The organism is Amycolatopsis vancoresmycina (genome assembly GCF_000716785.1).
Classification (GTDB): Bacteria; Actinomycetota; Actinomycetes; order Mycobacteriales; family Pseudonocardiaceae; genus Amycolatopsis; species Amycolatopsis vancoresmycina.
In genome coordinates this window covers 1-55,306 of sequence record NZ_JNYY01000031.1, presented here as the reverse complement: position 1 = coordinate 55,306, position 55,306 = coordinate 1, and the positions used below count along the sequence as shown (strand labels likewise).

Sequence of the window (55,306 nt, the reverse complement as noted above, 5' to 3'; positions counted from 1 at the left end):
AGCTGGTTGGTCAGCTTGCTCACGGGTGGCCTCCGGCGGTCCGCCGGACGGCCCGGTGGCCGGCCGTCCTGATTTCGACCTCGTAGTCGGGCCCACGGAACTGCCCGCGGGGTGTGGCCAGGGTGGCGATCGACCCGTCTCCCGGCATCCGGAGGACAATCTCGATCCGGCCGTCGGACGTGGTACTCCGCCGGTGGCCGGCCCGGCCGGGATCGGCGGCCAGTGCACGGCCCAGCAGATCCAGCAGCCGTTCGAAGACACCGTGGTCGAGCGTGCCGAACGAGGACAGCCGGACCGGGCCGCCGGTGTCCAGCATGTCCCAGGCGGCCTCCAGCTCAGCCCGCTCGGCCCGCGCTTGTTCGGCTCTGGCTGCACGCACGGATGCGACGTCGCGCACCTTGCCCGTGCGGCTGAATCGTTCGGTGCGGCCGCTGGCCCGGAGCAGCGGTGAGACCTCGACAGGCGGCGCTTCGGCCCACGGTGTGACCGAACTGACGAGTTCGGGATCGGGATGAGCCAGGTGGGCGTGCCGGGCGGAGCTGAGCCCGAACACCGTCGACCACAACCGGTGGAGGTCGTCCTGGGCGGTGACCACCGTGAACCACCGGGCCAGCTCCCGGAAGTCGGCAACGGCACTGCTGGCCCGCCGGCGTGACTCCGTGATCCGGTCGAGTACCTGGAGCAGCGTGATGATCGCCTTCCGGGCCACGATGTGCAGCTGTTCGACCCGGGGCTGGGAGCCGTCGGCCGGCAGGAACCACGCGCGCAGCCCCTCCCACTTCGCGCGGCGGTGCTCGAGCCAAGGCGGCCCCGGGTCCGCGGCGGTCAACTGGGGGAGTTCCGCGCCGGCCAGTGCCCGCACCTGCAGCAGGCCGACGCCGTGGTCCTCGATCTGCCGGATCCGGACCGCGATCGTGTGCGCCCGGTGGTCGAGGTTGGTGAGGAATTCCTGGAGGTAGCCGACTGTGCTGGCCTTGACTTCATGGAAGGTGGTGAGGTCGGCGCCGTCCGCGCGCAACAGCCGCTGCAGTTCGCCGTTGAACTGTTTCGTGTTGCCACGCAACGCTTCGAGGTGCGCCTCCAACTCGAGCAAGGCGGTGAAGATGCGTCGGTTGGTTCCCCTTTCCAGCTCACGTACGAGATCGCCGAGGCGGTCCGCGATCGCGTCGAGGACCGCGGTCTGCAGTGCACCCGTCGCGGCGAGGACGTTCATGGCGTGCACCACACCGGCGAAGGCAGCTTCACCCTGGCGAGTAAGGGAATACTGCAGGTTGCGGCGTTCGTACTCGCCGGCGGTGCGGTAGTCCTCGGAGTGGTTCTGGACGACGTCGAGGAGATTCCAGTCGCGCAGCTGGTTCAGGCGACGGACGAGCTCGTCGTCGTCGAGCGCCTCGAGCCAGCCGATCGACCGCAGCCACGCCCGGACGTCGTCCAGGCTCAGCGCGGTCTCGAGCCGTTCGTTGGCCTCACCGAAAGCGTGCAGGATGGAGACGTCGAGCCCGGCCCGATCCCCGCTGGTGAAGCGGAACATCTCGGGCGGGACACGGATCGGATCCATGCTGCCTCCCGGTGGTCTGCCGTCACGTTACGGGACGGCACCGACAATTCCGGGGCGCCCGAATTCGTGGCCGGGGTTTGTCACGTTCTTGTCCGCCGGGCGATCTCGTCCAGGAGCACCACGGCCAGGCGCTCTTCGGGAACGGTCTTGCCCGTTTCGGCGAGCTGCCCGGCCAGGCGCGGATCCCACGGAACGTCGGTGACCCGGCCGACGGACGGCCCATCGGCCACGGCGGCGAGGTAGTCGGCGCTGGTCATCCGCCACGGGACGGCGCCGGTCCTGGCGACGACGTTGGCGGCGATCCGCAGTCCTTCGCCGTCGAAGTCGCCGTGGTAGTGCAAGGTTGAACCGGCTTCGTGGAGCCGGTTGAGCAGGAGGATGCCGGCGCTGCTCGGCCACCCCGACGTGCACACCAGAGGCGGGCAGCTCGCGCCGAACCGTTCCAGGGCCACGGTGAGCACGCTGGGGTTCTCGAAGATCCAGACCTCCGCCGGGGCTCCGGTCAGCCGCGGTTTGGTGCGGAGCTGCTGCAGGGTGAGGGTTGCGGCCACCCCGGCATCGGCGCAGATGTCGAGGATGCTGCCGACGAGGTCGTCACCGCCGATCCGGAGCCCGGCCGCGAGGACGGTGGAGGAGAGCTGGTCGTCGGCGATGCCGGCCCGCTCCCACACCGCACGGCGCTCCGGCGCACCGACGGGAGGTGGAACGTCGTAGATGGCGACCAGTGCTTTCAGCACGAGGTTGGCGCAGCGTTTCCCCTCGTCGAGGGCGTGCGTGTCGCCGAGAACATCGTCCGCGAACGACGGCAGCGGCCGGCCGGCGGCGGGTAGCTCACCGAGCACCTTGAGGACCTTCTCGAGTTCCTCCTTCGTCCGGCTGACCGACCCGTCGATGAGCCCGGCCCGCCGGATGCCACCAACCCAGCCGGCGAGCGCGGGTTGAGCCGTGACCACCGGGTGCGCGGCGAGCCAGTCCCACAGGGCCGTTCGCCGATCGGTGGCCCGGCGACGTTCGGCGGCGCGGTCACCGATCGGGCCGACCAGCTGCGCGACGACTTCGCGCGTGGTCAGGCCGGTGCGGTCCAGCAGCAGCTCGTCGAGCTTGGCGAGGGTGATGTCCACATGCTCACCGGGCAGCCGCGCCGACCCGAGCAGATCTGCGACGGCTGTTCGCTGGTCGAGGTCAAGCGGTCCGACCTTGATCCGGCGGACCGGTAACCCGCTCGACAGCCGTGCGTGCACGGTTTGCCAGAGCGGAAGTAAGGCGGGCGGCAGTTCCACAATGCCGTGCAGTTTAGGAGCTTCGGATGGCTCGGGTGAGAGGGCCTAGCCTGTGCCCCCGGCAGGATTCGAACCTGCGACACCCGCTTTAGGAGAGCGGTGCTCTATCCCCTGAGCTACGAGGGCCTGCTACTACCAGCCTCAGCTTAGCGGGCCTCACCCACACCGGGTACCTGGGGCGACCCGACGGACGTCGTCACCCAGGTGAGTGGTTCTCACGGCTCTCCCACATCGCGGATACACCCTGCCGGACGGTCCACCGCACCTGACCTGGACGGACCAGTGCCTCACCTGGTCGTGTCTGGTTTCGAACTGCTGAACAACAGTAGGTAACCTTCGTTAACGGGATGCGGGGAGCCGCCTCCACCGGCTGTTGCGGAGGGCTTCGTTGATCAAGCTCATGTTCGCCGACGACGAGGAACTGGTGCGCTCGGGGTTGCGCGCGATGATGTCCGGGGCTCAGGACATCGAGATCGTGGGCGAGGCCAGCGACGGCAGATCCGCCGTGGAGGTTGCCCGGCGCTACCACCCCGATGTTGCCCTGCTCGACATCAAGATGCGCGCTCCCGACGACGGCATCCGCGCGCTGCGGGCCATCCTCGCCCTTCCCGATCCGCCCACCGTGGCCATGCTGACCACCTTCGACATCGACGAGTACGTCAGCCTCGCGCTCCGGCTCGGCGCCAACGGGTTCCTCCTCAAGGACATCGACCCCGCCGCGCTGCTCAGGGCCGTGCGGGACCTGGCCAGGGGCGGTGCCGTCCTCGATCCGGGGGTTGCCGCGCGGATGGTTCAGTCGCATCGGGACGAACAACGTGCTGCTCAGCCCGCCCGCAAGCTGCTCGCCTCGCTGTCCGAACGGGAGCGGGAGGTCGTCGCCCTGATCGGGCAGGGCCTGTCCAACGCCGAGATCGGCGGGCGCCTGCACCTCTCCGAAGCCACCGTCAAGGGGTACGTCTCCGCCGTGCTCTCCAAGATCGGTGCCGCCAACCGGGTGCAGGCCGCGCTGCTGGCCTACCGCGGTGGCCTTCTCGACCAGTAAATGCTGCTCACGGCGCTGGAGTTCCTCGGGCTCGTCGCCTTCGCCGCGTCCGGGGCGCTCGCCGCCGTGCGGGCTCGGCTCGATGTCTTCGGCGTCATCGTGGTCGGGCTCACCACCGCTCTCGGCGGCGGTGTCATCCGGGACGTCCTGCTCGGCATCCACCCGCCCACCACGCTGCGGAACTGGCCCTACCTCGCCGTCTGCGCCGGGACCGCCCTCGTCGTGTTCGTCTTTCACCCGCAGGTGGCGCGGCTGCGGCGGGGTGTTCTCCTCGCGGACGCGCTCGGGCTGGGTGTCTTCGCCACCGCCGGGACGACCATCGCGCTCAATGCCGGCGCCACCGTCTACGCCGCGTGTCTGATCGGGATGACCACCGGGATCGGCGGCGGGGCCGTGCGCGATCTGCTGCTCCGGGAAATCCCGCTCGTCCTGCGGAAGGAGATCTACGCCGTGGCCGCGCTGGCCGGCTCGGTGCTCGTCGCCGCCGGTCACGCTCTGCGACTTCCGGCCGGGCCGGTGACCCTCGTCGCGGCCGCCGTCGTCGTCAGCGTCAGGATGGTTGCGCTCTGGCGGCACTGGAACGCGCCGGTCGCGCGCGGTCCGGAGTGAGAAATCCTTTGTCAGTTCTGTGTGTGTTCTTAGGCGGGTCTCAGCACGCTGCGTAAAACTGTGGCCATGCGCATCCTTGTGGTGGACGACGACCGCGCCGTCCGTGAGTCGCTTCGGCGGTCCCTGGAGTTCAACGGCTACCAGGTCCAGCTGGCCAGCGACGGTGCGCAGGCGCTGGAGGCGATCATCGCCGACCGGCCGGACGCGATGGTGCTGGACGTCATGATGCCCCGGCTCGACGGCTTGGAGGTGGCCCGCCGCCTGCGCAGCACCGGTGACGACCTGCCGATCCTCGTCCTCACCGCGCGCGACACCGTCTCCGACCGGGTGTCCGGGCTGGACGCCGGCGCTGACGACTACCTGCCGAAGCCCTTCGCGCTCGAAGAGCTGCTCGCGCGGCTGCGGGCGCTGCTGCGCCGTGCCGCGCCCGACGCCCAGAACGGTCAGGCGTCCGAGGTCCTGTCCTTCGCCGACCTTACGCTCGATCCGGGCACGCGGGAGGTCCGCCGCGGCGGCCGTGAGATCAGCCTGACCCGGACCGAGTTCGCACTGCTGGAACTGTTCCTTTCCTACCCGAAGCACGTCCTCACGCGGGGCCGGATCCTGGAGGAAGTATGGGGATACGACTTCCCGACGTCGGGCAACGCGCTGGAGGTCTACGTCGGCTATTTGCGCCGCAAGACGGAGGCCGAGGGGGAGCCGAGGCTGATCCACACGGTGCGGGGGGTGGGGTACGTCCTGAGGGAAACCCCGCCGTGACCGAACCCGGCGACCCCCGCGGCACGCGCTGGGGAGCCCGCCGGTTCTCGCTGCGCGGCCGGGTGACGCTGCTCGCCGCCGCCTGTGTCGCCGGCGCCGTCGCGCTGGTGTCGATCGGCGCGTACATGGTCGTGCGCAGCAACCTCTACCAGCAGCTCGACGACAGCCTGCTGGCCCGCGCGCAGGCGGCGGCCGACTCGCCGCAGGTGCAGACCCAGCTGCGGCAGGTCCCCGGCGCCTTCCTGGCCAGCGCCGACCTGCAGATCGGGCAGCTCACCGCGGCGCCCGACGTCCAGCACGCCGTGATGACCTATCCGCTGTCGAGCTCGCCGCCGCCGTTCGGGCAGAACGAGCTGGCCGTCGCGAACGGCGATTCGCCGGAGTCGCTGCGGACGGACTTCCGCACCGACAGCCGCGTCGTCGCGCTGGCGACCGGGCACGGCGAGGCCATCGTGCTGGCGCAGTCGATGGGCCCGACCAAGCGCACGCTGAACGAGCTCGCGCTGGTGCTGTTCCTGATCGGCGGGGCCGGCATCCTGGTCGCCGCCGCGGCGGGCACCGCGGTCGCGCGCACTGGCCTGCGCCCGGTCGACCGGCTGACGTCGGCCGCCGAGCGCGTCGCCAAGACCGGCGACCTGCGGCCGATCCCGGTCAGCGGCGACGACGAGCTCGCGCGCCTCACCCAGACCTTCAACACGATGCTCGGCACGGTCGCGGACTCGCAGGAACGCCAGCGGCAGCTGGTCGCGGACGCCGGCCACGAGCTGCGGACGCCGCTGACGTCGCTGCGCACCAACCTCGAGCTGCTGCTCGCGGCGAGCAAGCCGGGCGCGCCGCCGCTGCCGGACGAGGACCGCGTCGACATCATCGCGGACATCAGCGGCCAGCTCGACGAGCTGACGCAGCTCATCGGCGACCTGGTCGAGCTCGCCCGCCAGGACGAGCCGCGTGAACGGTTCGAACGCGTCGAGCTGCTGGACGTCGTCGAGCGCGCGCTCGACCGGGCGCGCCGCCGCGCGGGCGAGATCAACTTCGACGTCTCGCTGCAGCCGTGGGTGCTCACCGGGGACAACAGCTCGCTCGAACGTGCGGTGCTGAACCTGCTCGACAACGCGGTGAAGTTCTCGCCGCCCGATGCGACGGTCTGGGTGCGGCTGTACCCGCTGGGCGACGGCACGGCCGTCGTCGAGGTCGCCGACGCCGGGCCGGGCATCGCCGACGAGGACCTGCCCAAGGTGTTCGACCGCTTCTACCGCTCGTCGGAGGCGCGGACGCTGCCCGGTTCTGGCCTTGGCCTGGCGATCGTGAAGCACGCGGCCGAGCGGCACGGCGGGGCGGTGTACGCCTCGCGGGCGCCCGAAGGCGGCGCGCTGATGACGATCCGGCTGCCGGGCGCGCCCGGCTGAGACCGGTCGTCAGCTGTTGCCTGTTCGCGCCACCCGTGGTGGTGTTGTTCTACTCGGTTGCCGCGTGGCTACCCTGACCTGTTGTTTTGAAGTTCACTCTCCTCGGTCCTGCGGATCCTGTGTTGAATCGTGTAGGATTTTGTGTGGTTGAGGTCCGACGGACGGAGTGAACGGTGCTGGCGCGTCAGCGACAGGCGGTGATCCTGGAAGAGGCACGCCGGACCGGGGCGGTCCGGGTCAGTGACCTGGTGACCAGGCTGGGCGTGTCCGACATGACGGTGCGCCGCGATCTCGACGTCCTCGCCGGGCGCGGGCTCGTCGAGAAGGTGTACGGCGGCGCCACCTCGGTCGTCGGCAAGAGCACCGACGAACCCGGGTTCGAGGCCAAGTCGGTGCGCCAGCGCGCGCAGAAGGAAGCCATCGCCGAGCTAGCCGCGACGCTCGTCCGGCCCGGCACCGCGATCGGCATCTCGGCCGGCACCACCACGTGGACGTTGGCGCGCGCGCTCGACGCCATCCCCGGCCTCACCATCGTGACCAACTCGATCCAGGTCGCGGACGTCCTGCGCGGGTCGACGCAGCCGGACCGCACGGTCGTGCTCACCGGCGGCGTGCGGACGCCGTCGGACGCGCTGGTCGGGCCGGTCGCCGTGCACAGCCTGCGGTCGCTGCACCTCGACGTCGTGTTCCTCGGCGTGCACGGGATGGCCGACGGCCCGGGGTTCACGACCCCGAACCTCACCGAGAGCGAGACCGACCGCGCGCTGGTCGAAGCCGGGCGCAAGCTGGTCGTGCTCGCCGACCACACCAAGTGGGGCACCGTCGGGATCTCCACGATCGCCGACCTCGACGAGGCCGACGTCGTCGTCACCGATGACGGCCTTCCCGACGAAGCCAAGGAAGTTCTCGCCGAACGGGCGGGAGAACTCATGATCGCCGAGACGGCGGAGACGGACGAGGCCCAAGAAGCGTGAAGCGCACCGTACGACACCTGGCCGACGGCCGGGAGATCATCTACTTCGACCAGCCCGGCGCGCCCGACCGCGTCGCCGAGGACACCCGCGACCTGCCGCCGGTTTCGGCCGCGTCGGAGATCCGGCTGGACCCGCTGACCGGTGAGTGGGTCGCGATGGCCGCGCACCGGCAGACGCGGACCTACAAGCCGCCGGCCGACCTGTGCCCGCTCTGCCCGAGCAAGCCCGGCAAGCCGAGCGAGATCCCGGAAAGCGATTACGACGTCGTCGTCTTCGAGAACCGGTTCCCGTCCTTCGCCGAGGACGTCGTCGGCGAGCCGTCCACTGTGGATGGTGCCGGGCTGGTGCCGGTGCGGCCCGGCCGCGGCCGCTGCGAGGTCGTCTGCTTCACCAGCGACCACGACGGGTCCTTCGCCCAGCTGAGCGCGAAGCACGTGCGGGCCGTGGTGGACGCCTGGGCGGACCGCACGACCGGGCTGTCCGCCGTGCCCGGCGTCGAGCAGGTCTTCCCGTTCGAGAACCGCGGCGAGGAAATCGGCGTCACGCTGTCGCACCCGCACGGGCAGATCTACGGCTACCCGTTCGTCACCCCGAAGACCGAGCGGATGCTCGACGTCGCCCGCGCCTACCAGGCCGAACACGGCCGCCCGGTGCTGGGAGACGTGCTCGCGGCCGAGCAGAAGTCCGGCGCGCGCGTGGTGACGTCCGGCGAGCACTGGACGGCGTACGTGCCGCCGGCGGCGCGCTGGCCGGTCCAGGTCCAGATCGTGCCGCACCGGCAGGTCCCGGACATCCCCGCGCTGACCGACGCCGAGCGCGACGACTTCGCCGAGGTCTACCTCGACGTGCTGCGCCGCTGCGACGCGCTGTACGACCGGCCGCTGCCGTACATCGCGGCGTGGCACCAGGCGCCGGTGCGCCGCGACCGGGAGCTCGGCTGGCTGCACCTGGAGCTGTTCTCCGTCCTGCGGGCGAAGGACAAGCTGAAGTACCTGGCCGGGTCCGAATCGGGCATGGCGGTGTGGATCAACGACGCGACGCCGGAGCAGATCGCGGAACGGCTCCGCGCGGCGGGCTGAGCGGCCATACTCATCTGCGATGCACAGGTTCGGCTCAGGAACCTCTCAGGACCATCGCGCAAGGTGAGGACATGACCGAGAACGACCCCAGCGCACACGACCCCGCGGCGCCGAGGCACCCCGAGACCGGCCAGCAGCCGGCGCAGGGCGGTTGGGCGGGGAGCCCGTACGGTGAGCAGGCCCAGCCCGAGTCCGGCGGTGCGCCGCAGTATTCGGAGCCCTCCTACCACGCGGTGACCGGGGCCGATCCGTCGTCGTCGTACGGCGCGCAGAGCGCGAACCCGTGGTCCGCCCAGGGTGCGCAGCTGCCGTCCGGCCAGACGCAGCAGAGCGTCTACCCGCCGCCGAACCCGTACGGGCAGCCCGGCACGGCGGTCTACAACACGCCGGCGGCTCCGCAGCCCAAGCGGTCCAGCGGGAAGCTGCTCGCCGGGGTGGCGCTGGTCGCGCTGCTGGTCGGCGGCATCGCGGGCGGGGCGGTCGGGTACCTGACCGGCGGGACGTCGGGTCCGGCCGGCAACGCCCTCGACGCGCCGAAGCCGGCCCAGCAGACCGGCAACGCGCCCGCCGGCTCGGTCGAGGCCGTCGCGCAGAAGCTGTCGCCGAGCGTCGTCGAGCTGCAGGTCAGCGGCCAGCAGGGGGCGGGCGAGGGCTCCGGCTTCGTCATCAGCACCGACGGCTACATCCTGACCAACAACCACGTCGTCGAGGTCGCCGCGAACGGTGGCCAGATCCAGGCGGTGTTCCAGGACGGCAAGAAGGCCCCCGCCAAGGTCATCGGCCGTGACCCGACGACCGACATCGCCGTCGTCAAGGTCAGCGGCGTCAACAACCTGACCCCGGTGGAGATCGGCCGGTCCGACGACCTGCGCGTCGGCCAGTCGGTGGTCGCCATCGGCTCGCCGTTCGAGCTGGCCGGCACGGTCACCTCGGGCATCGTGAGCTCGCTGCACCGGCCGGTGCGCGCCGGCGGCAGCAGCGGCGACCAGACGACGGTGATGGACGCGGTCCAGACCGACGCGGCGATCAACCCGGGCAACTCGGGTGGCCCGCTGGCGAACATGGCCGGCCAGGTCATCGGCATCAACTCGGCCATCTACAGCCCGCAGTCGGCGTCCGGCGGCCAGGGCCAGGGCGCGTCCGAAGGCGGCAACGTCGGCATCGGCTTCGCCATCCCGATCGACCAGGCGCGCCGCACGGCGGACACGATCATCAAGACCGGCCAAGCGGTGCAGACCTACATCGGCGCCCAGGTGAAGGACGCCCCGCAGGGTGGCGCGGAACTCGGCGCCATCACCGCCGGCAGCCCGGCGGAGAAGGCCGGCCTGAAGGCGGGCGACATCGTCACCAAGATCGACGACCGCACGATCGACTCGGCCGACACACTGGTCGCGGCGGTCCGCACCCGGGCACCGGACGAGAAGGCGACGTTCACGCTGTCCGACGGCCGCACGGTCGAGGTGACGCTCGGCGGCCAGCCCGTCCAGCCCAACTGATCCTCTTCGAGACGCTCGGCCGCCGTGGTGCGGCCGAGACCAACTTCGGCTCGACCCCCGTTTCCCGGGGCCGGACCCACAAGGCCACGCGCGACCAGGCACTCGATGCCGGTCGCGCGTGGCCGCTTTGTGGCCGGGTCAGGTACCGGGACGGTCGGCCGGCGTACCCGGAGGGTCGGTTCGCGTGCCTGGAGGGGCGGTTGGCGTGTCGGCCGGGGCGTCTCGCGTGACTGGAGGGGCATCACTCGTGATTGGAGGGGCATCACGTGTGATTGGGGGGACGACTCGGCGGGTCAGGGCCGTCAGGATCACCGCCAGCCAGACCGCGGCCAGGGTGAGGGTCAGGCCGAGGGTGGGGTTGCCGTCGTGGAGGCCGGGCATCGGCGGGGTTCCGTACGAGCGCCAGAGCAGCGGGAACGCCAGGATGGCCAGCACGCCGGTGGTGACCGTGCCGGTGATGACCGGGGCCTTCCAGCGGGACGGGAGGAGGCGGGCCAGGACGAGGCCGAGGACCGCCGTCAGCGGGGCGACGACGGCGTCGTTCAGGATCGGGCCGCCGACGATCCAGCCCACCGTGCCGAAGACGTCCGGACGCAGCGGCAGCGCGTATTCGGCGAACAGCACCACCCCCCACGCCAGCGCCGCGAGACCCGGCAGGGTGAGGAGCACGCGAGCGGTTTTCACAGCACCTCCAGCTTCGTGACCCACTTCGTCTGCAGCACGCCGGGCCGGTTCGGGGCGATGACCCGGCAGGGGAAGCCGTGGTCGGGAGCAAGCACCTCGCCGTTCAGCTCCAGGGCCAGCAGCGTCAGTTCGTCGGCCGTGTGCTCGCCGGGGAGGACGCTGACGCCGTAGAGGCCGCCACGCTCCGAAGAGGACACCCGGACCGCCGTGCCGGGTGCGGCGCCGACGGCCTTCAGGAGCGTGGGCAGGGCGATCCCGCGCCAGGTGGCCGACTGGCTCCAGCCCTCCACGCAGGCGATCGGCAGCTCCGCCGTCGTCTGCGGCAGGGCGCGCAGCTCGTCGAGCGAGAACTTCGTCGTGCCGCGCGGCGTCACCACCGAGAGCCGCCAGGAGGGCGACCAGGTGATTCCCGCGGCCGCCGCTGTGCGGTTCACCGGCAGGTTCTGCGTGCCCTTGCCCGTCTTCCAGGAGAGGCCGGAGACGCCGCGCAGGAACGGGACCGTCGCACCGGCCGTGGCCACCACCGCGACGCCGGTCGCGAGCCCGGTCGTGACGAGGAAGCCGCGCCGGGACAGCCCCTCGGCCGGCGGCTCCTCGGCGGCGGGGGTCCGGCTCAGGGCCCGGCGGATCACCGGCAGCTTCACCGCGACGTGCACCAGGATCGACCCGATCGCCAGCCACGCGACCGCGTAGTGCACCTGCGGGAAGTAGAAGCCCCACGGGTAGTTCTGCGCGACGTTCAGCAGCCCGGTCGTCAGCTCGAAGAACGCCGCGCCGGACAGCACCAGGATCGACAGCCGCTCCAGGGCGTGCGGCAGCGAGCGGACGAGCGGCCGGCCGAACAGCTTCGGGTAGACGCTCCACAGCTTCGCCAGCAGCAACGGGATCGACGCCACGCCGGAGATCACGTGCATCCCCTGGGTGACGCGGTAGAGCCCGGCCGGGCGGCTGGGCCACCAGAACCACCCGGGCGGGTGCTGGATCAGGTGGCTGATCAGCCCGGTCACGAAACACGTGGTGAACGTGATCGCGAGCGCCAGGCCGATCTTCGACGTCACGCGTTCGTGGTGCGCCGGCGCCCGGAACTGTTCTTCCTGCGGGATTGGGAGCTTCACAGCCGCTCCAACCGTGCGAACCAGCGCTGCCCGCGCCGGGTGGTCCAGCCGACGCGCAACCCGGCGCGCACGGCGACTTCCGCGATCGCGTCCACCCCGACCCAGGCCCAGGTGAACCAGGCGACGTCGGCGTGGCCGGGCCGGAGCCGGACGCGCTCGTGCCGCAGGCCGTGGCCGGGCGGTTCCAGCTCGACGAGGACGTCGCCGTCGGCGGCGATCAGCCGCGCCGTGCGCCGCAGCAGCGCGGCCGGGTCGCCGCCGATGCCGATGTTGCCGTCCGCGAGCAGAGCGTGCTGCCAGCGGCCTTCGCCCGGCAGGCGGTCGAAGATGTTGCGCTGCAACGCACTTCCGCCGCGACGCCGGGTCAGCGCGACGGCCGTGCGCGAGCTGTCCACGCCCAGCGCGACGACCCCGCGCCCGGCCAGCGCCGCGGTGAGCCGGCCCGGGCCGCACCCGAGGTCGACGGTCGGGCCGGAGCAGGCGTCGAGCAGGACGTCGTCGCCTTCGGACGGCTCGGTCCAGCGTTCGACCGGCAGCTCGATCCGCTCGCCGTTCGCCAGCTCGAGCCAGCAGTGCTGGCCGAGCAGCCCGCGGTCGAACTCGTGCCCGGTGGTCGCCGGGGCCGTCATCACGCGACCGCCCGTCCGCCGACCGCCGCGACGGCGTGCGCGAACCGGCCGTCCGGGCAGGCTGCCGCCACCGAGCGGGCTTCGGCCATCGTGTCCACATCGGACAGACGCGCGGCCTGCTCTGGCTGCAACCCGCACGTGGTGAGGGCGTGCAAGGTGCGGTCGCCGGTGTCGTCGCGGGACATCGGGACGTCCGCGAGGACCTGCGCGTGCCGCGGATCGGCCAGGCCCAGCACCCACCAGCCGCCGTCCAAGGCCAAGCCGAGCACCGAGTCGCCGCCGCCAAGGACGGGTGCGGCGGCCGCGGCGAGGGACACCGGCGTGACCTGCGGGGTGTCCATGCCGATCTGGACGATCGGCAGCCCGGCGTGCTCCGCGGCGGCATCCGCGTGGGCGTTCGCCAGCCGGGCGCCGAAGTCCCGCCCACGCTGCGGGAGGACGGTGACGCGCCGCAGCGCCGTCCCGAGTTCGGGGCCCCGGGCGGCCGCGCCGAGATCGCCGGTCATCGCGACGACCGGCACGGCGCCGGGTACCGCGCAGACGGCGTCGAGCGTGTCGAGCAGGGCGGCCGCGGCGATGTCCGCCGCTTCGGCCGGCGTCGCGGGCGGGCAGAGCCGGGTCTTGGCCAGCCCCGGGACCGGCGCCTTGGCCACCACCAGCAGGACGAAGGGAGGTGTCATCGGGCCAGCACCCGCCCGAAGTCGCGGACCGCGCGCAGCGTGCCCCGCGCCGAACCGGACACCTTCGACTTCGTGCCCTTGGCGCGCTCGCCGTAGCGGACGTCGAACTCGCGGACCTGCCACCCGGCGCGCTGCGCCTTGATCAGCAGCTCCAGCGGGTAGCCGAACGCGCGGTCGGCGACGCCGAGGCGGAGCAGCGCCAGGCGGTCCGCGGCGCGCAGCGGCGCGATGTCGCGGACCGGCAGCCCGCGGCTGCGCAACAGCAGCGCCAGCACGGCGTTGCCCGCTCGCGCGTGCCACGGCCACACCCCGGGCCCGGTCGGCACCCGGCGTCCGACGGCCAGATCCGCACCGCCCTCGACCGCGCGCACCAGCTGCGGCAGGTCGGCGAGGTCCAGAGAACCGTCGGCGTCGGCGAAGCACACGATGTCCGCGGTGGCGGCCTCCAGGCCCGTGTGCACGGCCGCGCCGTAGCCGCGACGCGGTTCGTGGACGACCTTCGCGCCGAGCGAGGCCGCCACTTCGGGTGAGCCGTCGGCCGAACCGTTGTCGACCACGATCGCGCGGTAGTTCGGCGGCAGCCCGGCCAGCACGCCGGGCAGGGCCGCCGCTTCGTCGAGGCAGGGCAGGACGACGTCCACTTCTGAGTCAGTCACGGCGCCGACCGTAAGGCCGCTCACATTGCCGCAGAACCCTTGCGGGGCTTACCGAATCATGACGTCCGGCGAGTTCTTACCGCGTCGTTACGGCTGCCGTTCCCGCGGCGCCGACCGGGCTCGGCGGACCTAGGGTGGTCGGCGATGAGCGAGCCGAACCCGGCAGCCCGGCTCGCCGAGCCGCCTGCCCGCGAACCAGCAGCCCCGGTCTCCGGCCGCCGCGCCGACCTCCTCGCCGTGGCGGCCGCCGCGGTGCTCGTCGCCGCGGCCACCGCCGTCGGCTGGTACTACAACCGGCCGAACTCCGGCGTGGTCATCTTCGTGTCCGCGCCGCCGTTGTTCGCCGACTGGCTGCCGCACGTCGGGCCGGGTTCGGTGTTCGCCGTGCTCGTCGCGGTCGCGGTGGTACTTCACGGCCCGGCGCTGGCCGCCCGCCTGCCGTGGCGCGGCGCGCTCGCCGCCGGCTACCTCGCCTCCCTCGCCTGGATCTTCTCGCTGGCCATGGTCGACGGCTGGGCCCGCGGCTTCGCCGGCCACCTCACCATCCCGCAGGAGTACCTCCACGAGGTGCCCGGGATCACCGACATCCCGCGGATGCTGCGCGAGTTCTCCTCCCGCATCCTCGACTTCCAGCCGAACTCGTGGACGACGCACGTGTCCGGGCACCCGCCGGGCGCGACGCTCGTCTTCGTCTGGCTGGACCGGTTCGGCCTGCACGGCGGCGCGTGGGCGGCCACAGCCGTCGTGCTCGTCGGCAGCCTGGTGGCGGTGGCGGTGCCGGCCACCGTCGCCCTGCTCGGCCGGCCCGAGACGGCCCGCGAGGTGCTGCCGTTCGCCGTCCTCACCCCCGGCGCGGTGTGGATCGGCGTGTCCGCGGACGGCCTGTTCGCCGGGGTGACGGCCACCGGACTGGCCTTGCTCGCGCTGTCCGCGAAGGGGTTCGCCGACGGCGGCCGGTACGCCGTTCCGGCCGGGCTGGCCGCCGGCCTCCTGCTCGGCTTCGGCATTTTCCTGTCCTACGGCCTGGTGCTGCTCGGCGTGCTCGCCTTGGCCGTCGCCGTCCTCGGCCGGCAGTGGCGGGCGGCGGCCCTCGCGATCGCCGCGGCGCTGGCCGTCGTCGGCGTCTTCGCCTGGGCCGGCTTCTGGTGGCTCGACGGCTACCACCTGGTCGTCGAGCGCTACTACCAGGGTGTCGCGCTGGTCCGGCCCTACTCGTACTGGGTGTGGGCCGACCTCGCGGCGGTGACCGTCGCCCTCGGCCCCGCGGTGGTGGCCGCCGTCCGGCGAGGGCTGGGGTCCCCGCGCCGGGCCCTGCTCACCGACCCGGTGCTCCTGCTCGGCCTCGCCGCGCTGGCCGCCATCCTCTTCGCCGACGTCTCGGGCCTGTCGAAGGCCGAAACCGAACGGATCTGGTTACCGTTCGGGGCGTGGTTGCTGCCGATGACGGCCCTGCTGCCGCGGCCCGGGCGCCGGTGGTGGCTGGCCGCGCAGGCGGCGACGGCCCTGGCCGTCAACCACCTGCTGCTGACGGGCTGGTGAGGGAGACGTGATGGACGATCAGGCCGGGCGGGTGCTCGTGGTCGACGACGACGAGACGGTCCGCGACGTCGTCCGCCGCTACCTCGAGGTGGCCGGCTTCACCGTCGACATGGCCGGCGACGGTGGCGAGGGCCTGGCCAAGTTCGCCGCCCACGAGCCCGCCCTGGTCGTCCTCGACGTCATGATGCCGGGCATCAACGGCCTCGAGGTGTGCCGTCGGCTGCGCCAGGTGAGCCAGGTGCCGATCGTCATGCTGACCGCACTCGGCGAGGAGGAGAACCGCATCGCCGGGCTCCAGCTCGGCGCCGACGACTACGTGACGAAACCGTTCAGCCCCAAGGAACTCGCCCTGCGCGTGGCGTCGGTGCTGCGCCGCGCCCGGATGCCCCGCCCGGAGCCCGCCGCCGCGGAACTCGTGGACGGCGACCTGCGCCTGCAGATGAAGGCCCGGACCGCGACCCTCGGCGGCCGCGAACTGCCGCTCACCACGCGGGAGTTCGACCTGCTGGCGTTCTTCCTCGCCCACCCCGGCGTCGCCTACTCGCGCGCGGACCTGCTCGAGAAGGTGTGGAGCTGGGACTTCGGCGACCAGTCCACAGTGACCGTCCACGTGCGACGGCTCCGCGAGAAGATCGAGCGCAACCCGGCCAAGCCGACCCGGGTGGCGACCGTCTGGGGCGTCGGCTACCGCTACGACCGGGGGCAGCCGTGATCGGCCCTGGCGAATCCTTCGCGGAGATGCTGTCGCATCTCTGGCACATCCTGCCGTTCGCGCTGCTGTTCTCGCTACCGGTCGCGGCGCTGGGTGGCGTGGCGCTGTACGTCCTGCGCCGCGGTTCCCTGGCCACCACGCTGACCGTGCTGGTGCTGATCCCGGTGCTCGCCACGCTGGTCGGCGTCCTGGGCATCAGCGGGTTCATGTTCACCCCGGCGCTGACCACGATGCTGCTGGTCTGCCTGCTCGTCGCGCTGGTCACCGTGCCCGCGGCCATCATCCTCGGCCGGGCCATCGCCCGCCGCAGCGTGTGGGAACGGGAGGCGCGCGAGCGGGAACGCGCCGCCGAGGCGTCACGGCGCGAGCTGGTCGCCTGGATCAGCCACGACCTGCGCAGCCCCCTGGCGGGCATCCAGGCGATGGCGGAGGCGCTGGCCGACGGCGTGGTGTCCGAACGCGACGAGGTCGCGGACTACGCCCAGCGGATCAGCGGCGAGACCAAGCGGCTGTCCGCGATGGTCGGCGACCTGTTCGAGCTCTCGCGGATCACCGCGGGCGCCCTCGAACTCACGATGTCGGCGGTGCCGCTGCGGGACGTGGTGAGCGATGCGGTCGCCGCCCAGGCCCCGGTCGCCCAGCGGAAGCGGGTACGCGTGCTGGCCAGCGCGTCGACCTGGCCGGTGGTGACCGGCAGCGACCCGGAACTGGCCCGGATCGTGCGGAACCTGGTGTCCAACGCGATCCGGCACACCCCGCCGGACGGGACGGTCGCCGTGGAGATCGGCGTCGACGGCGACGAGGCCCTGCTCGCCGTCGACGACTCCTGCGGCGGCATCCCGGACGACGAGATCACCCGGGTGTTCGACGTCGCCTTCCGGGGGACGCAGGCGCGGACGCCGGAGCGCGGGGGGACGACCAGCGGTGGCGGGCTCGGGTTGGCCATCGCCAAGGGGCTGGTCGAGGCGCACCGCGGGCGGATCGGGGTGCAGAACCACGGGCCGGGGTGCCGGTTCGAGGTGCGGTTGCCGCTCGCGATGCCCTAGCGCCTGTTTTGATGTGCTGACCGGCCTAGTGGTGACGGGGCGAGCCGATCTGACCGACGCGCAGTGGGCGATCCTGGAACTGCTGCTGCCTGTCGGCAAGAAACCCGGCCGCCCACCGGCATGGACAAAGCGCCAGTTTCTGTACGGTATCCGCTGGCGGGTCCGCGTCGGCTCGTCCTGGCGTGACGTCCCACCCGCCTGCGGCTGCTGGCAAACCGTCTATGGGCTGTTCCGGCGCTGGCAGCGCGCCGGGGTGTGGGCGGTGAGCCTGGCCGGGTGCGTGGATTTCACGATCAACCGGGCGCACCAGCACGCCGCAGGAGCCCGCGCGACAGCGATCGGCAGGAGGAACCGCCGGGCGGTGTGGGCGAGCCCGAACCGGCCGATCACGCGCTGGGCCGGTCGCGGGGTGGATGGACGACCAAGCTGCACCTGGCTACCGAGCAAGGCCAGAAACCACTGACGTTGTTGGTGACCGCCGGGCAGCGGGGTGATTCGCCGCAGGTTGAGGCTGTGCTGGCCAGGGTCCGGGTCGCCCGGGTTGGTGGTGGGCGGGCCCGGAGCAGGCCGGATCGGGTCCTGGCGGGCAAGGCTTACAGTTCTCGCGCCAATCGAGCCTATCTGCGGCGGCGCGAGATCGCGTGCACGTTCGGATCAGGTCCGGCATCGCCGCAATCGTGGGGTGGGCTGGTGGTCGGCCACCCGCGTTCGACCCGGAGTTCGCTACGAAGCAATCGTGCACATCGCCGCGATCAACGAGTGGCTACGCCACTGAAACAGGGCCCAGACGGCTCGTTGCTCCTGTGGGGAACGGGCGGGGCGGTCAGGGCGTCACCGGTTCCCGGAGCTCGGCCGTGGCGAAGTCGGCGATGCCCTCGGCGAACCCGACTTCCGCGGTGAAGCCGAGCAGGGTGCGGGCCCGGGTGGGGTCGGCCACCACGTGGCGGACGTCGGCCGGGCGGGCGCCGCCGACGACCTGCGGTGCCGGGCCCTGGCACGCCCGGGACAGCTCCTCGGCCAGGTCGCCGACCGTGTGCGGGGTGCCGGAGCAGATGTTCAGCGGGATGATGTCGCCTGCCGCGCCCTCGGTGTGCAGGGCCAGGACGTTCGCCCGCGCGACGTCGTGGACGTGGATGAAGTCGCGCTGCTGGCCGCCGTCTTCCAGGACCCTCGGCGCCTCGCCTCGCGCCAGCGCCGAGCGGAAGAGGGACGCCACCCCGGCGTACGGCGTGTTCTGGGGCATCCGCGGGCCGTAGACGTTGTGGTAGCGCATGGCCCACACGCTGCCGCCCGTCTGTCGCGCCCAGGCGCCGGCCAGGTGTTCCTGGGCCAGCTTCGTTGCCGCGTACGTGCTGCGGGGGTTCAGCGGGGCGTCCTCGGGCACCAGCTGCCAGCTCAGCTCCGCCTCGCAGGACGGGCACCGCGGCTCGAAGCGGCCCGCGTCCACATCGGACTGACGGCGCGGCGAAGGCGCCACCACGCCGTCTTCCGGACAGGCGTACCGGCCTTCGCCGTAGACGACCATCGAGGAGGCCAGCACCAGCTTGCGCACGCCGGCTGCGTGCATCCCGGCCAGGAGCACCGCCGTTCCGTAGTCGTTGTGCAGGGCGTACGACGGTGCGTCCGACGGGTCGACTCCGTGCCCGACCACCGCTGCCTGGTGGCAGACCGCGTCGACGCCGGCCAGCAGCTCTGCGACGATCTCCGCGTCCGTGACGTCGCCGCGCAGGAACCGGTGCCTGCCGGTGTACGGCGGCGGGGTGCGGGATCCGTGGGCCGTGGGGAGGAGGTTGTCCAGCACCACGACCTCGTCACCCCCGTCGGCCAGTAGATCGGCGATGTGTGACCCGATGAACCCGGCTCCGCCGGTGACCAGTACGCGCACACCGGCCACGCTAGGGGCGCTCGCCCGGCTCCGCTCACGGCCGGCGCGGCACGTCACGGAATCGTCAGAACTCACCCGGCACCTCCCGGCGCCCGGTCGCCGAAACCGGCTACGGTGGGCGCCATGGAACGGAGTGCACAACGGCTGGGCCGGGCCCTCGTGGTCATCGTGGACGATCGCGTGGCGCACGGCGAGCACGAGGACACCACTGGCCCGCTGGTCACGGAGCTGCTCGAAGAAGCGGGCTTCATCGTCGACGGTGTCGTGGTCGTCGAGGCCGAGACCGCGGGTATCCGCAACGCGCTCAACACCGCCGTGATCGGCGGCGCCGACCTGGTGATCACCGTCGGCGGCACCGGCGTGCTGCCGCGTGACCGCACGCCCGACGCCACCGCCGGCGTGCTCGACCGCCCCATTCCGGGCATCAGCGAGGCCATCCGCGCCTCCGGGCTGGCGGCCGGGGCCGTGGACGCTGGGATCTCCCGCGGGCTGGCCGGGGTGTCCGGCAGCACGCTCGTGGTCAACCTCGCCGGTTCGCGCTCCGCGGTGCGCGACGGGATGGCCACGCTGACCTCGCTCGTGCCGCACGTGATCGACGAGCTTTCGGGTCTCGAAGAGGTGTGAGAGGGCCCGGCCTCGGCGAGATCGAGGCTTGGTTCGACGACGTGCTTTCCGGGCGGACCACGCGCGACGACGCTGATCGCTGGGCTATGCGGTGGCTCAGGGATGACTTCGCGGGTGTGGTCGAACTCGACGCCGACCAGCTGTGGGCCCTCGGACTGCTCGCCGGCATCGACTTACCGGACTGGCCGGGCGGGGAGTTCCTGCACGACGAGGACCAGATCCGCGGGTGGCGGGACGAGGTGCGAGCCCGCCGCCTGGGTGCGGGGTGAGCGGACGGCCGGAGTTCACTCTGGAGTTGTCAAACACCACGTCGTGGGACACTGGGGGTATGTCCGGCGAACAGCGCGAACCCCAGACCCGCGAACAACGGCGCCGCCGGGTGGATGAGATCTTCGGGGACGTCCTGCCCGAGACGACCTCCGATGAACGCGATCCCGAGCGGCGCACCGGTCTCCCGGATGACTGGTACCGGGAGAACCGGCCACCGCACCACGACCGCTGACCGGCTTCAGTCGCGGCCGTTGTCGCGCTGGTTCTGGGCGCGCAGCAGGTCGCGGATCTCGATCAGCAGCTCCACGTCCGTCGGCTCCGACGGGCCCGGCTCCTGGCCGCGCTTGCGGCGCTCCTGGACCTTCTTCACCGGCAGCACGATCACGAAGTAGACCACCGCCGCGACCAGCACGAAGTTGATCGCCGCGTTGATCACGCCGCCGAAGTCCAGGAACGTCGCCTGGTTGTTGTCGAAGATCTGGTAGCCGAGGCCCTTCGCGGCGTCCGTGCCGCCGATCGTGCTGATCAGCGGCTTGATCAGGCCGTTGGTGAACGCCGTGACGATCGCCGTGAACGCCGAGCCGATGACCACCGCCACGGCGAGGTCGACGACGTTGCCGCGCATCAGGAAGTCCTTGAAACCTTTGAGCACCTTGCTCTCCTCACGAACCGGGAAGGGGACGCCGCTGCCCGTCTCGGCGGGCGCGGGCTAGCGGAGAGTAACCGTTACCGGTCGCTCCAGTGAAATCGCCGCCACCCTCGTCGCGATCGCCTCCGGCAGCCGGAGCAGCACCAGCGCCCCCTTTGCGGTGGATTGCTCCTGGTGCCCGACCGTCACCACCGTCGCCCCGCCGGCCAGCACGGACGGCGGCGCTCCCGGTTCCGGTGCGGCCACGACGTCGACGCGCCGGCCGGGACCCAGCAACTCGGCGACGGCCGCGTCGGCCAGCCGGACCGGCACAGTGGCCGTTCCGGGGTCACCCAAGGTGGGGGCGGCCGCCAGCCGGACGTCGGTCAGGGGTTCGCCGGCCCGGACGGCGCCCGCCAGCAGGCGCCCGTCGACCGCGTCGAGGGAGCTCAGAACGCCCACTGGACGTGCTTGATCGGGAAGGTCGGCCAGCCGGACGTCGGCAGCGCGCAGCGTCGCGCCGGAAGGGAGGTCGTGGGCCGCGAGGACGGTCGGGGCGCCTCGGGCGGAGCCGGTGTCGGGGTGGACGACCAGTAGCGCACCGGTCAGCAGCAGGCAGGCGGCGAGCCAGCGGCGGATCAGCCGCGTCCGCCTGCCGTGCAGCCGGGTCAGATCGGGTATGCGGAACTTCGCCAGGACGTCCACGGTGCCCCCTCGGTCGGATCGGGTGCGGCGCTCTGCCGCACAAGATCGACGTTAGGGAAGCCGGACGGGCCGCCGGAAGGGCCTCGTCCGGCATCTGTGGATAACCGGGGTGTTGTGGATAACTCGGGGACTCAGGACGCGGCAGCGGCCGTCTTCGTCGTACCCGAAGAGGAGGATGCCGAGCTCGTGTCCGGCTTCGACTCCGTCTTGGTCTCGGTCTTCGCCGGGGCCGCGGCGGTGCTCGACTTGCTCGAGTCGCGCGAGTCGGTGCGGTAGAACCCGCTCCCCTTGAAGACGACGCCGACCGAGCTGAAGACCTTGCGCAGCGCTCCGGAGCACTGCGGGCACACGGTCAGGCTGGGGTCCGAGAACGACTGCACGGCTTCGAACCGGTGGTCGCATTCTTTGCAGGCGTACTGGTACGTAGGCACTGACGGCTCCTTTGCTGGCACTCATCCGACCTGAGTGCCAACACGATTGTGCGGGAAAACCTTCCCCGAAAGCAATTCCTGGTTGCTCACACCGGCAGCTCGACCAGGCCTCGACCGGGCGTCAAGGCCCCGGTCATGCGCACGTCGTGGGCCTCCCCGGGCAGCCGGTCGACCAGCTCGGCGTCCCGGACGACCGCCACCAGCGCGGCGCCGGCCGCGGCGAACACCAGCGAGCGGTCGTAATGACCGGCGCCGCGCCCGAGCCGGACGCCGCGGTGGTCCACGGCCAGTGCGGGCACCAGCACCAGCTCCGCCGCGCCAACGGCGTCCCTACCCAGGCGTTTCCCGCCCGGCTCCCGGATGCCGCGGAACCGGCTGGGCACCAGGTCGGCCTCGCCCGTGTACTCGGCCCATTCAAGCGGATCCGTCCGCGACAGGATGACGGGCAGCAGCACGCGCGCGCCGCCGGCCGCGAGCGCGTCCACGAACGCCGTCGTGCCCGGTTCCGTGCCGAACGGGAGGTAGGCGCACACGGTCTTCGCTGTGACCTTCGACACCGCTTCGACCAGTGCCGACGCCTCCCGGGCGTGGGATTCGGCTGCCTGGTCCGTCCGCGCGCGCAGTAGCCGGTCACGCCACTCCGCCTTGCTCAGGTGCTCATTGCCCAGCGCGTGCATGACCTCACGTTAGGCTTTGCGCCCATGACGGGCGCCGCAACCTCCCAGACGTTCAGAACCGCCATCGTGCCTGCCGCCGGCCTCGGGACACGGTTCCTCCCGGCGACGAAGGCAGTGCCCAAGGAGCTCCTGCCGGTGGTGGACACCCCGGGCATCGAGCTGGTCGCCGCCGAGGCCGCCGCCGCGGGCGCGGAACGCCTGGTCATCGTGACCTCGCCGGGCAAGGACGCCGTCGTCCGGTACTTCGAAAAGCAGCCCGAGCTGGAGCAGAACCTCGAGGCCAAGGGCAAGACCGAACTGCTCGAAAAGGTCCGCCGTGGCTCCGGTCTCCTCGCCGTCGAAACCGCGATCCAGGAGCAGGCGCTCGGCCTCGGCCACGCCGTCGCGCAGGCCGAACCGAACCTGCGGCCGGACGACGAGGCCGTCGCCGTGCTGCTCCCGGACGACCTCGTGCTCCCCACCGGCGTGCTCGAGAAGATGAGCGCGGTCCGCGCCGAGTTCGGCGGCAGCGTGCTCTGCGCGTTCGACATCCCGAAGGCGGAGATCTCGCCGTACGGCGTCTTCGACGTCAGCGACACCGACGACGACGACGTCAAGCGCGTGCACGGCATGGTCGAGAAGCCGAAGCCGGAGGACGCGCCGTCGACCTACGCCGCGGCCGGCCGGTACCTGCTCGACCGGGCGATCTTCGACGCGCTCAAGCGGATCACCCCGGGCAGCGGCGGCGAGCTGCAGCTGACCGACGCGGTCGCGCTGCTGATCTCCGAAGGGCACCCGGTGCACGTCGTCGTCCACCGCGGTGGCCGCCACGACCTGGGGAATCCGGGTGGTTTCCTGCGCGCCGCGGTCGATTTCGCGCTTGAAACGCCCCAGTACGGTCCATCTTTACGGGCGTGGCTGACGGAACGGATCGGGACAGAGCGCCCATGACGGAATCCCTCGACGCGGCGCGGCCCGAGGTGGCCGAGGAGGAGGCCGAGTTCCGCTCGGTCGACGCGCAGATCGCGATGACACTGGACGCGGCCGTCCGGCCGCAGCCGGTGCGGGTGGCGATCTCCGAGGCCCAGGGCCTGCTCTGCGCCGAGGAGGTGGTCGCCGAGCACGCGCTGCCCGGGTTCGACCAGGCCGCGATCGACGGGTACGCCGTCCGCAGCGTCGACGTCCGCAACGCCGGGCAGGAGCCGGTGCAGCTGCCGGTCGTCGGGGAGATCGCGGCGGGCTCGCGCCAGCCGCGGCGGCTCCAGCCCGGCCAGGCCGTGCGCGTCGACACCGGCGCGCCGTTGCCGACGCTCGCCGACGCCGTCGTCCCGCTTGCCTACACCGACGGGCACCAGGCCAAGGTCACCGTGCACCGCTCGGTGCCGTCGGCCGGGTACGTGCGGCGGGCGGGTGAGGACGTCCAGATCGGCGACGTCGCGGTGCGCCGCGGCGACACGATCGGTTCGGCCCAGGTCGGCCTGCTGGCCGCGGTCGGCCGGGCGAAGGTCCTCGTCTACCCGCGGCCGCGGGTGTCGATCGTGTCGGTCGGCGACGAGCTGGTCGACATCGACCGGACGCCGTCGGTCGGGCAGGTCTACGACGTCAACTCCTACGCGCTGGCCGCGGCCGCCCGGGACGCGGGCGCCGAGGTCAGCCGGGTCGGCATCGTGGCGAGCGAGCCGAAGCGGCTGCGCGAGGTCGTCGAGGGCCGGCTGCTGATGTCGGAGATCGTCGTGGTCGCGGGCGGCGCCGGGGGCGCCACCGGCGACGAGGTGCACGCCGCGCTGTCCGACCTCGGCCGGATCGACATGACGCGGGTGGCGATGCACCCCGGCTCGGTGCAGGGGTTCGGCAGGCTGGGCCCCGACTCGGTGCCGACGTTCCTCATCCCGGGCAACCCGATGAGCGCGCTGGTGGTGTTCGAGGTGCTGGTGCGGCCGCTGATCCGGGCGGCGCGTGGCACCCGCAACCCGCACCGGCGGATCGTCGGCGCGCGGCTGCTGTCGCCGATCACCTCGACCGAGGGCCGGCGCGGGTTCCTGCGCGGCCAGCTGCTGCGCGACGAGGCCAACGGCGAGTACCTGGTCCAGCCCCTCGGCCAGTCCGGGGCGCACCTGCTCGCGTCGCTGGCCGAGGCGAACTGCCTGATCAACGTGCCGGAAGAACTGACCGAGGTGGCCGCGGGCGACCAGGTCCAGGTCACCTTCCTGGCCCAACGGGCCTGATGACCTCCGTGTCGGGCGTGTCCTACCCGGTCGAGAGCCGGCACCCGGGCTGGCCGGCTCGGCTCGGCCCGCTGCGGGTGCCCGCGGGCGAGGTCGCGGTCCGGCCGGTCCGGCTGCGCGACGCCGGCGAGTGGAGCCGGATCCGGCTCCGGGACCGCGCGCACCTCGAAATGTGGGAGCCCACCGGCGTCGGGCCGTGGCCCGAACGCAACGCCTTCTGGTCGTGGCCGTCGCAGTGGGCGGCGCTGCGTTCGCTCGCTCGGCGTGGTCAGTGCCTCCCGTTCACGATCACCCTGGACGGTCGTCTCGCGGGGCAGATCACTGTGGGTAATGTCATCCGGGCGTCGCTGCGCTCGGCCTGGATCGGCTACTGGGTGTCGTCCGAGGTGGTCCGCGGCGGGGTGGCGACGGCCGCCGTCGCGCTCGTCACCGACCACGCCTTCGGCGCGGGCGGGCTGCACCGGCTGGAGGCCACCGTGCGCCCGGAAAACGCCGCCAGCCTGCGGGTTCTCACCAAAGCGGGCTACCGGCAGGAGGGCCTGTTCGAGCGCTACCTCGACGTCGCGGGCGGGTGGCGGGACCACTACTGCTTCGCCGTCACGCGCGAGGAGACCGGGGCCGGGCTGGTGTCGCGGCTGGTGGCCGCGGGCCGCGCCGACTACGCCTGACCGTGATTACCCACCCGGGTCAGTAGCTGCGTTACCACATGCAGTGAGTTTCACCTAATCCGGTGAGGCTTTTCCGTGATCGAACCCGGCGAGTCTGCGCCCGATCTGTTACTCCTGTGACTAACGTGATTTCTGGTGGAAGGATCGGGGGAGGTGACGGGAGATGCCCAGCTCCGTGATCATCGTCGCGCTCGCCGCGGCATGGCTCGTCGTACTCGTGCCCATGGTCGCGCGACGGCGGCAGCAGGTCGCGAGGACGGCCGACTCGGCGCTCGCGGCCAGGGTCGTGCGCAGTGGACGCAACGAGGACCGGGAGGAATTCGCCATGTCCGACGACCTCGGGAAGTCCCGGCCTTCGGTCGAGGACGACCTGGCCGAGCTGGAGGCCGAGCTCGAACTCGACGACGACCACGACGAGCCGGAACCCGACCCGGATCCGCTCCCGCAGCCGAAGCGCGGCACACGAGCCGAGCGCGACCGGCCCGGCTACCGGCCCGGCCGGGGCGGCTTCGACCCGGAAGCCGCCGAGATCGCGGCCCGCGCGAAGTACGGCTTCCGGCAGCGCATCGTGGTCATCCTGCTGGTGATCGCGGTCGCCACCGGTCTCGTCGCCGGTTTCGCCATCCCGCTGGCCTGGTGGGGCCACGGCGTGGTCGACGTCGTCCTCGTCGGCTACCTCGTGTACCTGCGCCGCCAGGTGCGCATCGAGGAGGAGATCCGGCAGCGCCGCCTCGCCCGCTTCAACAGCACCCGCGCGCCTCGGCGCTCGTCCACGCCCGCACCCGCGGTGGCGGAGGAGGACCACGCGCCGGAGGACGAGGTCGACGTCGTCGAGCCGGTCCGCCGCGAGGTGGTCGAGCGCCGGCCGTCCCCGACATCCCGCGTCCGCCGCAGCGCGGTCGTCGTCGACCTGGACGACGAGGACCCGGCGTTCGAGGAGCTCGACGAGCCCGGGACCGGCCCGTACCGGCGCGCGGTCGGCGAGTGACCCCCCCCTGCGCGAGGTGCTCGTAGGGCACTGCTAAGCTCTACGAGCACGAACAAGGGGCTGTAGCGCAGTTGGTAGCGCGTCTCGTTCGCATCGAGAAGGTCAGGGGTTCGATTCCCCTCAGCTCCACACATCGGAGGCCCGTGCCCGCGGAGGGCTCGGGCCTTTTGTGTTCCGCGTGTCTTCTGGGGGTCGAACCCCCAGGCCCCCGCCAGGGGGCTCCGCCCCCTGGACCCCCGCCGTGGTTGCGTTTTTGGGGGATCTCTCGGTTGGCCGTCCACTGTGGAGTGGGCGGCCTTTTTGCCGAGGTTGGGTTACTGGTGAGTAACTTGTCGTTGGTGTATCGGGAATTCGATACGGGTCGACAACGTCGTTCCCGGTTCGATGGCTCCATGATCCAGAGCGAACCCGTGCGAACCCTTGGCCGTCGTGTGGCTGCTTCGGCCGGTGTTGCTGTCTTCGGGTGTGAGGGCGATGAGGCCGTCTTGGTTCGGGAGGTGGCCTCTCGGCTTGGGGTTCGCGTCACCCTTGTCGAGGGTGCCCTTTGTGACGGCAATGTGGGAGATGCTGCCGGGCATCGGTGTGTCAGTGTTGGGCACAAGACTCCTGTTGAGGCGCCTGTGCTTCGGGCTCTTGCGCGCGTCGGGGTTCGCTATCTCTCCACTCGGAGCGTTGGGTACGACCACATTGATCTGGAGTACGCGGCCGGCCTTGGGATTGCCGTCGGGAATGTTGCCTACTCTCCCGGCAGTGTTGCCGACTACACCCTGATGTTGATGCTCCTGGCTGTGCGGGATCTCAAGTCCGTTCTGGCGCGGGCTGCGGCCGGGGACTTCCGGCTTGGGGCTCGCGGGAAAGAACTGCGGGATCTCACCGTCGGCGTTGTCGGGACCGGGCGGATCGGGTCCGCTGTCGTGGAGCGGTTGAGGGCCTTCGGGGGGCGCGTTGTTGCCTTTGACAGCTCTCCCCGTGCCGCTGTTGAGTATCTCTCCCTTGATGATCTGTTGCGGGTCAGTGACATTGTCACCCTTCACACGCCGCTGACGGGCGAGACGCATCACCTTCTGGATCGGAGAAGGCTCAGGCTGATGAAGCCGGGTGCCTTCGTTGTCAACACCGGGCGCGGGGCGCTGATCGACACCGATGCTCTTGTCTCCGCTCTGGAAAGCGGGCGGCTGGGTGGGGCCGCCTTGGACGTTCTCGAGGGTGAAGAGGGCGTCTTCTACTCCGACTGCCGGGGCAAGGATGTGGGGAGCCGGTTGCTTCGGTTGCAGGAGCTTCCCAATGTGGTTGTCACGCCGCACGTCGCTTATTACACCGATCGTGCGCTGCGGGATGCCGTCGAAAACTCGATTCTCAACTGCCTTGACTTCGAAAGTGGGGCTCTGCATGGATAAGCTCAAGGTCGGGATCCTCTTCGGGGGCCGGTCCGAGGAACATCCCGTTTCCGTCAAGTCCGCGCAGGAGGTTGCGCGGCACCTCGACTTCGGGAAGTACGAACCCTTCTGGATCGGGATCACTCAGGATGGGGCCTGGAAACTCTGTGGTGGGCCCGATGCCGGCTGGGAAAGTGGGCGGTCGGTTGTTCTGGGGCCCGGTCGGAGTCTGCTCGTTCTGGACGATGGCAAGTACGAGAGCTTCGGGCTGGACGTCGTGCTGCCCGTTCTGCACGGCAAGCTCGGGGAAGATGGTGCCGTTCAAGGACTCCTGGAGCTTTCCGGCATTCCGTACGCCGGCTGTGATGTGCAGAGTTCCGCTCTGTGCATGGACAAGTCCCTCGCCTACGTCGTGGCCGGGAGCGCGGGAATCCAGACGCCGGACTTCTGGGTTGTCGGCGAGGACGTCGATCCGGCGCAGTTCACCTACCCCGTGTTCGTGAAGCCCGCCCGGTCGGGTTCGTCCTTCGGGGTCAGCAAAGTCGCGCGGGAAGCGGAATTCGCGAACGCCGTCCAGACCGCCGCACAGTACGACGACAAGGTGCTCGTCGAAGCGGCCGTTGCCGGGAGCGAGGTCGGGTGTGCCGTTCTGGGGCAGGGGGAGGACCTCTTCGTCGGGGAAGTCGACCGGATTGCCCTGTCACACGGGTTCTTCCGGATCCACCAGGAAGATTCGCCCGAAAGCGGCTCCGAGAACTCGACACCCATCGTGCCCGCCGACATCCCGGCCGAGACCCGCGCGCGGGTGCAGAAGACCGCCAAGGCCATCTACCGGGCCCTCGGGTGCCGGGGGCTCGCCCGGGTCGACATGTTCCTCAAGGACGACGGGACCGTTGCGCTCAACGAGGTCAACACCCTGCCCGGGCTGACGTCCTACAGCCGGTACCCGCGGATGATGGCCGCCGCCGGGGTGGGGCTCGGGGATGTCGTCGATCGGGTCATCTCGCTGGCCGTGGGCCGATGAACGACGACTTCGCCTTCGTCGACGAGCTCGTTCCCGGGATCCGGTGGGACGCCAAGTACGCCACCTGGGACAACTTCACCGGGAAGCCGGTCGACGGGTACCTCGTCAACCGGATCGCCGGCACGACCACCCTGTGCGCCGCCCTCGCGCAGGCGCAGGAGAAGGCCGCTTCCCTCGGCTTCGGCCTGCTCCTCTGGGACGGCTACCGGCCGCAACGCGCCGTCGAGTGCTTCCTGCGGTGGGTGGACCAGCCCGAAGACGGCCGCACGAAGCTGTGGCACTACCCGAACCTCGACCGCGCCGGGATGTTCGCCAAGGGGTACGTCGCCACCCGGTCCGGGCACAGCCGGGGCAGCACCGTCGACCTCACCCTCTACCACCTCGGCACCGGTGAGCTCGCCTCGATGGGCGGCGGCCACGACCTGATGGACCCGATCTCGCACCACGGCGCACGCGGTGTCTCCGCGCTCGAAGCCGGGAACCGGCGGTACCTGCGGTCCATCATGGAGGACTGCGGGTTCGGCTCCTACGAACGCGAGTGGTGGCACTACAGCCTCACGAACGAGCCCTACCCGGACACCTACTTCGACTTCCCCGTTGCCTAGGCGGCCGGCAGCCGGACGGTCACCCGGAGCCCGCCGGACGGGCGGGGCGTCAGGGTGAGGGTCCCGTCGTGCGCCTGCGTGATGCTCTGGACGATCGCCAGGCCGAGGCCGACCCCCGCGTGGTCCGCGCGGATGCGTTCGGTGCCGCGCTGGAACGGCTCCGTCAGCGTCGACACCAGCTGCGGCGGCAGCTGCTCGCCGGTGTTCTCGACCGTGAGCACGACCGAACCGCCGCGGACGGTCGTCGCGAGCTGCACCGTCCCCTCGGGGACGTTGTGGACGATGGCGTTGTGCAGCAGGTTCGTGGTCAGCTGCAGCAGGAGCGCGTCAGAGCCGATGGCCGGCGCGACGTCGCCGGACGTCGAGATGGTGACGCCGTGCTTCTCCGCGAGCGGCAGCAGCGTTTCGGCCGCTTCCTCCACGGTCAGGGACAGGTCGACGCGGTCGCGGTGGAACGATCGCTGGTCGGCCCGGCTGAGCAGCAGCAGCGCTTCGGTGAGCCGGATCGCCCTTGTGTTGACGACGTGGAGGCGCTCGTCGAGCTCGTCCGCCGGGCGGTTCGGGTCGTTGCGGGCGACGTCGAGGAGGCTCTGCGTGATCGCCAGCGGGGTGCGCAGCTCGTGGGACGCGTTGGCCGCGAACCGCCGCTGCTCGGCGACGTGCGCTTCGAGGCGGGCGAGCATCGTGTCGAAGGCGTCGGCGAGCTCGCGGAACTCGTCCGTGCGGCCCGGCAGCCGGACGCGGTGGGCGAGCGAACCGGTCGCGGCGAGGCGGGTGGCGTCGGTGATCCGGGTCAGCGGGGCGAGCATCCGGCCGGCCAGGACCCACCCGCCGAGCAGGCCGAACACCAGCAGGAAGACGATCACGGCGGCCATGAACGGGACGAACGCGCGGACCAGGACCGAGCGGTTGATCCAGAAGTTGCCCTCGGTGCGGATCCAGCCGTTGGGCAGGAAGTACAGGTAGAAGGCCAGCACGGCCCCCATCAGCAGGATGCCCGCGAGCATGACGAACCCGGCGTAGCTCAGGGTGAGCTTGAGCCGGACGCTCAGCCCGGGCGCCCTAGCCACGACGCTCGCCGCCGGTGTCGATGCGGTAGCCGACGCCGGGCACGGTGGCGATGATCCCGGGTTCGCCGAGGCGCTTGCGCAGGACCGAGACCGTGATGCGGACCGCGTTGGTGAACGGGTCCGCGTTCTCGTCCCACGCCCGTTCCAGCAGCTCTTCGGCGCTGATCACACCGCCTTCCGCGGCGACGAGCACCTCGAGCACGGCGAACTGCTTCCTGGTCAGCGCCACGTACCGGCCGTCGCGGTAGACCTCGCGGCGGAACGGGTCCAGGCGCAGGCCCGCGAGCTCGCGCACCGGCGGCCTGCTGTACGCGCGCCTGCGGTCGAGGGCACGCAGCCGGAGCACGAGTTCCCGCAGTTCGAACGGCTTGGTGAGGTAGTCGTCGGCGCCGAGCTCGAAGCCGGACGCCTTGTCGTCGAGCCGGTCGGCCGCGGTGAGCATCAGGATCGGCGTGCCGCTGCCCGAGGCGACGATGCGGGCGGCGACCTCGTCGCCGGACGGGCCCGGGATGTCCCGGTCGAGGACGGCGATGTCGTAGCTGTTGACGCTCAGCAGCTCCAGCGCGGTGTGGCCGTCGCCGGCGACGTCCGCCGCGATCGCTTCCAGCCGGAGCCCGTCGCGGATGGCGTCGGCCAGGTAGGGCTCGTCCTCGACGATCAGCACACGCACGCTGCCGATGCTACGAGCCGGTCCCTATCGCCGGCATATCGGAAAGCGCGTACGAGCGGGCAACACCGCGCGGCCTTGACTGCCGGTATGAGCACGTTTTCGACCGTCCTTGGCCCGGAACACGGCGCTCTGCCGGACGGCGCACCGGTCTTCGACGACGACTGCCCGGCCGTGGCCAACCTCGATCCCGCCCTGCTCGGCGCCCTCCGCCGGGCCGCGACGGACGCCGCGGCCGACGGCGTCCGGTTCGTCGTCAACGGTGGCTGGCGATCCCGCGCGTACCAGGAACGCCTGCGCCGCGACGCCGTCGCCAAGTACGGCTCGGAGGAGGAAGCCGCCCGCTGGGTGACGACCGCCGACCGGTCCGCGCACGTGCAGGGGAAGGCCGTCGACGTCGGGCCGGCCGAGGCGCGGGCGTGGCTTTCCGAGCACGGCGCCCGGTACGGCCTGTGCCAGATCTACCGCAACGAGCCCTGGCACTACGAGCTGCGTCCGGAAGCCGTCGAGCACGGGTGTCCGCCGATGTACGCCGACCCTTCGCAGGATCCGCGGATGCGGTGACCGTCACCGGGCCAGGTGCTTGCGGACGTCCTCGGCCACCGCGGCCCGCCCGCTCATCCGGTACTTGGCCAGGATGCCGCGGACGTGGCTCTTCACCGTGTGCAGGCTGACGCCGAGCTCGCGCGCGATCCGGTCGTTGGGCAGGTCGCTGGCGAGGAGCACCGCGACGCCCTGCTCGGCGGCGGTGAGGGAGCGGAAGCGCTCCTCCGGGCCGTTGTCGATGTTGAGGGTCAGCTCCATCAGGTCGGACTGGAGTTGCTGGCAGTCGGTCACGATCCGCTGCAGGGCCTCGCGCAGGTGTGCCGGATCGGGTGACGGCAACGCGTCCTGCGCTCGCTGCCGCACGTCCGCGACGCGCGAGGAGAGGAACTCGACGACGTGGTCGGCGGTCACCAGCTGCGGCGGGTCGACGACGCCGGCCGGCAGCCGGCGCAGCGCGTCGAGGTCCTCCGCCTCCTTGGTCAGCACGCGGGCGACCAGGTCGGCCAGCCATTCGAACGCGCGCACGGAGTTGTCGTCGAACGTGTCCGGCCGGTAGCTCTGCATCGACATCATGCCGAACACGACCGGCACCCCGTCGTGGCCGCGGCGGAACAGCGGGGTGGTGACCGCGTCGGCGGACGCCCGGCTCGTGTCCCCGGCGGGGACGCCGGCGTGCAGGGCGGCGCCGCTGTCGTACATCATCCGGTAGGTCTGGCGGTGCTTCAGCAGCCAGGCGGCCTGGCCGTGCGGCCCGTAGATGTGCGACTCCGGGTCGGTGAACAGGCCGCTGTCGTAGCCGTACGGGTAGCGGACCCGGTTGGCGCCGTGGAAGAAGCCGACGTAGAAGTGGTCCAGCGGCACGATCTTGCTCATCACCGCACGGGCGTAGTCGTAGAGGCCGTAGTGGTCGGTGCGGTAGTTCGCGTCGATCTTGTGGAACGCCTCCCGGAGGATCAGCGTCGTTTCGGCGTCGACCCGGAGCCGGGCGGGTGGTCCCGATTCGGCTGGCGGCATCCCCTCATCATCCTCCGGCGCACGGGCCGGGCCGGCCGGCTCGCTCCGCGAGCGATGGCCCGGCCCGCCCTCCCGCTGTCACTGTTGACGGGCGAGAGGACGGGGAGGAGCAGCCATGGAGACCCATTAGTGCGTCAGGAAAGCGTCTTCAGCCAGTTGGTCACCACCGCGAAGTACGCCGGCGCGTTGGGGGCGTAGTTGATCGCGTGGCCGTAGCCGTCGAGGATGTACGTCTGCAGCGGCCCGCCGAAGAACGGGGCTTCCGACGCGCGCAGCGCCTCCGGGGACGAGCAGTCGCTGCCCAGCGTTCCGCAGAAGTGCGGGTCGTTGCCGACCACCAGCAGCACCGGGGCCGTGATCTGCTGGGACGCCGGGGTGACCACCGTGGTCAGGGTCAGGCTGTCGACGGCTTCCGTGGCCGCGAAGACGTCCTTTGTGGACTCGTCGTAGGCGATCGCGCCCGCGTCGTAGGGGCCGGGGGTGTGGAAGGCGTTGTAGCGCGTTCCCTGGTCCGTGGTCAGGTAACCCGCGTCGAGGCCACGGGGGGCCAGCGCCGGGTCCAGCGGGGCCGGGACCATGTTGGCCAGCACCGGGATCACCGTGATCAGGTTCATCCGGTGCGTCATGCCGGTGACCAGGACGCCGTCGACGTCGTGGTAGCGGCCCGCTTCGATCATCGCCATCGCCGAGCCGATCGAGTGGCCGCCGACGACCACCTTCGCGAACCGGGCGTGGATCGACTGGATCACCTGGTGCGCCGCGACCGCCTGGGCGGACGCGTTCAGCAGCGTGCTCAACGGCTTCGAGCTGCTGCCCGTGCCGAGGCGGTCCAGGGCGAGCGTCGCGATGCCCGCGGAGTTCGCGGCCAGCCGGAACGACCGGATCTCCGGCGTGTAGCCGATGTCCCAGTACGACGCGTTGTACGTGCCGCCCGGGATCAGCACCACCACGGTCGTGGCCTGGGGCGGTGCGCACAGGCGGCCGTGCATCGCCTGCGGGAGCAGGGCCACCGTGACGGGGAAGGACAGGTCCTCGCACGTCGTGGCGGCGACGGCCGGCGTGGGACTCGAAAACGCTGCCAGCAAGAGGAAAACGGCAGCACAAAGACGGAGACGGGACACGGGGGAAGGACCTCCAGCTAGCGGGGGACTGCCGTCATCGGCAGGCGGTCGGGGTAGGCGGCGGAGGTGAACTTCACGCGCACCGGCCGGCCCGGGACGGGGACCAGCCGCCACCGCGCGGCCACCGTGGCCACCGTGATGACGATTTCGTTCTGGGCGAAGCGGTTCCCGATGCACTGCCGGGTGCCCGCCCCGAACGGGACGAACGCGCCCTTCGGCACCGCGGCCGCCCGCTCCGGTGCCCAGCGGCCGGGATCGAACCGGTCCGGGTCGGGGAACGACGCGGGGTCGTGGTGGAGCGCGTGCGGGCTGACGATCACCTCGGCGCCCTCCGGCAGCCGCACGCCGCCGAGGTCGACCTCGGTGAGGGTCCGGCGCATCAGCATCCAGAGCGGGTACAGCCGCAGCACCTCGTCGACCACCTGCCGGACGTAGGTGAGCCGGGTGAGGTCGTCGACGGTGACCGGGCGGCCGCCCAGCACCTCGTCGACCTCGGCGTGCACCCGCGCTTCGACGTCCGGATGCTTGCCGAGCTCGTGGAACGTCCAGGCCAGGGCGAGCGCGGTCGTCTCGATGCCGGCGGTGAGCAGGGTGAGCACCTCGTCGCGCGCCTGCTCGTCGGTCATGCCGGCCAGCAGCAACGTCGAAAGCAGGTCGCCGTGGTCGGTGCCGTCGCGCCGCCAGTCGCGGATCACCTCGAGCACGATTCCCTGCATCCGGCCGATCGCCTCGTCGAACCGGCGGTTCCCGGGCACCGGAAGCTTTTCGACGAACTTCGGCGACAATGCGCGAATCATTCCCTGCTGGATGATGACGTAAATCGACCTGCGGGCTTCTTCGATCGCCGCCTTTCCCAGGTCGGTGGAAAACAGCGCCTCGCCGACGATCGTCACGGCCAGGCTCTGCATGTCCTCGTCGATCTTCCGCACTTCACCGCCCTGCCAGGTGCCGGCCAGGTCCGCCGCCGCGCGCCGCATGATGTCCGCGTAGGCGGCCAGGCGGTCGCGGTGGAACGCCGGCTGCATCAGCCGCCGCTGCCGCAGGTGGAAATCGCCGTTCGAAAGCACCAAGCCATTTCCGACGAACGGCCGGAACTTGTCGAACATCGCGCCCTTGCGGAACTTCGGGCCCTCCGTGACCAGCACTTCGTGGGCCAGCCGAGGGCTCGCGACGAAGTGGACGGGCGCCGGTCCGAGCCGGAGTTCGACGATCTCGCCGTGCTCGCGCAATGCGTCGGTGAATGCGAAGCGTTGCCGCAGCAGTGCCGGAGTGTGCCCGAGGAAAGGCCATCGGCCCGGTGCGACCGGGACGCTCATGCGGACTCCTCGTTGCGCCATTGTGTGGATTTCCCAAGGAGACGGCTTACGGTAGGCGCGTCCGGCCGAACGGGACAGTGCCCGATCGGGTGGTGTGCGCTCACGCGGATGGCCCAGTAGCCGGACCGCCGGGAATCGCTAAGCTCTTTCCGATCCGACGTAACGAGAAGGTGTTCTTCGTGACCCGATCACCGGAATGGGTTCCACCGGGTGTCGATATCTCCGTGCCGAGTATCGCGCGCACTTACGACTTCATGCTCGGCGGCGGGCACAACTTCGCCGTCGATCGCGCGGTCGGCGAGGAGATCGAACGCGTGATGCCCGGCCTGCGCGACTCCGCCCGCGTGAACCGGGCGTTCCTCGGGCGCGCGGTGCGGTACATGACGGCCCACGGGATCCGCCAGTTCCTCGACATCGGTTCCGGCATCCCGACGGTGGCGAACGTGCACGAGGTCGCCCAGGCGCAGGACCCGGAGTGCCGGGTGGTGTACGTCGACCGCGACCCGGTCGCGGTCGCGCACAGCGAACTGATGCTCGCCGGCAACGACCGCGCCGCCGTGGTGCAGGCCGACATGCGGGACCCGGAGAAGATCCTCGACTCGCCGCAGGTGCGCGAGCTGCTCGACCTCGACGAACCGCTCGGGCTGCTGATGCTGCTGATGCTGCATTGGGTGCCCGACGAGTCCGGGCCGCTCGAACTCGTCGGCCGGTACCGCGCGGCGCTGGCACCCGGCAGTTTCCTCGCGCTGACCCACGTCACCGGCGACCACCAGGGAGAAAACCTCGGCGAAGCGACCGAAGTGATCAAGGAGAGCCGCAGCCCCGACCAGGTGACCCTGCGGACGCACGGCGAGATTTCCGCCCTGTTCGCCGGTTTCGAATTCGTCGAACCCGGCCTGGTCGGCTGCGGGGAATGGCGGCCCTCCGGCCCGGCGGACATCGCGCGCGCGGCCGCGATGAACATGCTGGTTTACGCCGGAATCGGCCGCAAGAACTGAGCGGGCGCCCACCGAATGCCGATGACCGAACCCCAGCCGGAACAATCCGCCGCCCCCGATCCGGAACGGGGGCGGTCCCTGCTCGCCCGGAAATGGGCGTACCTGCTCAGCGGCGTCACCGTCGTGTCGATGAGCCGGGAAGAACTCGACCGGGAACTGCGCTGCCTGCTCGACACGTTGTGCGAGGCGATCTGCCGCCCTTCGGCGGACACGGTCCCGGCCGAGCGGATCGGCGCGCGGCTGGTCTCGCTCGGGTACGTCGGCGAACCCGGGCTGCGGTGCACGCTCGACGTCCTCGGGAAGGGCCTGCCCGCGCTGCCCGAACTCCGGGCGGTGGAGCGGGCCCCCGAGCGGATCGTGCCGACGCTGGGCGCGCTGGCCTGCGGGTTCCTGCTCGCGCACGAGCGCGCTGTCCTCGACCAGCAGGAAATCATGCACCTGTCGCTGCTCAAGGCGGTGCGGGACGCCCAGTGGAACCTCAAGCAGAGCGAAGCCCGCTTCGACGAGGTCGTGACTTCGTCGGCGAGCGGCATCGCGGTCGTCGCGCTGAACGGCCGGATCGTGCGCGCCAACGCGGCGCTGGCCGAGATGCTCGGGCACCCGTCCGGCGAGCTCACCGGCTCGGTGCTGTACGACGTCGTCCACCCCGAGTCCGTCGACGTCCTGCGTGACGCGATGCTGGCGCTGCTGGACGGCGGCAAGGAGCGGATCCGGCAGACGCAACGGCTGCTGCGCCGGGACGGCGACGTCGTGCGCATCTCGCTCACCGCGTCGCTGCTGCACGACGCCGAGAACCGGCCGGCCCACTTCGTCGTCGTGATCGAGGACGGCACGGAGCTGATGCTGCTGCAGGGCGAACTCAGCCGGCAGGCGCTGCACGACGTCCTCACCGGGCTGCCGAACCGGCAGTACTTCGGCACGCACCTGGAGACGGCGTTGCGGCGCGCGGACCCGGCGTACGGCGTCACGCTGTTCCACGTCGACCTCGACGCGTTCGGCATGGTCTGCAACAGCCTCGGCCGCCGCGTCGGCGAGCAGCTGCTGGTGCACTTCGCGCAGCGGCTGAAGGCCGTGATGGCCCGGGAGAACGCGATGATCGCGCGGTTCCACAGCGACGAGTTCGGCATCCTGGTCGAGAACACCGCCACCACGCCCGGCATCGACACCATCGTGCGCGCGATCAACGACGAGCTCGCCGAGCCGTTCTTCGTCGACGGGCACGGGCTGGCGCTGTCGGCCAGTGCCGGCGTGGTGCACCGGCCGGCGAAGGGCATCGATCCGGTCGAGCTGCTGCGCCAGGCGGACCAGACGCTGCGGCGCGCGAAGGCCCGGCGGCGTGGCCAGTGGAAGATGTTCGACGCCGACGCCGATGCCTTCGACCGGCAGACGCAGGCGCGGGCCGTCGGCATGGCCGGCGCCTGGGAGCACGGCGAGATCGGCGTGCGGTACCGGCCGGTGGCGCGGCTGGCCGACGGCGGGGTGGCCGGCGTCGAAGCGCGCCTGCACTGGGACCGGCCGGGCGACACGGCGCTGTCGCACGAATGCTGCGTCGAGCTCGCCGAGTCGACCGGGCTGATCCTGCCGCTCGGGGACTGGCTGCTGCGCGCGGCCGGGCGGCAGGGCGAGTGGTGGCGGCAGCGCGCGGGCTTCGGCCTGCCGATGGTCGCCGGCCTCACCGGGCACCAGGTTTCGGACGACGCGCTCGGCACGCGCGTGACGCGGCTGCTGGCCGACACCGGGCTGCCGCCGGACCAGCTGCTGGTCGGCGTCCCGGTCGGCGCGCTGCCGGTGTCCGGGGTGATCGAGAACGTCACCGCGCTGGCCGACCTCGGCGTGCACGTCATGCTCGACGAGTTCGGGCTCGGGCCGGACGACCTGCGGGCGGTCGAGGACCTGCCGGTGGACATCGTGCGCGTCGACCGGCGGCTCGCCGAGTGGCAGGCGTGGTCGGACTCGACGTTCCTCGGTGCGCTGGTCCCGCTGGTCCGGCAGGTCGGCGCGACGCTCGTCGTCGACGGGATCCACACCCAGGACCAGGCCGACTGGTGGCGCACGGCCGGCGCGGAGCTGGCGACGGGCGACTACTTCGGCGTCGCCAGGCCGCCGGCCGAGCTCGCCGGGCAGTTCGCCGGCACCTGAGGCCGCCACCGGGTCAGGCCGACGGCGACGAGCACGACCACCATCCCGCCGACGACCCGGGGCGTCAGCGGTTCGCCGAGGAAGAGCGCGCCGAGCCCGACCGACACCACGGGCAGCAGGTAGCCGACGGTCGCCGCGGCGGTCGGGCCTTCGTCCGCGATGAGCCGGTAGTTGAGGTGGAAGGTGATCCCGGTCCCGAAGACGCCGAGGATCGTGACGGCGACGACGGCGGTGAGCGTCAGGTGCGGCGCCGCGGACGCGACCGGCAGCGCGAGGGCGGTCAGCGCGGTGGCGGTCATCAGCTGCGCGGCCGAGAGCGCGAGCGGCGCGCCGTCCGGTGGCAGTTTCCTTGCCATGTAGGCGAAAGCGATGGCGTAGCTGAGTCCGGCGCCGAGCAGGGCCAGCGCCCCCGCGCTCAGCAGACCGGACTGCCGCCACGGCGCGAAGATCACGACGATGCCGGCGAAGCCGAGGATGAGCCCGAGCAGCCGCACGGGGGTGAGCCGCCGTTCGGTGCCGAGCGTGACGCCGATCAGCAGCGACCACAACGGGGTCGTGGCGTTCATGACGCCGGCCACCCCGGAGTCGACCGTGCGTTCCCCGATGCCGAAGAGCGCGAAGGGCAGGGCGTTGCAGAAGAAGGCGGCGACGACGAGCCGGGCCCAGGTGCCGCGGTCGCGCGGAAGGCGTTGCCGGGCGGCGAAGGCCAAGGCGAGGAGGGTGAGCGCACCGAGGGCGCAGCGGACGAGCGTCAGGTGGACGGGGCTCAGGCCGGTCAGGGCCAGCTTGATCCAGAGGAAGCCGGAGCCCCACAGCAGGGCCAGTACCGCGATCCGCACGACGTTTCCGCTCACGGAATCCACGGTGCCGCAGCGGTCCTATCAGAACAAGTGAAGGTAACTGGACGGATCGTTAAGCAGTCCTACATCGGGTGTTCCATCCAGACGTTCGGCTCGACGTACGTCGCCGTGTCGTACTCGGTCGAGGCGTGCACCGGGGCGATTGCTCCCGGGACGAGGTTCTCGCCGTCCTGCAGCTTCACGCCCGTCCAGTCGTGCCAGTCGGCCAGGGAACCCGCCAGCGTCACCGCGAACGGGCACACCTTCACCACCCGTGCGCCCAGGCGCTCGTGCGTGCGCAGCCAGCGGTCCGCAAGCAAACCGTCCGGACGGCGGCGGGCCGCGTACTCCGGCATCGGGACCTTCGGCTCGGCCTCCTTGCCGATCGGGCGGACCGACACGATCAGCTTGCGCAGGCCCGTTTCCGCCGCCCGGGCCTTCAACGCCGTCAGCATCGGGGCCGCCAGCCCGGTGCCGCGCAGGTGCGGGGCGATCACGACTTCCAGTGCGCACAACGCGTTCGGTGCGCGGCCGTCCAGGAGGTCGTGGGCCGCCCACTCGATCGCCTGGTCCCAGCCGTGGTCCGGGAGCTCGGTGCGGTCCGGGGCCGGGTACGCCAGCGGGACCGCCAGCGCGCGGGCCATCGGGGTGCCGTCGTCGTCCAGTGCGATCAGGAAGTACCGGGCCCACAGGCGCCGGAACCGCTCGCCGGTGATCAGCCTGCCGCTCGCGCCCTGGTAGATGAACGGGCCGCCGACGTCGCCGAGGCTCAGCGCGGGGTCGAGGAGATCCGGGCGGGTGGCAAGATCGACAACGCGCATCCGCCCAGTGAAGCGAAAAGCTCAAGCTCGGGATAGCGGCATCCGGGCGACCTTCAGCGCAACGCCTTCGTACGGCGGGTGATCGCCGACGGGTCGAGGTTCGCGCGGGTGCCCGCGTCGTGGCCGTCGTGGTAGCCGCTGCCGGACAGCCGGCGGGGTGCGGCCGCGCGCAGGTCGCCGTACTCGGCGTCGAACGCGTGCTGGACCAGCTGGGCGCGGTCGCGGACCACCAGCTCCGCCGAGCGCGGGCCGGGCGGCGCCGTGCGGACCGCTTCCTGCTCGGCGTGCGTGAGGCGCTCGTGGACCGCGCGGGCGAAGCCGTGCAGCCACGTGCGCCGGTACGCCGCCAGGGATTCGCCAAGGAAGAACCCGTCGGGGCGGACGCGCGTCAGCTGCGTGCTCGCCTGCAGCAGCAGGCTGGTGAACAGCAGCTCCACCCGGCCGAGGTCGGACCGGTAGCCGAACACCGTGACGCTGTCGACCTTCTGGCCGTAGCGGTGCAGCAGGGTCCGGCAGCGCAGCGGGTACGCGACCGACGTCAGCAGGCTCGCCTTGTCGCGGCTGTACGGGTCGTTCATCGGGATCTTCAGCGTGCCGATCTCGTCGGCGGCGGCGCCGGCCGCGGCGAGCATCGCCTGGTCGATGCCGTAGCGCGCGACGAGCTCGGCGGCCTTCTGGTTGTACGCCTCGGCTTCCGCCTCGGTGACCGCCGGGTCTTCGGCCTTCGCCAGCAGCTTGCGGATGCGCTCGAGCTGCGGGTCTGACTCGGTCATGCGGAGAGGGTATTCGATCACGTGTTCGGGCGCGCGGACCGGGTCGGCGTGTCGGCCTGGACACTGGCGGGATGGTGACGATCGAACGCTTCGACCCGCTGTCGGCCACCGAGGCGGGATTTGCCGCCTACCACGCCGTGCTCGCGGCGAGCCGGGAAACCGACCGGCCCGGGGAACCCGTGCTGCCGCCCGGCGAGCTGGCCGGACGGCTGGCGAGGCCGCTGCCGGGGATGGGGGAGGCCGCGCAATGGGTGGCGTACCGCGGCAACGAGCTCGTCGCGTTCGCCGAGGTGCACTTCCTCGAAGCCGAAAACCGCGGAATCGGGCTGGTCGACGTCGTCGTGCACCCGGCTGCGCGGCGCTCGGGGATCGGTACCGCGTTGCTGCACGCGGTGCTGCCGGAACTGCGCGCGCGGGACCGCCGGAGCGTCGAAGGCTGGCAGGTCGTCGCGGGGTCCGCCGGGGAGCCGTGGGCCGAGGCGCTCGGCTTCCGGCCGGTGCGGACGATCGTGCGGCAGGCACTGGTCGTCGCCGAAGCCGACCGGTCGCGCTGGGACGTGACCGTCCCGGTGGGCTACCGGGTGGTGCGGTGGGCGGGTGCGGCCCCGGACGCCTTGCTCGATTCCTACGCCCGCGCACGGGCGGCGATTCACGACGCTCCGCTCGGGGGCTCGGGCTTCCAGTGGCCGGCGTGGACGGCGGAGCGGGTGCGCGCGGCCGAAGCCGAAGCTCGGTCGCAGGGCCTCGAACAGCGGATCGTCGCCGCGGTTCACCAGGAAACCGGGGAGGTCGCCGGGTTCACCGAAGTGTGCGTGCACCCGCGCCGGCCGGACTGGGGTTACCAGCGGGACACCGCGGTGCTCGCCGGGCACCGCGGGCACGGTCTGGGGCGCTGCGTCAAGGCGCACATGATCCGGTGGCTGGTCGCCGAGCGGCCCGGGCTCCGGCGGATCAGCACTACGACAGGTGCGGAGAACGCGCACATGATCCGGGTCAACCGCGAACTCGGCCTCGGCTCGCTGCCGGCCGTGATCGCCGTTCAGCAGGACCTCGACGCGCTCCTCAGCCGAGGTACGCGTCGAGCGTGACGGCCAGCGCGGCTTCGGGCGACGGCGCGAAGCTCGCGCCCGCCAGGCCGCCCCACAGCCACAGCTGGGCGAGGCCGTGCAGTGCGGCCCACAGCGACGCGGCGACGAGCCGCAGGTCGGCGCCGGACCGCGCGAGCGGCGTCGGCACCGCCGCCACCAGCACGGCGAAGGTGTCGAACACCGCGCTCGCCGCCGCCGAGAGCGCCGGGTCGTCCGCGTCGACCAGGTCGCGGCGGAACATCAGCTCGAACATCGCCGGGTGGTTCAGCGCGAAGTCGAGGTAGCTGTGGCAGGCCGCGGTGAGCCGCTCCCGCGGTGACGTTCCCGGCAGCGTTTCCCGGCGGGCGAGCAGGGCGGCGTACCCGCGGGTCGCGACGGCGGACAGCAGCTCGGCGCGGCCGGAGAAGTGCCGCAGCGGCGCGCCGTGCGAAACGCCGGCGGCCTTCGCGATCCCGCGCAGCGTCACCGCGTCGACGCCTTCCTCGGCGAGGAGCTCGGATGCGGTGTCGATCAGGCGTTGCCGGGTGCCCACGCCTCGTCCAGGGTCATCGGGAGCAGGTCGGGGCGCTTCGGGAGGAAGCCGTCGCCGGGCTGGCGGCCGATCAGCCGGTTGCGCGTGCGCGTCACGGCGACCGGCAGGACCTCGCGCAGCAGCCACTGCAGGTCGGCGCGCCGGCTGCCGGGGGCCGCGGCGCCGGGCAGCGGGGCGAGCCAGGCCGGGTCGTGGCCGAGGCCGAGCCGGGCGAGGACGTACGCGGCGAGCCGGCGGTGGCCGTGCTCCGAGAGGTGGAGCCGGTCGGCGCCGAAGTACCGCGAATCGGTGACGGCCGGGTCCGGCCACAGGTCGATGAGCTGGGCCCCGTAGCTGACGGCCGCCTCGCGGATGGCTTCGTTGAGCGCGACGATCCGCGGCCGCATCCGGCTGCCCAGCGGCATCCGGCGGGAGACGTCGCTGAGCGTGAAGGTGACGACGACGGGCGCGATTTCGGTGCAGGCGCGGATGGCGGCGTCGACCCGGCGGGCGACCGTGCGCGCGTCCCAGCCCCGGCTCATGACGTCGTTGCCGCCGCCGAAGAGCGCGACGAGGTCGGGTGCCAGCCGGGTGGCCGCGGGGATCTGCTCGGGCACGATCTGGTCGAGCCGCCGTCCGCGGACGGCGAGGTTGGCGTAGCGGAAGCGGGGTTCGTCCTCCGCCAGCCGCGCGGCGACGAAGTCGGCCCAGCCGCGGTACTGGTGGCTGCCGGGGTACGGGTCGTCGAGTCCTTCGGCGCAGCTGTCGCCGACGACGACGAAGCGGTGGTAGTTCATTCCGGTCTCCGTAACCCGCAGTTCACCTTGCCGACACTGTCTATCAAACTTCTGTAGACGGTGTCTACTTCGGCCGCCTCACACTCCCGCGGGCTATTTCGTCGTACTGGCGGAAGCAACCGAACAGGGGAGAACGACGATGAAGATCGGGATCGTGCTCGGCAGCACCCGCCCCGGCCGCCTGGGCGACCAGGTGGCCCGCTGGGTCCACGAACGGGCCGTGGACCGGGTGGACGCCGAGTTCGCGCTCGTCGACCTGCGTGACCACCCGCTGCCGCACCTCGAGGAGCCGCCGGGCTTCTCCGGGCAGTACCGGGACGAACGCACCCGGGCCTGGGCCGCCACCGTCGCCGCGTGCGACGGGTTCGTGTTCGTCACGCCGGAGTACCACCACTCCGTGCCCGGGGTGCTCAAGAACGCCCTGGACCACGTGCACGTCGAATGGAACACGAAGGCGGCCGGGTTCGTCTCGTACGGCGGTGCCGGCGGGGCCCGCTCGGTCGAGCAGCTGCGGCTCGTCTGCGGGGCCCTGCAGCTCGCCGATGTGGCCCCACAGGTCACGCTGCCGCTGGCGACCGAATTCGAGAACCGCACCGAGTTCAAGCCGGGCGGCCACCAGCTCGCCGCGCTGGACCTGCTGCTCGACCACGTCGTCGCCTGGAGCACCGCGCTCGCCACCCTGCGGCATGGGGACGCCGGAGCCGCGATCCGGCAACGGCTCGACGCGATCGTCGACGGCCTGCGGGCCAAGGACCTCGAGGCGCTGAGGCGCAGCTACGCACCGGACGTCGTCTCCTACGACGTCGAACCGCCGCTGCAGCACGTGGGCGTCGACGCGAAGCTGGAGAACTGGGCGAAGGTGTTCGCTGTCTTCGAAAAGGTGGACTACGAGCTGCGCGGCCTGACCGTCGACGTCAGCGGGGACCTCGCCGTCGGGCACGGCTTCGGCCGGGTCAGCGGCACCCTGAAGAACGGGGTCGTGACGGACGGCATGTGGGTCCGGGCCACGTTCGTCTTCCGGCACACCGGCGACGGCTGGGTGATCGTTCACGACCAGGCCTCCGTGCCGTTCGACGTGGCCAGTGGCCGGGGGATGAGCGACCTGGAGCCCTGACGGCTCAGGCGAGCCGCGCGCGGTGGGCCGTCACGGCGGCCCGCCGCGGGTCGGCCGGCGGGAGCGTCCGCAGCAGCGCGTCGAGCACCGCGAAGTCGTCGGCTCCGCAGGCCGTCTCCCAGAACGACCACAGCACGGCCGGGTCGCGGCTGTTCAGGGCCACCTGACGCACCTGCGCGGTCAGCGTCTCCCGTTCCTCGCGGATCGCCGGCGCTTCGGACTCCGGCAGCAGCGGCCCGCGGAAGTCGCGCAGGACGCCGTCCGGCGTGCCGGACCGCAACGCCGTGCGGGCCCGGAGGAAGTCGGCGTCGACGTCGGCCGCCAGGCGGTACGGGCGGGTCTGCACCACCGACGCGCCCAGCTGCGAACGCAGCCGGTGGATCTCCGCGCGGACCGTCACCGGGTTGCCGGTCTCGCCGTAGAGCTGCAGCGCCAGGCGTTCCGCCGAGAGCCCGTTCGGGTGCAGGGCCAGCAGCGTCAGTATCTCCGCGTGCCGCAACGTCACCGGGATCTCGCGACCGTCCACAGTGGTCGAATGGGTGCCGTCGGACAGGTACTCCAGGCGCAGCCGGGCCCGGTGGGTGCCGGGTGCCGCCGACAGTCGCAGTAGGTAGCCCTCTGCCAGGGGCTCGACCGTGGCGAGGCGGCCGTCGGGCAGGGCGACCGTCCCGCCGCCGCGCCGGATGTCCACTGTGGACGGCAGGGTGCACGACTCCGCGGCGAGCACCCGCCCGGCCGCCGAAAGCAGCGCGCCCGGGCGGCCGCGCAGCGCGGCCAGGTGCGGCATGTTGACCCGCCGCAGCCGCTCGTCGCGGACCGCCAGCTGGGCGCGCAGCTGCCCTTCCGCGAGCTGCGCCGTCGCCGTGACCAGCGAGATCATCGCCGGGTGGACCGTGCGCAGCGGGCCGCTGACGTCGATCGACCCCAGCAGCGCGCCGGTCTCGGGGTCGCGCACCGGCGCCGCCGCGCACGTCCACGTGTGGTAGCGCCGGACCAGGTGCTCGGCCGAGTGGATCTGCACCGGTTCGCCGGTGGCCAGTGCCGTGCCCATGGCGTTCGTGCCGATCGCCGCCTCGCTCCACCGCGTGCCCTCGGTGAGGCCGACGCGGTCGCCGCGCACCAGTTGCCCGGCCGCGCCCTCGCGCCAGAGGATCAGGCCGTCGGCGTCGGTCACGATCATCACGTGCTCGGCGTCGTCGGCGATGCTCACCAGCATCTGCCGCAGCACCGGCAGCACCGGCGCCAGCGGGTGGGCCTCGCGGAGGGCGGCCAGCGCGTCGCCGTCGTACACGAACGGCGCCTCGCCCGCGTCCGGGTCGACGTGGGCGGCGAGCGAGCGGTCCCAGGAGGCGGAAACCACGGAGCGTGGCGAACGCGGGCCGGGCACGCCGGCCAGCACCGCGGCCCGGACGTGCGCCAGCAGCCGCGCGTACGACTCGGGGTCGCGCAGCAGCTCCGGTTCGGGCGTCTCTGCCACGTTCACCAGCGTAGAGAGCCTGCTCGCCGCGGTGCAACGCGCGTGCAACGTTGCCGGACCTACCTTCGGCGGCCACCAGGGTCAACCGTCACTCCGAGCAACGAGGCAGGGCACGATGGTCCAGTACGCCGCACCGAACACCGAAGGCAGTGTCGTCAGCTTCGAACCGCGCTACGACCACTACATCGGCGGCGAGTACGTCCCGCCCGCGAGCGGCCAGTACTTCGAGAACCCGACGCCCGTCACCGGGAAGACGTTCTGCGAGATCGCCCGCGGCACCGCCGACGACGTCGAGAAGGCGCTCGACGCGGCCCACGGCGCCGCGCCGGCGTGGGGCCGGACCTCGACCGAAGAGCGCGCGAACGTCCTGCTCAAGATCGCCGACCGGATGGAACAGCACCTCGAAGCGATCGCGGTCGCCGAGTCGTGGGAGAACGGCAAACCGGTCCGCGAGACCCTCGCCGCCGACATCCCGCTCGCCATCGACCACTTCCGCTACTTCGCCGGTGCCCTGCGCGCGCAGGAGGGCGGCATCTCGCAGATCGACGAGAACACCGTCGCCTACCACTTCCACGAGCCGCTCGGCGTGGTCGGCCAGATCATCCCGTGGAACTTCCCGATCCTGATGGCGGTCTGGAAGCTCGCGCCGGCGCTGGCCGCGGGCAACGCCGTGGTGCTCAAGCCGGCCGAGCAGACGCCGGCGTCGATCCACGTGCTGGTGTCGATCATCGGCGACCTGCTGCCGCCGGGCGTGCTCAACATCGTCAACGGCTTCGGCGTCGAAGCCGGCAAGCCGCTGGCCTCGAGCAACCGCGTCCGCAAGATCGCGTTCACCGGCGAGACCACCACCGGCCGGCTGATCCTGCAGTACGCCAGCGAGAACATCATCCCGGTCACCGTCGAACTCGGCGGCAAGAGCCCGAACATCTTCTTCGACGACGTCGCCGCGCAGAACGACGCCTTCTACGACAAGGCGCAGGAGGGCTTCGCGCTCTTCGCGCTGAACCAAGGCGAGGTGTGCACCTGCCCGTCGCGGGCGCTGATCCAGTCCGGCATCTACGACCGGTTCCTCGGCGACGGCGTCGAGCGCGTCCGCCGGATCAAGCAGGGCCACCCGCTCGACACCGAGACGATGATCGGCGCGCAGGCGTCCAACGACCAGCTCGAGAAGATCCTGTCCTACATCGACATCGGCAAGCAGGAGGGCGCCGAAATCCTCACCGGCGGCGCGCGCAGCGACCTCGGCGGCGAGCTGTCCGGCGGCTACTACGTCGAGCCGACGGTGTTCGCGGGCGACAACAAGATGCGGATCTTCCAGGAGGAGATCTTCGGCCCGGTCGTGTCGGTGACGAAGTTCGACGACTACGCCGACGCGCTCAAGATCGCCAACGACACGCTGTACGGCCTCGGCGCCGGTGTCTGGTCGCGGGACGGCAACGTCGCCTACCGCGCCGGCCGCGACATCCAGGCGGGCCGCGTCTGGGTGAACAACTACCACGCCTACCCGGCGCACGCGGCCTTCGGCGGCTACAAGGCGTCCGGGATCGGCCGGGAGACGCACAAGATGATGCTGGACCACTACCAGCAGACGAAGAACCTCCTGGTCTCCTACTCCGACCAGGCGCTCGGGTTCTTCTGATGACGCACCGGGTGGACCGGACACCGGCCGCCGCGGACCTGCTGCGGCGGCTGGTGTCCCGCCACGGGCCGGTGATGTTCCACCAGTCCGGCGGCTGCTGCGACGGCAGCGCCCCGATGTGCTACCCGGCGGGCGAGTTCCGCGTCGGCGCGGCGGACGTGCTGCTGGGCTCGCTGGTGGTCGACGGCATCGAGGACGTGCCGGTGTGGATGTCGGGGCCGCAGTTCGAGTACTGGAAGCACACGCACCTGACGATCGACGTCGTGCCCGGCCGCGGCAGCGGATTTTCCCTGGAGGCGCCTGAAGGCGTGCGGTTCCTGATCCGCTCCCGGCTGCTCAGCGACGAGGAGTCGGCGGCGCTGAACTGAAGGCGTCGAACAGTGCCGTGGCGAGCACCAGCCCTTCCCGGGCCACCGGGACGAGCAGGTGCTCGTCCGGCGCGTGCTGGCGGCAGCCGGGGTAGGAGTGCGGCAGCCACAGCGTCGCCAGCCCGAGGACGTCGGTGAAGACGTGGTTGGGCAGGCCGCCGCCGAAGCTGGGCAGCAGGGCGACCGGCCGCCCGGCGACGGCGTCCAAAGTGGACTTGGCCCAGCTCGCCCACGGGTCGTCGACCGGGGTCCGGCTCGCGAGGAAGGCGGTCTCGGTGCGCACCGACACCATCGGGAACCCCCGCTTCGCCAGGTGCTCGCGGATCGCCGGGGCGATCCCGTCGACGTCGGTCCCCGCCACGTACCGCAGCTGCAGCACCGCTCGCGCACGGCCGGGGATCGCGTTGACCGGCCGGTCGACGTCCGCCGCACCGAGCGCCAGCACCTCCAGGGTGTTCCAGCCGTAGAGGCGCTCGGCGGGCGTCAACCGCGGATCGCCCCAGGTGGCGTCCGGGGCCTCGACCACGACGTCCGCCAGCGCCTCGCGCACCGATCCCGGCAGCTCCGGTGGCAGCAGCGCCGGGACCTGGATGCGGCCGTGACCGTCGACCAGGCTCGCGATGGCCGCGGCGAGCGTCGTCGCCGGGTTGCGGAGGATGCCGCCCCAGTTGCCGGAGTGGTGACCGCCCGGGCGGAGGTCGACGTCGAGGTCGATCCGGACGCCGCCGCGGGCGCCGAGGAACAGCGTCGGCGTCGCCGCGTCGAGCCGGGGGCCGTCCGAGGCGATCAGGACGTCCGCCGCCAGCAGGGCCTTCTCCTGCGCGGCGAATTCCGTGAGCCCAGGGGAGCCGATCTCCTCGCCGGTTTCGAAGAGGAACTTGAGGTTGAAGCCGAGCTTTCCGCGCTCGGCCAGCACCAGCCGCAACGCCGTCAGGTTGATCAGGTGCTGGCCCTTGTTGTCGGCGGTCCCGCGGCCGTACCACCGGTCGCCTTCGGCGGTCAGTGTCCACGGGCTCCGGCCTTCGCCCCACTGCCCGGCTTCGCCGACGACGTCGGCGTGGCCGTAGCAGAGCAGCGTGGGCAGGCCCGGGTCTTCGGTGCGGACGCCGACGAGGAAGGGGCCGCCCGCGGGGTCGGGGTTGGCGTGCTGCGTGACCTGGCAGCCCAGGCCGGTCAAGGCCGGGGTGAGCACCTCGTCGAGGTACGCCTGGACGGCCGCGCGGCCTTCGGGCGCGTCGCTGACCGTGGGGTAGGCGACCAGCCGGGCCAGTTCGGTGAAGAGGGCGCCGGAGTCGACGTGGGCGCGGGCCTTGCCGGGCAGATCCATGACCGCCACCTTAAAGCCGTAAAACTTTACGAACGGTCGTGCTATCTTCGGGGCATGCACGTCGACAGCGTTTACGTGGGGGAACCGAGCGTCCTGGGCTACCGGCGGGACCAGCCGGTGCTCAGCGCCATCACCAAGGCGCGGGTGAGTGCGCCGGAGCTGAAGCTGACCGAGCTGAACCTCGACGGCGACCGGCAGGCCGACCTGACCGTGCACGGCGGGGTCGACAAAGCCGTCTACGTCTACCCGGCCGAGCACTACCCGGCTTGGCGCGAGGACGGCTTCGACGCCGCGGTGGCCGACTTCGGCGAGAACGTCTCGCTGAGCGGCGTCACCGAGGACGACGTCCGGATCGGGGACGTCTGGGCCTGGGGTGACGCGCTCGTGCAGGTCTCGCAGCCGCGGTCGCCGTGCTTCAAGCTGGCCATGAAGACCGGCCGCAAGGACGTCACCCCGTTGATGATCGACTCCGGCCGCAGCGGCTGGTACCTGCGCGTGCTGCGGCCGGGCACGGTCCCGACGTCGGGGGCGATCGAGCTGGTCGAGCGCGCGGACGGGCCGACGATCGCCGAGGTGTACGTCGTCTCCTTCGCGAACTACGGGCAGCTGCCGGAGGAGAAGGTCGAAGCGGCGCTGGACTTCGCCGACCGCGTCCTCTCGGCGCCGGCGCTCTCGGTGTCGTGGGGCTCGGGGGTCAGGTCCACTGTGGACCGCTGGCGGGCCCGGCGTGCCGGGTGACGGCCGGCTCGCCCGCGGCGACGCGACCCGCCGCCTGGTGCTGCGCCGGGCGGTGGACGTCGCGTCGGTCGACGGCCTGGACGGGCTGTCCCTCGGCCGGCTGGCCACCGAACTGGAGCTGAGCAAGAGCGGCGTGTTCGCGCTGTTCGGGTCCAAGGAGGAGCTGCAGCTCGCGACGATCGAGGCGGCTCTCGGCATCTTCGAGACGTACGTCGTGAAGCCGTCTCGTGCGGTCGAGCCCGGGTTGCCGCGGCTGCGGGCGATCTGCGAGAACTGGCTGGACTACTCGGAACACCGGATCTTCCCGGGCGGGTGCTTCTTCTTCAACGTCGGCGCGGAGTTCGACGCGCGTCCGGGCCGCGTGCACGACGCGGTGGCGGCGGCGAGCGGTTCGTTCGCCGCGTTCATCCGGGAGACGGCCGTCGAAGCGGTCGCCTCGGGCCACGTCGACGCGGACCCGGAGGTCCTGGCCTTCGAGCTGCACGCCCTGGGCCGCGCCGCCAACGCCGACGCGGTCCTCCACGGCGTCGCGGATTTCTATATCTTGGCGAGGAGGGTGATTCGCGCCCGGCTGGAGGCCGTGGCGCGGGCTTGAGGGGGGAACGCGTGCGGTGGCCGATCGTCTTCGTGGTGGCTGCGGTCCTGGGGGCTGCCGGGTGCGCCAAGGCCCCGGATCCTCGGGCGTACGCGGGCAGTGAAAGCGGGGTGAGCTGGGAGGAAGCGACCGCGCGGTACCGGATTTCGCCGCCCGCGTGCCCGGTCGACGGCCTGCGCTTCGACGTGCAGCCGCCGCTGACCGACCGGCTGGCGTTCACGTTCACCGCGGAGAAGTCCTGTGTGGACGGTTACCTGCGGCAGTACGGCGTCGACCCGGCCGCTCCGCCGCTCAGCTGGCCGAAGGACGCCGACACCGTCCGGGAGCCCTTCGATCCGCAGACGATGCAGGAGCTCGGCTGGACGTTCGATCCCCACGTCGAACAGGTCTACTACGCCGGCTTCCGGACGCCGGACCGGTGGTCGTCGTTCGAGGTGCTCGTGCGGCCGGGCCCGGGCCGGGAAACCGCCTACTTCCTCAGCAAGACCCTGGGTGGCGAAGGCTGAGTCCCCACCCAGGGTCCGCGATTCACTTCCAGTCGACCTGCGGGGAGCGGTAGAAGTCGATCCCCTGCTGCACCCAGCGCGGGGCCTGCTTCGCCAGCCGGAGGCGGTAGGCGTCCCAGTTGTGGGTGCTGCGAGGGCTCCAGCCGATCTCCGCGATGCCCGGCAGGCGCGGGAACGCCATGTACTCGATGTCGTTGCTGGTCCGGATCGTCTCCGTCCACAGTGGTGCCTCGACGCCCGCGACCTGGCTCTCGCCGACGCCGTTCACCAGCGTGGCCGGGTCCCAGTTGTAGCCGTCGCGGACCTCGACCAGCGCCGCCCAGTCCTGGCCGAGCGGCGTCGACTCGGTGTACTTCATGTCCAGGTACGCGAAGTTCGCCGGCGACATCAGGATCTTGCTGCCACGCGCCGCGGCGGCCGCGACCGAGGCGTTGTCGCCGCCGAAGTCCCAGTACTGCGGGACCGCCGACGCCGGCGGGTCCGACTTCGCGATCTCGTGCCAGCCGGTGACCTTCTTGCCGTACTTGGCGACGATCGGCTGCACCTTCTTCTCGAAGGCGATGTAGTCCGCGGGCGGCGTGGAGTGGGCCTCGTCGCCGCCGATGTGCAGGTACGGGCCGGGCGTGATGGCCGCCAGTTCGCGCACGACGTCCTCGACGAACTTGTACGTGACCGGCGAGGAGATGCACAGCGAGCTGTAGCCGACCTCGGTGTCCGTGCGGACCGGGACGGCCTTGCCGTCGCAGTTCAGCTCCGCGTACGTCGACTGGGCCGCGTTCGTGTGGCCCGGCATGTCGATCTCCGGGATGACGGTGATGTGCCGCGAAGCCGCGTACGCGACGATGTCCTGGTACTGCGCCTGCGTGTAGTAGCCGCCGGGGTCGCCGTCGACCGCGGTCTTGCCGCCGACCGTCGCCAGCTTCGGCCAGCTCTTGATCTCGATCCGCCAGCCCTGGTCGTCGGCCAGGTGCAGGTGCAGCGTGTTGACCTTGTACTGGGCGATCTGGTCGAGGTACAGCTTCACCTGGTCCGGCCGGAAGAAGTGCCGGGCGACGTCGAGCATCGCGCCGCGCTCGGCGAAGCGCGGGTAGTCGAGGATCGTGCCGCCGGCGACGGTCCACGTCCGGTGCTGCACCCGCTTCGCCTCGATCGCCGACGGCAGCAGCTGCCGCAGCGACTGCACGCCTTCGAAGAGCCCGTCGGCGGTGTTGGCCTTCAGCGTGACGCCGTCGCGCGCGACCTTCAGCTGGTAACCCTCGGTACCGATCCGCGTGTCGTGGCCCAGCTGCAGGGCGATCGCGGGCAGGCCGGCGGCGTGCGGCACGACCGGCAGCGGGTAGCCGGTGGCCGGGCGGAGCAGGCCGCGCAGGTAGTCCGCGACCTGGCCGGCGCCGCGGTCGGCGGTGATCACGGTCGACGGCGTCAGCCGGAAGTCGCCGTGCGGGTCGGGCTTCGCCGAGACGGGCACCGGGACGACGTCGGTCACGCTGCGTTCGGGGGCGGCCGGCGCCGCCACCGCCGAGGTGGGGACGGCGACCGCCGCGAGGCTCACGACAGCCGCGGTCAGTACGGCTCTGGACAAGTGCATCGGGGCACCTCCGGTCGGGGACTCCCTCCAAAGGTACAGACCAGCCCGGGCATTTGGAACAGTCCTTAACGAAGGGCCTGCCGGATGGCTTCCAGCACGGCCGGGTCCTCGATCGTGGAGGGCGCCGCCTCGTCGCGGCCGTCGGCGATCGCCCGCATGGTCTTGCGGAGGATCTTGCCCGACCGCGTCTTCGGCAGGGCGTCCACAATGGACACATCGCGGAACGCGGCGACCGGGCCGATGTCCCGGCGGACCAGCGCCACGAGTTCCTCGCGCAGCTGTTCCGGCGCGATGTCCGCGCCCGCCTTCAGGACGACGAACCCGCGCGGCAGCTGGCCCTTGAGCTGGTCGGCCACGCCGATCACGGCGCACTCCGCGACCGCCGGGTGCGAGGCCAGCACGGCCTCCATCGACCCGGTGGACAGCCGGTGCCCGGCGACGTTGATGACGTCGTCGGTCCGGCCCATGACGAACAGGTAGCCGTCCTCGTCGAAGTACCCGGAGTCACCGGTCAGGTAGAAGCCGTCGTAGCGGGAGAGGTACGCCTCGCGGTAGCGCTCGTCGGCACCCCACAGCGTCGGCAGGGAGCCCGGGGGCAGCGGCAGCTTCACCGTGATGGCGCCTTCGCGCCCGGCCGGCAGCTCCGCACCCGCCTGGTCGAGGATGCGGACGTCCCAGCCCGGGACCGGCTTGGTCGCCGACCCGGCCTTGACGTCCATCGGTTCCAGGCCGCGCGGGTTGGCGGCGATCGGCCAGCCGGTTTCGGTCTGCCACCAGTGGTCGACCACCGGGACGCCGAGCTTCTCGTGGGCCCAGTGGTAGGTCTCCGGGTCGAGCCGCTCGCCCGCCAAGAACAGCGTCCGGAACGCCTTGAGGTCGTACTTTTCGAGCTCGCGGGCGTCCGGGTCGACCTTCTTGACGGCCCGCAGCGCGGTCGGCGCGGTGAACAGCGCCTGCACGCCGTGCTCGGCGATGACCCGCCAGAAGGCACCCGCGTCGGGCGTGCCGACGGGCTTGCCCTCGTACATGACCGTGGTGGCGCCGACCAGCAGGGGCGCGTACACGATGTAGGAGTGCCCGACGACCCAGCCGACGTCGGACGCCGTCCACCAGACGTCCCCGGCGTGCACGTCGTAGACGGCCTGCATCGAGTAGGCGAGGGCGACGGCGTGGCCGCCGGTGTCGCGCACGACGCCCTTGGGCTTTCCGGTGGTCCCGGACGTGTAGAGGATGTACAGCGGATCGGTGGCCGCGACCGGCACCGGGTCGGCCGGGTCGGCGTTCGCCGCCAGCTCGCGCCAGTCGAAGTGGCGGCCGCCCGTGGCCGGCGCCTGCTCGCGCTGCAGCATGACGACGTGGTCCGGCTGGTGCTCGGTCATCCCCAGCGCGGCCTCGATGATCGGCTGGTACTCGACGATCCGCGTCGGCTCGATGCCGCAGGACGCGGCCAGGATGACCTTGGGCTTCGCGTCCTCGATCCGGGCCGCCAGCTCCTTCGGCGCGAACCCGCCGAAGACCACCGAGTGCACCGCGCCGATCCGCGCGCAGGCCAGCATGGCGATCGCGGCCTCCGGCACCATCGGCAGGTAGACGATCACCCGGTCACCCTTCGTGACCCCGAGCGAGCGCAGCGCGCCGGCGAACCGCGCGACCGTGTCCCGCAGCTCTTCGTAGGTGTAGGTGCGAGCTCGCCCGGTCACGGGAGAGTCCCAGATCAGCGCGGCCTGACTGCCCCGGCCGGCCTCGACGTGCCGGTCCAGCGCGTTGTACGAGGTGTTCAGCTCGGCGTCCGGGAACCACCGGTAGAACGGCGGGTGGGTGTCGTCCAGGGCCCGTTCCGGCGGCTTCGTCCAGCTGATCGACTCGGCCGCGGCCAGCCAGAACGCGTCCGGCTCGGCCAGGCTGCGCCGGTAGGCTTCCGAGTACGCGCCCATGCCTCGCTCCTTCGCGTCGGACCTTCCGCCGATGCCCATCATGGCGCGGGAGCGGCGGGCGTGCCGGTTTCCGCCGGCGGAAAGACCCGGCAACCTCCGGGAGCCCGGGAGCGTCCTAAGCTGGACCGCGGGAATTCACCGCGTGACGGTGCGAAGTGAACACGGACAGTGAGGGGAGCCCGGCGGTGAACGGACTCGCGAGCGCGTTGCTCTCGCTAGCCCATTCCTTGTTCGGCCCGGGCTTCTGCCCCGGCGAATGGGTGTGGGCCACGAGTGCGGCCGGCGCGCTCGTCGCGCTGATCCCGCCGGCCGGCGCGGTCGTCGTGTCGATCGTCCGGAAGGGCACGGGCAACCGCTACGACGCCACGACGCTGTCGGTGTTCGGCGCGATCGGCCTGTTCAGCGCCTTGGTCATGCCGTGGCTGCTGTCGAACGGCGTGTCGGGGGTCTACCGGGCGGCGTTCGCGGGCCAGAAGTCCGGCCTGAGCCGCAACGAGCTGGACTCGCTCAACGGCGTCGGCGGCTGCTGGGTCACGACGAGCCAGACGAAGTACCTCGGCGGCGGCCAGACCGTCTACGACGTGCTGTTCGCCAAGAACGGCAGCGACCTCCCGTTCATCGTCTACCTGCTGGCCTTCGCCGTGCTGGGCGCCGGCTCGCTGTTCTTCGTGATGCTGCAGGGCCGCACGGCGTTCCGCCGCGGCCCGAAGTGGCCGTCGCGGTTCTTCTGGATCCCGTTCGCCGCGATGCTCGTGTTCAGCGTCGGCATGGAGGCGAACACCGCGCTGCACTTCTGGCTCGGCTTCCTGCCGTTCAGCGTGCTGGGCCTGATCCCGGTCGCGATGGTCGGCCCGCCGCCGTGGTCGGTGATCAACCGGTCCGACCGGGCGGACGAGCCGCCGCCCCGCCGTCAGCCGGAGCCGCAGGGCCCGCCGCCGTCGCAGATCCAGCCGCGCCCGACCCCGCCGCCC

At 71.6% G+C, this 55,306-nt stretch carries 58 protein-coding genes, 2 tRNA genes and 1 pseudogene (1 of these 61 cut by a window edge); 33 read left to right on the top strand and 28 right to left on the bottom strand.

Annotated features, from left to right (window positions below):
• The 4 genes from OO60_RS41740 to OO60_RS41725 form a co-directional block, all read right to left on the bottom strand.
• Positions 1–23: the start of a TIGR02678 family protein gene (locus tag OO60_RS41740; RefSeq protein ID WP_003087841.1), read on the bottom strand. It extends 1,222 nt beyond the left edge of the window; 23 of the gene's 1,245 nt are visible here — the first part of the coding sequence; it begins with the start codon at positions 21–23; its stop codon lies off the left edge, out of view.
• A complete protein-coding gene (locus OO60_RS41735) occupies positions 20–1,558 on the bottom strand; it encodes a TIGR02677 family protein (RefSeq protein WP_003087846.1) in 1,539 nt (512 codons plus the stop codon). The genes OO60_RS41740 and OO60_RS41735 overlap by 4 nt, the downstream gene beginning before the upstream one ends.
• Before the next feature lie 80 nt (positions 1,559–1,638).
• A complete protein-coding gene (locus OO60_RS41730; protein WP_033263446.1) occupies positions 1,639–2,799 on the bottom strand; it encodes a TIGR02679 family protein in 1,161 nt (386 codons plus the stop codon).
• A 92-nt stretch (positions 2,800–2,891) separates the two neighbouring features.
• Positions 2,892–2,964 (bottom strand) — tRNA-Arg (locus OO60_RS41725).
• A 262-nt stretch (positions 2,965–3,226) separates the two neighbouring features.
• Here OO60_RS41725 and OO60_RS41720 point away from each other — a divergent pair.
• The 7 genes from OO60_RS41720 (at position 3,227) to OO60_RS41690 (ending at position 10,203) form a co-directional block, all read left to right on the top strand.
• On the top strand, positions 3,227–3,880 hold the full coding sequence (locus OO60_RS41720) for a response regulator (protein ID WP_003087851.1): 654 nt from the start codon (positions 3,227–3,229) through the stop codon (positions 3,878–3,880).
• The gene (locus OO60_RS41715) at positions 3,881–4,489 is read left to right on the top strand and encodes a trimeric intracellular cation channel family protein (protein ID WP_003087852.1); all 609 of its coding nucleotides are present in this window, start codon (positions 3,881–3,883) and stop codon (positions 4,487–4,489) included.
• A 66-nt stretch (positions 4,490–4,555) separates the two neighbouring features.
• Positions 4,556–5,248: a response regulator transcription factor gene (locus OO60_RS41710; protein ID WP_033263445.1), complete on the top strand. Its 693-nt coding sequence runs from the start codon at positions 4,556–4,558 to the stop codon at positions 5,246–5,248.
• On the top strand, positions 5,245–6,654 hold the full coding sequence (locus OO60_RS41705; RefSeq protein ID WP_003087857.1) for a sensor histidine kinase: 1,410 nt from the start codon (positions 5,245–5,247) through the stop codon (positions 6,652–6,654). Before OO60_RS41710 ends, OO60_RS41705 begins: the two co-directional genes overlap by 4 nt.
• Positions 6,655–6,827: 173 nt before the next feature.
• The gene (locus OO60_RS41700) at positions 6,828–7,628 is read left to right on the top strand and encodes a DeoR/GlpR family DNA-binding transcription regulator (protein WP_033263444.1); all 801 of its coding nucleotides are present in this window, start codon (positions 6,828–6,830) and stop codon (positions 7,626–7,628) included.
• Positions 7,625–8,707: a galactose-1-phosphate uridylyltransferase gene (gene galT / locus OO60_RS41695; RefSeq protein WP_003087864.1), complete on the top strand. Its 1,083-nt coding sequence runs from the start codon at positions 7,625–7,627 to the stop codon at positions 8,705–8,707. Before OO60_RS41700 ends, galT begins: the two co-directional genes overlap by 4 nt.
• 71 nt (positions 8,708–8,778) lie before the next feature.
• On the top strand, positions 8,779–10,203 hold the full coding sequence (locus OO60_RS41690) for a S1C family serine protease (protein WP_003087869.1): 1,425 nt from the start codon (positions 8,779–8,781) through the stop codon (positions 10,201–10,203).
• A gap of 138 nt (positions 10,204–10,341) precedes the next feature.
• Here the strand turns inward: OO60_RS41690 and OO60_RS41685 are convergent, their stop codons facing one another.
• From OO60_RS41685 to OO60_RS41665, 5 genes are read right to left on the bottom strand one after another with little or no spacing between them, the layout of a single operon-like run.
• Complete coding sequence (locus tag OO60_RS41685; protein WP_003087873.1) at positions 10,342–10,887, bottom strand: hypothetical protein; 546 nt, start codon at positions 10,885–10,887, stop codon at positions 10,342–10,344.
• Positions 10,884–12,002, bottom strand: a complete 1,119-nt coding sequence (locus OO60_RS41680) for a molybdopterin-dependent oxidoreductase (RefSeq protein WP_003087876.1) — start codon at positions 12,000–12,002, stop codon at positions 10,884–10,886. Before OO60_RS41680 ends, OO60_RS41685 begins: the two co-directional genes overlap by 4 nt.
• Positions 11,999–12,631, bottom strand: coding sequence for a class I SAM-dependent methyltransferase (locus tag OO60_RS41675; protein WP_033263443.1), 633 nt, complete (start codon positions 12,629–12,631; stop codon positions 11,999–12,001). The genes OO60_RS41680 and OO60_RS41675 overlap by 4 nt, the downstream gene beginning before the upstream one ends.
• Positions 12,631–13,311, bottom strand: a complete 681-nt coding sequence (locus OO60_RS41670) for a TIGR04282 family arsenosugar biosynthesis glycosyltransferase (RefSeq protein WP_033263442.1) — start codon at positions 13,309–13,311, stop codon at positions 12,631–12,633. Before OO60_RS41670 ends, OO60_RS41675 begins: the two co-directional genes overlap by 1 nt.
• Positions 13,308–13,952 carry a glycosyltransferase family 2 protein gene (locus OO60_RS41665; protein WP_033263441.1) on the bottom strand — a complete coding sequence of 215 codons (645 nt, stop codon included), beginning with the start codon at positions 13,950–13,952 and terminating at the stop codon, positions 13,308–13,310. Before OO60_RS41665 ends, OO60_RS41670 begins: the two co-directional genes overlap by 4 nt.
• A gap of 159 nt (positions 13,953–14,111) precedes the next feature.
• On the opposite strand from OO60_RS41665, the gene OO60_RS41660 reads away from it, so the two are divergent.
• Genes OO60_RS41660 through OO60_RS48060 form a run of 4 tightly spaced genes read left to right on the top strand, consistent with a single transcriptional unit; the run spans position 14,112 to position 17,727 of the window.
• Entirely contained in the window at positions 14,112–15,506 is a 1,395-nt protein-coding gene (locus tag OO60_RS41660) for a hypothetical protein (RefSeq protein ID WP_033263440.1), read from the top strand.
• A 10-nt stretch (positions 15,507–15,516) separates the two neighbouring features.
• On the top strand, positions 15,517–16,218 hold the full coding sequence (locus tag OO60_RS41655) for a response regulator transcription factor (protein WP_003083810.1): 702 nt from the start codon (positions 15,517–15,519) through the stop codon (positions 16,216–16,218).
• Positions 16,215–17,264 (top strand): sensor histidine kinase, encoded by a 1,050-nt coding sequence (locus tag OO60_RS41650; protein WP_003083807.1) that lies wholly within the window; start codon positions 16,215–16,217, stop codon positions 17,262–17,264. Before OO60_RS41655 ends, OO60_RS41650 begins: the two co-directional genes overlap by 4 nt.
• Positions 17,265–17,295: 31 nt before the next feature.
• Positions 17,296–17,727 carry a transposase gene (locus OO60_RS48060; RefSeq protein ID WP_003083804.1) on the top strand — a complete coding sequence of 144 codons (432 nt, stop codon included), beginning with the start codon at positions 17,296–17,298 and terminating at the stop codon, positions 17,725–17,727.
• Between the two features lie 360 nt (positions 17,728–18,087).
• On the opposite strand, the gene OO60_RS41645 is transcribed toward OO60_RS48060, so the two are convergent.
• Positions 18,088–19,149: an NAD-dependent epimerase/dehydratase family protein gene (locus tag OO60_RS41645; RefSeq protein WP_033263458.1), complete on the bottom strand. Its 1,062-nt coding sequence runs from the start codon at positions 19,147–19,149 to the stop codon at positions 18,088–18,090.
• A gap of 123 nt (positions 19,150–19,272) precedes the next feature.
• Here OO60_RS41645 and OO60_RS41640 point away from each other — a divergent pair, with 123 nt between their 5' ends.
• The 3 genes from OO60_RS41640 (at position 19,273) to OO60_RS47300 (ending at position 20,275) form a co-directional block, all read left to right on the top strand.
• Positions 19,273–19,773, top strand: a complete 501-nt coding sequence (locus OO60_RS41640) for a MogA/MoaB family molybdenum cofactor biosynthesis protein (protein WP_013230045.1) — start codon at positions 19,273–19,275, stop codon at positions 19,771–19,773.
• Positions 19,774–19,889: 116 nt separating this feature from the next.
• Positions 19,890–20,042 carry a hypothetical protein gene (locus tag OO60_RS47605; RefSeq protein ID WP_205624171.1) on the top strand — a complete coding sequence of 51 codons (153 nt, stop codon included), beginning with the start codon at positions 19,890–19,892 and terminating at the stop codon, positions 20,040–20,042.
• 59 nt (positions 20,043–20,101) lie between these two features.
• Positions 20,102–20,275, top strand: a complete 174-nt coding sequence (locus tag OO60_RS47300) for a hypothetical protein (RefSeq protein WP_003083794.1) — start codon at positions 20,102–20,104, stop codon at positions 20,273–20,275.
• A gap of 6 nt (positions 20,276–20,281) precedes the next feature.
• On the opposite strand, the gene mscL is transcribed toward OO60_RS47300, so the two are convergent.
• The 4 genes from mscL to OO60_RS41615 all read right to left on the bottom strand — a co-directional run bounded on the left by mscL (position 20,282) and on the right by OO60_RS41615 (position 22,484).
• A complete protein-coding gene (gene mscL, locus OO60_RS41630) occupies positions 20,282–20,695 on the bottom strand; it encodes a large-conductance mechanosensitive channel protein MscL (protein WP_003083793.1) in 414 nt (137 codons plus the stop codon).
• Positions 20,696–20,752: 57 nt separating this feature from the next.
• Positions 20,753–21,376 (bottom strand): SAF domain-containing protein, encoded by a 624-nt coding sequence (locus tag OO60_RS41625; RefSeq protein WP_003083791.1) that lies wholly within the window; start codon positions 21,374–21,376, stop codon positions 20,753–20,755.
• Positions 21,377–21,507: 131 nt separating this feature from the next.
• Positions 21,508–21,807 carry an FmdB family zinc ribbon protein gene (locus tag OO60_RS41620; protein ID WP_003083789.1) on the bottom strand — a complete coding sequence of 100 codons (300 nt, stop codon included), beginning with the start codon at positions 21,805–21,807 and terminating at the stop codon, positions 21,508–21,510.
• A gap of 86 nt (positions 21,808–21,893) precedes the next feature.
• Positions 21,894–22,484: a 5-formyltetrahydrofolate cyclo-ligase gene (locus OO60_RS41615; RefSeq protein ID WP_003083786.1), complete on the bottom strand. Its 591-nt coding sequence runs from the start codon at positions 22,482–22,484 to the stop codon at positions 21,894–21,896.
• Between the two features lie 24 nt (positions 22,485–22,508).
• Here OO60_RS41615 and OO60_RS41610 point away from each other — a divergent pair, with 24 nt between their 5' ends.
• From OO60_RS41610 to vanX, 8 genes are all read left to right on the top strand, one after another.
• Positions 22,509–23,414 (top strand): UTP--glucose-1-phosphate uridylyltransferase, encoded by a 906-nt coding sequence (locus tag OO60_RS41610; RefSeq protein WP_033263439.1) that lies wholly within the window; start codon positions 22,509–22,511, stop codon positions 23,412–23,414.
• Positions 23,411–24,688 (top strand): molybdotransferase-like divisome protein Glp, encoded by a 1,278-nt coding sequence (gene glp / locus OO60_RS41605; protein WP_033263438.1) that lies wholly within the window; start codon positions 23,411–23,413, stop codon positions 24,686–24,688. The genes OO60_RS41610 and glp overlap by 4 nt, the downstream gene beginning before the upstream one ends.
• Positions 24,688–25,356, top strand: a complete 669-nt coding sequence (locus OO60_RS41600; RefSeq protein WP_033263437.1) for a GNAT family N-acetyltransferase — start codon at positions 24,688–24,690, stop codon at positions 25,354–25,356. Before glp ends, OO60_RS41600 begins: the two co-directional genes overlap by 1 nt.
• Positions 25,357–25,519: 163 nt before the next feature.
• On the top strand, positions 25,520–26,344 hold the full coding sequence (gene sepX, locus OO60_RS41595) for a divisome protein SepX/GlpR (protein ID WP_004559394.1): 825 nt from the start codon (positions 25,520–25,522) through the stop codon (positions 26,342–26,344).
• Between the two features lie 56 nt (positions 26,345–26,400).
• Positions 26,401–26,473: transfer RNA gene (locus tag OO60_RS41590), tRNA-Ala, on the top strand.
• A 263-nt stretch (positions 26,474–26,736) separates the two neighbouring features.
• On the top strand, positions 26,737–27,741 hold the full coding sequence (locus OO60_RS41585) for an NAD(P)-dependent oxidoreductase (RefSeq protein ID WP_051767971.1): 1,005 nt from the start codon (positions 26,737–26,739) through the stop codon (positions 27,739–27,741).
• Positions 27,734–28,744 carry a D-alanine--(R)-lactate ligase gene (vanA, locus tag OO60_RS41580; protein WP_004559396.1) on the top strand — a complete coding sequence of 337 codons (1,011 nt, stop codon included), beginning with the start codon at positions 27,734–27,736 and terminating at the stop codon, positions 28,742–28,744. The genes OO60_RS41585 and vanA overlap by 8 nt, the downstream gene beginning before the upstream one ends.
• Positions 28,741–29,349, top strand: coding sequence for a D-Ala-D-Ala dipeptidase VanX (vanX, locus tag OO60_RS41575; protein ID WP_004559397.1), 609 nt, complete (start codon positions 28,741–28,743; stop codon positions 29,347–29,349). Before vanA ends, vanX begins: the two co-directional genes overlap by 4 nt.
• Here the strand turns inward: vanX and OO60_RS41570 are convergent.
• Together OO60_RS41570 and OO60_RS41565 are read right to left on the bottom strand one after the other, a co-directional pair.
• Positions 29,346–30,419, bottom strand: coding sequence for a sensor histidine kinase (locus OO60_RS41570; protein WP_004559398.1), 1,074 nt, complete (start codon positions 30,417–30,419; stop codon positions 29,346–29,348). The two genes, vanX and OO60_RS41570, sit on opposite strands and share 4 nt — an antisense overlap.
• A complete protein-coding gene (locus OO60_RS41565; RefSeq protein ID WP_004559399.1) occupies positions 30,412–31,089 on the bottom strand; it encodes a response regulator transcription factor in 678 nt (225 codons plus the stop codon). The genes OO60_RS41570 and OO60_RS41565 overlap by 8 nt, the downstream gene beginning before the upstream one ends.
• Before the next feature lie 87 nt (positions 31,090–31,176).
• Between OO60_RS41565 and OO60_RS41560 the strand changes: the two genes are divergently transcribed.
• Complete coding sequence (locus OO60_RS41560; RefSeq protein WP_004559400.1) at positions 31,177–31,650, top strand: M15 family metallopeptidase; 474 nt, start codon at positions 31,177–31,179, stop codon at positions 31,648–31,650.
• 3 nt (positions 31,651–31,653) lie between these two features.
• Here the strand turns inward: OO60_RS41560 and OO60_RS41555 are convergent, their stop codons facing one another.
• From OO60_RS41555 to OO60_RS41545, 3 genes are all read right to left on the bottom strand, one after another.
• Entirely contained in the window at positions 31,654–32,646 is a 993-nt protein-coding gene (locus tag OO60_RS41555) for a LuxR C-terminal-related transcriptional regulator (RefSeq protein ID WP_004559401.1), read from the bottom strand.
• A 134-nt stretch (positions 32,647–32,780) separates the two neighbouring features.
• A complete protein-coding gene (locus OO60_RS41550) occupies positions 32,781–33,656 on the bottom strand; it encodes an alpha/beta hydrolase (protein ID WP_004559402.1) in 876 nt (291 codons plus the stop codon).
• 128 nt (positions 33,657–33,784) lie between these two features.
• Entirely contained in the window at positions 33,785–35,083 is a 1,299-nt protein-coding gene (locus OO60_RS41545; RefSeq protein WP_004559403.1) for a cytochrome P450, read from the bottom strand.
• Between the two features lie 179 nt (positions 35,084–35,262).
• On the opposite strand from OO60_RS41545, the gene OO60_RS41540 reads away from it, so the two are divergent.
• Together OO60_RS41540 and OO60_RS41535 are read left to right on the top strand one after the other, a co-directional pair.
• Positions 35,263–36,081: an SAM-dependent methyltransferase gene (locus tag OO60_RS41540; protein ID WP_033263454.1), complete on the top strand. Its 819-nt coding sequence runs from the start codon at positions 35,263–35,265 to the stop codon at positions 36,079–36,081.
• Positions 36,082–36,102: 21 nt separating this feature from the next.
• The gene (locus OO60_RS41535; RefSeq protein ID WP_240490855.1) at positions 36,103–38,220 is read left to right on the top strand and encodes a putative bifunctional diguanylate cyclase/phosphodiesterase; all 2,118 of its coding nucleotides are present in this window, start codon (positions 36,103–36,105) and stop codon (positions 38,218–38,220) included.
• Here the strand turns inward: OO60_RS41535 and OO60_RS41530 are convergent.
• The 3 genes from OO60_RS41530 to OO60_RS41520 form a co-directional block, all read right to left on the bottom strand.
• Positions 38,163–39,074 (bottom strand): DMT family transporter, encoded by a 912-nt coding sequence (locus tag OO60_RS41530; RefSeq protein ID WP_240490856.1) that lies wholly within the window; start codon positions 39,072–39,074, stop codon positions 38,163–38,165. The two genes, OO60_RS41535 and OO60_RS41530, sit on opposite strands and share 58 nt — an antisense overlap.
• 68 nt (positions 39,075–39,142) lie before the next feature.
• Complete coding sequence (locus OO60_RS41525; protein ID WP_004559407.1) at positions 39,143–39,880, bottom strand: hypothetical protein; 738 nt, start codon at positions 39,878–39,880, stop codon at positions 39,143–39,145.
• Between the two features lie 53 nt (positions 39,881–39,933).
• Positions 39,934–40,653 carry a DUF2786 domain-containing protein gene (locus OO60_RS41520; protein ID WP_004559408.1) on the bottom strand — a complete coding sequence of 240 codons (720 nt, stop codon included), beginning with the start codon at positions 40,651–40,653 and terminating at the stop codon, positions 39,934–39,936.
• Positions 40,654–40,724: 71 nt separating this feature from the next.
• Here OO60_RS41520 and OO60_RS41515 point away from each other — a divergent pair, with 71 nt between their 5' ends.
• Entirely contained in the window at positions 40,725–41,741 is a 1,017-nt protein-coding gene (locus tag OO60_RS41515) for a GNAT family N-acetyltransferase (protein ID WP_004559409.1), read from the top strand.
• On the opposite strand, the gene OO60_RS41510 is transcribed toward OO60_RS41515, so the two are convergent.
• Both OO60_RS41510 and OO60_RS41505 read right to left on the bottom strand, forming a co-directional pair.
• A complete protein-coding gene (locus tag OO60_RS41510; protein WP_004559410.1) occupies positions 41,716–42,273 on the bottom strand; it encodes a TetR/AcrR family transcriptional regulator in 558 nt (185 codons plus the stop codon). The genes OO60_RS41515 and OO60_RS41510 overlap by 26 nt on opposite strands.
• The gene (locus OO60_RS41505; RefSeq protein WP_033263433.1) at positions 42,252–43,049 is read right to left on the bottom strand and encodes an SGNH/GDSL hydrolase family protein; all 798 of its coding nucleotides are present in this window, start codon (positions 43,047–43,049) and stop codon (positions 42,252–42,254) included. Before OO60_RS41505 ends, OO60_RS41510 begins: the two co-directional genes overlap by 22 nt.
• Positions 43,050–43,188: 139 nt before the next feature.
• On the opposite strand from OO60_RS41505, the gene OO60_RS41500 reads away from it, so the two are divergent.
• Entirely contained in the window at positions 43,189–44,163 is a 975-nt protein-coding gene (locus tag OO60_RS41500; RefSeq protein ID WP_004561725.1) for an NAD(P)H-dependent oxidoreductase, read from the top strand.
• A 4-nt stretch (positions 44,164–44,167) separates the two neighbouring features.
• Here the strand turns inward: OO60_RS41500 and OO60_RS41495 are convergent, their stop codons facing one another.
• The gene (locus OO60_RS41495) at positions 44,168–45,640 is read right to left on the bottom strand and encodes a helix-turn-helix domain-containing protein (protein WP_033263452.1); all 1,473 of its coding nucleotides are present in this window, start codon (positions 45,638–45,640) and stop codon (positions 44,168–44,170) included.
• A gap of 115 nt (positions 45,641–45,755) precedes the next feature.
• On the opposite strand from OO60_RS41495, the gene adh reads away from it, so the two are divergent.
• Both adh and OO60_RS41485 read left to right on the top strand, forming a co-directional pair.
• Complete coding sequence (gene adh / locus OO60_RS41490; protein WP_004561727.1) at positions 45,756–47,279, top strand: aldehyde dehydrogenase; 1,524 nt, start codon at positions 45,756–45,758, stop codon at positions 47,277–47,279.
• Entirely contained in the window at positions 47,279–47,647 is a 369-nt protein-coding gene (locus tag OO60_RS41485; RefSeq protein ID WP_004561728.1) for a DUF779 domain-containing protein, read from the top strand. The genes adh and OO60_RS41485 overlap by 1 nt, the downstream gene beginning before the upstream one ends.
• Here the strand turns inward: OO60_RS41485 and OO60_RS41480 are convergent.
• Positions 47,616–48,974, bottom strand: coding sequence for a M20 family metallopeptidase (locus OO60_RS41480; RefSeq protein ID WP_004561729.1), 1,359 nt, complete (start codon positions 48,972–48,974; stop codon positions 47,616–47,618). The two genes, OO60_RS41485 and OO60_RS41480, sit on opposite strands and share 32 nt — an antisense overlap.
• Before the next feature lie 54 nt (positions 48,975–49,028).
• Between OO60_RS41480 and OO60_RS41475 the strand changes: the two genes are divergently transcribed.
• The 3 genes from OO60_RS41475 to OO60_RS41465 are packed head-to-tail and all read left to right on the top strand — an operon-like array spanning position 49,029 to position 50,813.
• Positions 49,029–49,712 carry an MOSC domain-containing protein gene (locus OO60_RS41475; RefSeq protein ID WP_004561730.1) on the top strand — a complete coding sequence of 228 codons (684 nt, stop codon included), beginning with the start codon at positions 49,029–49,031 and terminating at the stop codon, positions 49,710–49,712.
• Positions 49,702–50,307 carry a TetR/AcrR family transcriptional regulator gene (locus OO60_RS41470; RefSeq protein ID WP_033263432.1) on the top strand — a complete coding sequence of 202 codons (606 nt, stop codon included), beginning with the start codon at positions 49,702–49,704 and terminating at the stop codon, positions 50,305–50,307. Before OO60_RS41475 ends, OO60_RS41470 begins: the two co-directional genes overlap by 11 nt.
• A gap of 11 nt (positions 50,308–50,318) precedes the next feature.
• Positions 50,319–50,813, top strand: a complete 495-nt coding sequence (locus OO60_RS41465) for a hypothetical protein (protein ID WP_003062003.1) — start codon at positions 50,319–50,321, stop codon at positions 50,811–50,813.
• Between the two features lie 22 nt (positions 50,814–50,835).
• Here the strand turns inward: OO60_RS41465 and OO60_RS41460 are convergent, their stop codons facing one another.
• Both OO60_RS41460 and OO60_RS41455 read right to left on the bottom strand, forming a co-directional pair.
• Complete coding sequence (locus OO60_RS41460) at positions 50,836–52,401, bottom strand: beta-N-acetylhexosaminidase (protein ID WP_003062006.1); 1,566 nt, start codon at positions 52,399–52,401, stop codon at positions 50,836–50,838.
• A 65-nt stretch (positions 52,402–52,466) separates the two neighbouring features.
• The gene (locus OO60_RS41455) at positions 52,467–54,335 is read right to left on the bottom strand and encodes a propionyl-CoA synthetase (RefSeq protein ID WP_003062009.1); all 1,869 of its coding nucleotides are present in this window, start codon (positions 54,333–54,335) and stop codon (positions 52,467–52,469) included.
• A 185-nt stretch (positions 54,336–54,520) separates the two neighbouring features.
• Here OO60_RS41455 and OO60_RS41450 point away from each other — a divergent pair.
• Positions 54,521–55,306, top strand: a pseudogene (locus OO60_RS41450) (serine/threonine protein kinase); the annotation flags it as partial.

Coding starts and splice junctions, on each gene's coding strand:
- OO60_RS41735 (WP_003087846.1), bottom strand. CDS start 1,558: ATGGATCCGATCCGTGTCCCGCCCGAGATGTTCCGCTTCACCAGCGGG.
- OO60_RS41715 (WP_003087852.1), top strand. CDS start 3,881: ATGCTGCTCACGGCGCTGGAGTTCCTCGGGCTCGTCGCCTTCGCCGCG.
- OO60_RS41710 (WP_033263445.1), top strand. CDS start 4,556: ATGCGCATCCTTGTGGTGGACGACGACCGCGCCGTCCGTGAGTCGCTT.
- OO60_RS41690 (WP_003087869.1), top strand. CDS start 8,779: ATGACCGAGAACGACCCCAGCGCACACGACCCCGCGGCGCCGAGGCAC.
- OO60_RS41675 (WP_033263443.1), bottom strand. CDS start 12,631: ATGACGGCCCCGGCGACCACCGGGCACGAGTTCGACCGCGGGCTGCTC.
- OO60_RS41670 (WP_033263442.1), bottom strand. CDS start 13,311: ATGACACCTCCCTTCGTCCTGCTGGTGGTGGCCAAGGCGCCGGTCCCG.
- OO60_RS41660 (WP_033263440.1), top strand. CDS start 14,112: ATGAGCGAGCCGAACCCGGCAGCCCGGCTCGCCGAGCCGCCTGCCCGC.
- OO60_RS41655 (WP_003083810.1), top strand. CDS start 15,517: ATGGACGATCAGGCCGGGCGGGTGCTCGTGGTCGACGACGACGAGACG.
- OO60_RS41640 (WP_013230045.1), top strand. CDS start 19,273: ATGGAACGGAGTGCACAACGGCTGGGCCGGGCCCTCGTGGTCATCGTG.
- OO60_RS47300 (WP_003083794.1), top strand. CDS start 20,102: ATGTCCGGCGAACAGCGCGAACCCCAGACCCGCGAACAACGGCGCCGC.
- OO60_RS41615 (WP_003083786.1), bottom strand. CDS start 22,484: ATGCACGCGCTGGGCAATGAGCACCTGAGCAAGGCGGAGTGGCGTGAC.
- OO60_RS41610 (WP_033263439.1), top strand. CDS start 22,509: ATGACGGGCGCCGCAACCTCCCAGACGTTCAGAACCGCCATCGTGCCT.
- glp (WP_033263438.1), top strand. CDS start 23,411: ATGACGGAATCCCTCGACGCGGCGCGGCCCGAGGTGGCCGAGGAGGAG.
- OO60_RS41600 (WP_033263437.1), top strand. CDS start 24,688: ATGACCTCCGTGTCGGGCGTGTCCTACCCGGTCGAGAGCCGGCACCCG.
- sepX (WP_004559394.1), top strand. CDS start 25,520: ATGCCCAGCTCCGTGATCATCGTCGCGCTCGCCGCGGCATGGCTCGTC.
- OO60_RS41585 (WP_051767971.1), top strand. CDS start 26,737: ATGATCCAGAGCGAACCCGTGCGAACCCTTGGCCGTCGTGTGGCTGCT.
- vanA (WP_004559396.1), top strand. CDS start 27,734: ATGGATAAGCTCAAGGTCGGGATCCTCTTCGGGGGCCGGTCCGAGGAA.
- vanX (WP_004559397.1), top strand. CDS start 28,741: ATGAACGACGACTTCGCCTTCGTCGACGAGCTCGTTCCCGGGATCCGG.
- OO60_RS41560 (WP_004559400.1), top strand. CDS start 31,177: ATGAGCACGTTTTCGACCGTCCTTGGCCCGGAACACGGCGCTCTGCCG.
- OO60_RS41555 (WP_004559401.1), bottom strand. CDS start 32,646: ATGCCGCCAGCCGAATCGGGACCACCCGCCCGGCTCCGGGTCGACGCC.
- OO60_RS41545 (WP_004559403.1), bottom strand. CDS start 35,083: ATGAGCGTCCCGGTCGCACCGGGCCGATGGCCTTTCCTCGGGCACACT.
- OO60_RS41535 (WP_240490855.1), top strand. CDS start 36,103: ATGACCGAACCCCAGCCGGAACAATCCGCCGCCCCCGATCCGGAACGG.
- OO60_RS41525 (WP_004559407.1), bottom strand. CDS start 39,880: ATGCGCGTTGTCGATCTTGCCACCCGCCCGGATCTCCTCGACCCCGCG.
- OO60_RS41520 (WP_004559408.1), bottom strand. CDS start 40,653: ATGACCGAGTCAGACCCGCAGCTCGAGCGCATCCGCAAGCTGCTGGCG.
- OO60_RS41515 (WP_004559409.1), top strand. CDS start 40,725: ATGGTGACGATCGAACGCTTCGACCCGCTGTCGGCCACCGAGGCGGGA.
- OO60_RS41505 (WP_033263433.1), bottom strand. CDS start 43,049: ATGAACTACCACCGCTTCGTCGTCGTCGGCGACAGCTGCGCCGAAGGA.
- OO60_RS41500 (WP_004561725.1), top strand. CDS start 43,189: ATGAAGATCGGGATCGTGCTCGGCAGCACCCGCCCCGGCCGCCTGGGC.
- adh (WP_004561727.1), top strand. CDS start 45,756: ATGGTCCAGTACGCCGCACCGAACACCGAAGGCAGTGTCGTCAGCTTC.
- OO60_RS41485 (WP_004561728.1), top strand. CDS start 47,279: ATGACGCACCGGGTGGACCGGACACCGGCCGCCGCGGACCTGCTGCGG.
- OO60_RS41480 (WP_004561729.1), bottom strand. CDS start 48,974: ATGGATCTGCCCGGCAAGGCCCGCGCCCACGTCGACTCCGGCGCCCTC.
- OO60_RS41475 (WP_004561730.1), top strand. CDS start 49,029: ATGCACGTCGACAGCGTTTACGTGGGGGAACCGAGCGTCCTGGGCTAC.
- OO60_RS41460 (WP_003062006.1), bottom strand. CDS start 52,401: ATGCACTTGTCCAGAGCCGTACTGACCGCGGCTGTCGTGAGCCTCGCG.
- OO60_RS41455 (WP_003062009.1), bottom strand. CDS start 54,335: ATGGGCGCGTACTCGGAAGCCTACCGGCGCAGCCTGGCCGAGCCGGAC.